Source organism: Rossellomorea sp. RS05 (assembly GCF_039822645.1).
Classification (GTDB): domain Bacteria; phylum Bacillota; class Bacilli; order Bacillales; family Bacillaceae_B; genus Rossellomorea; species Rossellomorea marisflavi_B.
In genome coordinates this window covers 1-57,671 of the sequence record NZ_JBDKWY010000008.1, presented here as the reverse complement: position 1 = coordinate 57,671, position 57,671 = coordinate 1, and the positions used below count along the sequence as shown (strand labels likewise).

The window sequence follows — 57,671 nt, the reverse complement described above, 5'->3', positions numbered from 1 at the left end:
AAGCTTTATGGACGATCCGTTCGATCTCTGACTTTTCATAGACCAGGGTATCGACGGCCACTTCATCTTCTGCTCCCTGCCTTCCGGATGGCTGCCCGAAGTACAGTCCTCCCGTCAGTTCCCGAACGATGATCATATCGACATCTTCAACGATTTCCTTTTTCAGGGGGGAAGCTGAGATCAAGCTGTCAAATGCCTTTACCGGCCGAAGGTTCGCAAACAGTTCGAATTCCTTCCGGATCCCAAGAAGACCTTTTTCCGGCCTCTGTTCTTTAGGAAGGTTCTCCCACTGCGGTCCTCCGACGGCACCAAGAAGGATGGCATCACTCTTCTTGCAAAGCTCGATCGTTTCTGCCGGGAGCGGACTTCCGAATTGATCGACAGCCGCTCCACCGATGTATCCTTTTTCCACTTCAAACTCATGGTTGAACCAATCACCCACGGCCTTCAGAACCTTCAGGGCCCCATCCATCACTTCCGGCCCGATTCCATCTCCAGGTAATACAGCAATTTTCTTTTTCATGAGAATGTCCCTCCCTGAAGGGGCGTCGCCACCCCTGTTATGTTGTTACGAACTTACTTCCACCGCTTCTTTTACGTCAGATGATGCTTTCCTCTGGGCCAGTCGGTTCACGGCATTGAGGTAGGCACGGGCCGAAGCCTCGAGTACATCCTGTGCCGTTCCCCTTCCGCTTGTCTTTGCACCTTCATATTCCAGATGGACATAGACTTCGGCGAGTGCATCCCGGCCACCGCCGACGGAGTTGATCCGGTAGTCAAGCAGCTTCGATGTCCCCGGAAGGATGCGTTCGATTGTATTATAGATGGCTTCCACGCTGCCAGAACCGGTCGATGCAAGCTGGGTGACGCTTCCGTCTTCAAGCTTCAGCTCGATCGTTGCAGTAGGGATATTGTCCATCCCATACTGCACCTGCATCCTTTCAAGACTGAACCCGACTCCTTCTACCATTTCTGTTTGTTTATTCGTCAGGATGCTGAACAGATCATCATCCACGATTTCTTTTTTCTTATCTGCAAGCTCTTTGAACGCGTGAAATGCTTCGTTCAACTTTTCATCCGTCAGCTCGAATCCGAGCTCCGATGCCTTATTCTTGAAGGCATGACGTCCGGAGTGCTTTCCGAGGACGAGGCGGGTCGAGCTGTTCCCGATCAATTCCGGTGTGATGATTTCATAGGTGGTCTTTTCTTTCAGCATGCCGTCCTGATGGATCCCGGACTCATGGGCGAAGGCATTATCCCCGACGACCGCTTTATTTGCCGGTACCCTCATTCCAGTAAGCTTGCTGACAAGGGCACTCGTCTTCTTGATTTCATCAAGCTTCAGGCGCGTCCCTGCACTGTAGAAATCTTCACGGATCCGAAGGGCGACGGCGATTTCTTCAAGGGCTGCATTTCCTGCCCGCTCTCCGATTCCGTTGATCGTCCCTTCGATCTGATCGGCTCCGTTTTCGATCGCTGCCAGGGAGTTGGCCGTCGCCATCCCCAAGTCGTTATGGCAATGGGCGGAGAGCTTGATCCCGTCGATATTCGGAACATTCTCCCTGACATATTTGAAGATTTCTCCGTACTTCTGAGGCGTGATATAGCCGACCGTATCGGGAAGGTTGATGACGGATGCTCCTGCATCGATGACTTCCTTCATGATCCTGACAAGGAAATCAAGATCGGTACGGCAAGCATCCTCTGCCGACCACTGGACGACCGGGAAGAACTGTTTCGCATATTTCACGGCCTGTACCGCTGTTTCAACCACTTGGTCCGGCGACATCTTGAGCTTATGGGTCATGTGGATCGGCGATGTGGCTAGGAATACATGGAGTCTCGGCTCCGCCGTATTCTTCAGTGCCCCCCATACAGCATCGATGTCCCGCTGCTGGGCTCTGGCAAGACCGGTCACCGAGCTGTTCTTGATCGTTTCGCCGATCCGTTTCACTGCGTCGAAGTCACCCTTGGAGGCAGCCGGGAAGCCGGCCTCTATGACGTCGACTCCCAAGCGCTCCAGCTGCTTTGCCACCTCGATCTTTTCAAGCGTATTGAGGTTCACACCCGCCGATTGTTCACCGTCGCGTAGCGTTGTATCGAAAATATCAATGGTTCGCACTGGAGACCACTTCCTTCTCTTTTTTGGAGGATTTCTGCTGTACGAATGGCATCATGGCCCTCAATTCCTTGCCGACCACTTCGATCGGATGCTCGCTTTCACGCTTGTTGATGGCGTTGAACTCTGGGCGGTTTGCCTGGTTTTCAAGGATCCAGCCCTTTGCAAATTTACCTGTCTGGATGTCGGTGAGTACATCCTTCATCCGCGCCTTCGTTTCCTCATTCACGACACGCGGGCCGGAAACGAAATCACCCCACTGGGCAGTATCGGAGATGGAGAAGCGCATTCCTTCGAGACCTTTCTCATACATAAGATCGACGATCAGCTTCAGCTCATGGAGACACTCAAAGTAGGCAACTTCTTTTTGATAGCCTGCTTCCACCAATGTCTCAAACCCTGCTTTCACAAGGGATGTCAGCCCCCCGCACAGAACAGCCTGTTCACCGAATAGATCGGTTTCCGTTTCTTCCTGGAAGGATGTCTCGAGGATTCCTGCACGTCCTGCTCCCACTCCTTTTGCGTACGCAAGGGCTACGCCTCGAGCATTCCCCGTCACATCCTGATACACGCCGAACAGTGCCGGTACACCTGCGCCTTCTTCAAATGTGCGTCGCACAAGATGCCCTGGACCTTTAGGGGCTACTAGGAATACATCCACATCTTCCGGAGGAACGACTTGAGAGAAATGGATGTTGAATCCGTGAGCGAAAGCGAGGGCTTTGCCCGCTGAAAGGGCCGGTTTGATTTCGGCTTCATACACCTTCGGCTGATACTCATCCGGGAGAAGGACCATGATGACGTCCGCTTGTTCGCTCGCTTCTCGTACGGAGTATACGTCGAATCCATCTGCTACCGCTTGATCCCATGACTTGCCTTTACGAAGACCGACTACGACATCAAATCCGCTTTCCTTCAGGTTTAGTGCGTGTGCATGACCTTGAGATCCATATCCGACCACTGCCACTTTCTTGCCTTTCAAAACCTCTTCGTTTACGTCACCGTTATAATATACTTTTACCATTTCTCTCATCCTCTCGATTTTTAATAGGTTAGTTGACGATTGTATACTGCTTCATATCTGTGACGCTTTTGCTGTTGCCTCGTGCAAAAGCGGTGATTCCAGTCCTTGCAATCTCTTTGATTCCGTATGGTCTCAGGAGGTCGATGATGGCTTCGATCTTCGACGTTTCCCCCGTTACCTGGACCGTCACGCTGTCCCTTGCGACGTCGATGATGGCGGCGCGGAATGGTTCGACAATTCCGTTAATTTCAGATCGTGTTTGACCTGTGCTGAGCACCTTGATGAGAGCAAGTTCCCTCGCCACCACTCCCTGATCGGTAATGTCCGATACCTTCAGGACATCAATCTGCTTGTGAAGCTGTTTCAGGAGCTGCTCGATCTTGCGGTCATCTTCCACGTTCACGACGAAGGTCATCCTGGAGACTCCTTCCACCTCTGTATAGCCGACAGAGATGCTCTCGATATTGAACTGCCTTTTAGTGAACAGCCCGGTAACCCGGTTCAATACCCCGCTCCGATTATGAACGATGGCCGTTACGATCCTCTTCATGGTTTCACTCCTATCATTTCGTGTAATCCCTTGCCGGGAGCAACCATCGGATAGACATTTTCCTTCGGGTTGACCCAACAGTCGATGAGGGCCGGCTCATCACTCGTCAACGCCTCCCTGAGGACTGATTCAACCTCTTCCTGGGTCTTCACCTGATACCCTTTGATGCCGTAGGATTCAGCCAACTTCACAAAATCAGGCTGCAGGGAGAAGACCGATTGGGAATACCGTTCTTCGTAGAATGTTTCCTGCCACTGTCTCACCATTCCTAGGGTTCCGTTATTCAGGATGACCACCTTCACGGGGAGATCGAGCTCTTTTAATAGAACCAGTTCCTGCAGGGTCATCTGGAAGCCTCCATCCCCTACGAACGCCACGACTTTCCTCTCCCTGTCTGCAAGCTGCGCCCCGATTGCCGCCGGGAATCCGAATCCCATCGTGCCGAGTCCGCCAGATGTGACCCAGTTATTCGGGTTTTTGAACGAGTAATATTGTGCCGCCCACATCTGGTGCTGGCCGACATCGGTGGTGACAACGGCTTCACCATTGGTCAATTCATATACCTGTTCGATGAGCCTCTGAGGAGAGATGATTCCCTCTGCCCGGTTGTACCAGAACGGATATTCCTGTTTATTGGCCTTCAATCGGCTATGCCACTCCTCGAAGTAACATTTGCTCTCATCATGCTCGAGGATCTTGACCAAAGCGTGCTTCGCATCAGAGACGATCGGGATATGCGTCTCGACATTCTTGCCGATTTCCGCCGGATCCACGTCGATATGGACTACTTTCGCATTCGGGGCGAAGGTGGCCAGATTCCCTGTCAGCCTGTCATCAAATCGGGCACCGATGTTGATGAGGAGATCGCATTCATGAAGGGCCATATTGCTTGTATAGCACCCGTGCATCCCCGCCATTCCAAGGAACAAAGCATGATCGGCGGGAAATCCGCCAAGACCCAGCAGCGTATGGACCACAGGAAGATCATAATGTTCAGCGAATTCCTTCAGCTCCTCGGAGGCCTTTGCGTGAAGGATGCCTGCACCCGCCAGGATCACAGGTCTTTGTGAGTGCTTCACAGCTTCAATCAATTTTTTGATTTGCAAAGGGTTCGGGTGAAGATTCGGCTGATAGCCCGGAAGATCCATCTCCTGCTCCTCAGCCGGACTGGCGATTTGAACGGTAAGGTCCTTCGGAATGTCCACCAGGACCGGACCAGGTCTGCCTGTGGAAGCAATGTGGAATGCTTCTTTGACTATACGGGGAAGATCAGCAAGGTCCCTCACCTGGTAATTGTGTTTGGTGATTGGCATGGTGATCCCGACCACATCCGCTTCCTGGAAGGCATCCGTTCCGATGACGTTGGAAGCGACCTGCCCGGTGAAGATCACCAGTGGCAAGGAATCCATCATGGCGTCGGCGATTCCCGTCACAAGGTTCGTCGCCCCGGGTCCCGAGGTTGCAATGACGACACCAGGTCTTCCAGATACCCTGGCATACCCTTCAGCCGCATGGATGGCGCCTTGCTCATGGCGGGCCAGCACGTGCTTGATGGGGGCTTTGTAAAGAGCATCGTATATCGGCAGGACCGCTCCTCCCGGGTACCCGAACAGAATCTCAACTTTTTCCTCCTTTAACGCCTTCATGAGCATATCAGCACCGTTGATGTTTTCTGCCAGTGACTGTGAAGCCAGATCCGCCTCTACTTTGGCTCTCATTGCCTATCTCCTCCCTTTCATTTCATGATTTTTATGAATCTATCACACAAAAAAACCTTTTCACCCACTACGACAGAGTTTATCTTTCGCAGGGGCGAAAAGGTTTGCTTCCTTTCCACGGTACCACCCTAGTTCAGAGACGACGTTCATCTCCCTCAGCAGGCTGAAGAATTTCAGCCTTCGTTTTTGTAACGAGTAGAGTCTACTCGATCGTTCCTAATCACTGTTCAGAACGATACTCAGAGGGGATGTCGGTATTGGTTGTATTACTGGTTCGCAGCACCACCAGCTCTCTGTGAATACAAAACCCAATCCTTTTGCCTCTTCACCGATTTTTCTTTATTCTGTTTTCAGTATTCCACCTGTGCTTGCCGATGTGACAAGCTTTGCATATCGAGCGAGATATCCTTTTCGTATTTTAGGAGCGGGCTGGACCCACTCTTGCTGTCTGAAGGTGAGCTCTTCCTCTGAAACCATGAGGGAGATGGTACGGTTGGTGAGATCGATGAAGATCGGATCTCCGTTCTCCACGACCCCGATCGGGCCGCCTTCCGCAGCCTCAGGTGATACGTGACCGATGGAGATGCCACGGGATGCACCGGAGAAACGTCCGTCCGTGAGGAGGGCCACTTTCTTCTCAAGCCCCCGCCCGGCGATCGCCGCTGTCGGGGCGAGCATTTCCGGCATCCCTGGACCGCCTTTCGGTCCTTCGTAGCGGATGACCACTACATGACCTTCCTTCACTTCACCACTTTCGATCCCGGCAAGGGCCTCATCCTGCGATTCATAGACGATGGCCTCGCCCATGAATGTCTTGATGGAAGGATCGACTGCCCCTACCTTGATGACACCACCATTCGGAGCGATATTTCCGAAGAGGACAGACAACCCTCCTACAGGACTGTAGGCGTTATCTTTTCTCCTGATGACTTCATCATTCACGATTTCAGCATCTTTCACATTTTCATAGAGTGACTTTCCTGTAACGGTGATCCGGTCGCTGTGGACCGCACCCATCTCACACAGCTCCTTGATGATGGCACTCACTCCGCCGGCATTGTGGACGTCCTGCATGGAATAATCGGACGCTGGGCTGATCTTCGACAGGTATGGCACCCTTTCCGCTACGGTATTGATGCGGTTGATGTCGTAATCGATTTCCGCCTCATTGGCGATGGCAAGGGTATGGAGGACCGTGTTGGTCGAACCTCCCATGGCCATATCGAGGGCAAAGGCATCGTCGATGGTGTCTTTCGTGATGATATCCCTCGGTTTGATGTCCTTCTTCACCATTTCCACAAGGTGCTTGGCAGCGTCCTTGATGAGCTGGTGGCGCTCTTCCGATGTTGCCACGATCGTCCCGTTACCAGGAGGGGCCATCCCGAGCATCTCCATGAGGGAGTTCATGGAATTGGCGGTGAACATCCCTGAACAGGATCCGCATGTAGGACACGCATTTTGCTCGATGTCCAGAAGCTGTTCGGCTGTCATCCTGCCCGATTGATGGGCACCCACCCCTTCGAAAACAGATACAAGGGAAAGGGGTTTTCCTTCGCTTGATACACCTGCCTCCATCGGTCCTCCCGATACGAAGACGGAAGGAACGTTGGTGCGAACGGATGCCATCAACATGCCTGGCGTGATCTTGTCACAGTTCGGAATGTAAAACACTCCGTCGAACCAGTGGGCGTTGATGACCGTTTCGGCTGAATCGGCGATGAGCTCCCGGCTCGGAAGGGAATAACGCATCCCGATGTGTCCCATTGCGATCCCGTCATCCACGCCGATCGTATTGAATTCGAACGGGATGCCTCCTGCTTCCCGGATCGCTTCTTTCACCACGGCTGCGAAGTGATTGAGATGCATATGTCCCGGTATGATATCGATATAGGAGTTGCATACCCCGATGAAGGGCTTCTCCATGTCTTCCAATTTGACTCCCGTCGCATAAAGCAGGCTGCGATGGGGAGCGCGGTCGATTCCTTTTTTGATCATGTCACTACGCACATCAGCACCTCCAACTTACCCGACTTGAGCATTTTGTTTGTAAACTTTTCTTCCATCCTGCGTGACAGTGTCCCTGAACTGTTGCAATAATTTATTTGTACATTCACCCGGTTTACCGTCTCCGATCACACGTCCATCGACTTTGACGACAGCGATGACTTCTGCTGCAGTACCCGTGAGGAAGACTTCATCCGCCGTATATACATCGTGGCGTGTAAAGACTTCTTCTTTCATTTCATAACCGGATTTCTGGGCGATTTCGATGATGGCGTTTCGTGTGATGCCTTCCAGCGCCCCTACATAACCTGGTGGAGTGAGGATTTTTCCTTTCTTCACGATGAAGATGTTATCGGCGGATCCTTCCGCTACATACCCTTGATCGTTCAGCATCAGCGCTTCACTCACACCGGCAAGGTTCGCTTCGATCTTTACGAGGATATTGTTCAGATAGTTCAACGACTTGACCTTCGGCGATAAAACATCCGCACGGTTCCGTCTGCTTGCCACGGTGACGATCTCGATCCCCGTGTCATACAATGCTTTCGGGAATAGGGCGAGCTGTTCTGCGATGACGATGATCTGTGGATGGCTGCAAGTGAAGGGATCCAATCCGAGATTCCCTACTCCGCGGGAGATGACAACCCTGATATAGGCATTTTCAAGTTTATTCATTTTCAATGTTTCAATGATGATATTGCTCATCTCTTCTTTTGAGACTTCGATGTTCAGCATGATGGATTTGGCTGAATCGTAAAGGCGATCAACATGTTCTTCGAGACGGAAGACATTGCCGTCGTACATTCGAATGCCTTCGAACACTCCATCTCCATAAAGAAAACCATGGTCATAAACAGATACTTTTGCATCTTCCTTTTTTACGTACTGACCGTCTAAGTAAATCCACTGCTCGCTCATGTTCATCATTCCTTTCACGATTAAATTTATTTGATTATTCGGAATATTAATTTTCTAACACATCTATTTACGTCCAGGCCCCTTTTAAAAATGGGTGCGAAGACCGCCACTGACCTTTTCTGATGCGATTAAAAATTTTATTGAGGACAATGTTACTCCCGTTTTAAGGGAAGGTCAACACTATTTCGGTAAATTATTAGACAATTTAGATTTGTCAGATTATATGGTAACGCTTTCATCTTTGTCCTTATCATGTTTATAGAACCTAAAAAAAAATAATTTTTTGTTCTTGAAAAATCCTTGATAGTTTTTTCCCGAAGATGTTGAGTTTACAGGGCTCATGACACCCTTAGACACCATTCATCACACCCCTCTCCCTCTCTCCATTCTCAACAATCTCCCACAAATGAGAATCGATCCACTTTAATACTCTAATAGAAGAAACGCTACTCTTTTTACTTTCCGGATGAAACCGAATGGGAACACTCCCATTTGTGACATGTTGCACAAGAACAACCCATTTATTTATGATTAACGAAATAAATGGAGAATCGACTCCCCCTCAGTCAGTTTAAAATCTCTATAAAATAAAAAGCCGGCTCCTGTTTGGAACCGGCTTTCCTTTTATAACCATGTATACATATATGCGTGATCTTCGACATCTTTTGCCTTCTTCACGATCTTCAGGGGCCTGAACGTATCGATCATGACGGCGAGTTCCAATGTTTCTTTTTTCCCGATGCTCGCTTCTGTCGTTCCAGGATGCGGCCCATGGGGAATCCCGCTTGGATGGAGGGTGATCGATCCTCTCTTGATGCCCTTGCGGCTCATGAAATTCCCCTCTACATAGTAAAGGAGCTCGTCGCTGTTGACGTTACTATGGTTGTAAGGGGCCGGTATGGCCTCTGGGTGATAATCATAAAGCCTCGGGACGAATGAGCAGACGACGAAATTATGCCCTTCGAAGGTCTGATGCACAGGCGGTGGCTGATGGACTCTGCCAGTAATCGGCTCAAAGTCTTCAATGTTGAACTTCCACGGATAGAGATAGCCGTCCCATCCCACGACATCAAGCGGATGGTGGTCCAGAACATGGACATGGATCGATCCGCGGGACTTTGTCAGGACGCGATATTCACCTTTTTCATCCCGGGATTCCAGCACTTCCGGTCCCGAAAGATCACGCTCACAGAATGGACTGTGCTCGAGGAGCTGGCCATATTCATTCCGATACCTGCGTGGAGTCGTGATCTGACTGAACGACTCGACTACTAGGATCTTCGTCTCTTCCTCGGGTATGATTCGGTGGATGGTGCCGATCGGTATGATGATGTAATCGCCTTTCCCGTAAGAAAGGGTGCCGAACATCGTCTCTACTTTCCCTGCTCCAAAATGGATGAACAGCATCTCATCTCCATCACCGTTACGGTAAAAATCACTCATCGCATCCGTCACAGATGCAGTACCGATAAGGAGGTCACTATTCCCAAGAAGGTATTCTCTGGCGTTCAGGGCGTCCCCCTTCTTCTCGATGGAATCCGTGAAAAAGTGGCGGTGGTGAAGGGCCCCCCCCTCTTCAAACTCAGGCAGGTAGCTACCCTCGTAGGATGCTTCCGAAACCGCAGTCGGGAGATGGTGATGATAAAGGATTGATTGGGTCCCGGAGAACCCCTTCGTCCCCATCACCTGCTCCCGGTAGAGACTTCCGTCATCTTTTTTGAACATCGTATGACGCTTGTGGGGGATCGTCCCCATCCGGCGATAAAACATGATCCCTTTCCTCCCTTGCACTGATTGTATTCTTCAAGATTCCGAGACCTGTGATCCCAAGTTCGACAACATCACCGGGTACAAGCCAGGGGTGGACTTCCTCACCAAGCTCGAGCAGACAGCCTGTGCCGACGGTCCCCGACCCGATCACTTCCCCAGGGATGAGCATGACATTTTCAGATGCCCTAGCAATCATGGCGGGGAACGTGTAATGGATCTCTTTGTAATTCCCCTTTGATAAAAGGACTCCGTTCACTGTTGCGGTCATCTCCAAGTCGAGACGGTCCGCTTCCCGGTATGATTCCAATTCGTTCCTCGTCACAAGGTACGGACCAAATGTGGTGGCAAAGTCTTTCCCTTTCGCCGGCCCGAGACCCACCTTCATCTCTTCACGCTGAAGGTCCCTTGCACTCCAATCGTTCATGATCATATAGCCGTAGATATAGTCTTCTGCCTGTTCAACCGGAATGTCTTTACCTCTGCGACCGATAACGCAGGCAATTTCAAGTTCGTAATCCAAGCATGCGCTCCCTTTCGGAACCGTGATGGGCGCATCCGGTCCTGAGACACTCATATGATTGGTGAAGTAGAAGACCGGCATCTCATACCATTCCGGTACGACCGCAAGGCCCCTTCTCTGCCGGGCATTCCTTACATGATCCTCAAACGCATAAAAATCACGAATGCTCACTGGATCAGGCAGGGGAGCCACGAGGGATAGCTCCGAGAGAGCATATTCCCCTGTAAGGGCGGAGAGCTCGCGCATGAGCGCTATGCCTTCATCACCCAATTCGATCAGCCGCCTCATCTCCTTCGGTAAACGGCCGCCGCTCGCCTGATGGAGATCAATCACCCTGTCTCCATTTACGAGTCCTGCCCTTATCTCATCCCCCACTAGAAAACTCACTAACTTCATTTCCCTCTCACCTCTTCCGGATCAATTCGAATGTATCGGCGAGGGGCTTCGTGTAGGTTTGGCCGGCCATCCTCCCAACAGGCTCAAGCATGGATGAGTCGATTCTTCCTGCATCATACAGCTCATCATCCAGTCGCACGCACTGCACTTTTCCTATCACGAGGCTTCCTGCGCCTGGGTGGTCCCCGAAATGCAGGACGTCCTGCAGGCTGCATTCCAACTGGACCCGGCTTTCCGAAACAGCAGGGGGAGCCACGGTAACCGATGGCTTCTTCCCAAGTCCGGCTGCCTCGAACTCATCTACTTCAGGTGCATATTCCTTCGCACAGTCGTTCATTTGTTCTACAAACGTTTCACTGACGATATTGATCACAAATTCCTTCGTCGCTTCGATATTCAACATCGTATCCTTCTTCCCGCCATCGGTGCCTCTTCGCATCGGTGAAAAACAGACCAGCATGGGATCGGCGCTGATTGCCGTGAAAAAGCTGAACGGAGCGAGGTTTGCATGTCCCGCCTCATCCACGGTGGAAACAAATGCAATCGGTCTCGGAAGGATGGACCCGATGACCAGTTTATATGCTTCCTGCCATGGGAGCTGATCAGGCTTGATATCCACTTATATTCCTCCCCAGCACATATTCAAGGGCTTTGACGAAAGCACGATTATCCTGTTCGGTTCCGATTGTCACGCGAATGGTCTCGGGATAGCCAAGAAGAACCCCGGACCTGACCAGGAACCCCTTCTTCGCCAATTCACCGGCAATGAGATTCCCATCCTTCCCCGTATCCACCATGATAAAATTCGCCTGGGAAGGGAAGTACGCGAGCCCAAGTCTGTGAAATTCTCCCTCAAGATAGGAACGGCCCGCTTCATTCAACGAAGCACACTTCCCGATGAACGCTTGATCGTGGATAGCCTTGACGGCTGCTCCTTGGGCCAGTGCATTCACATTGAAGACATCCTTCACTTTTAGGAGCTGTCCGGCTACCTCCTCATTCATGACTCCGAAGCCGACCCTGAGTCCCGCCAGACCATAAATCTTTGAAAAAGTCCTCAGGATCACCAGATTTTCGAAGCGTTTCAAAAGCGGGAGCGTGTCGAGGTGATTTCTGTCTGACACGTATTCCACGTACGCTTCGTCCAATACCATAAGGATGTGTGAGGGAACGGCTGAAATGAAGGACAGCAGTTCTTCAGTCCCGACGATGGTTCCTGTGGGATTATTCGGATTGCAGATGAAGATCAGTTTGGTTCGATCAGTGATGGCATTCTTCATCCCGGCCAGGTCATGGACTCCGTTCACCAGGGGCACCCTTACCGAATTTCCGCCTTCGAGGAAGACATTTGTATGATAGCGGGGGAAGGTGACATCGGCCATGATGGCTTCGTCTCCTTCACTGATATAGGCCCTGGAGAGAAGCCGGATCACTTCATCCGACCCATTTCCGAATACAAGCTCTCCTTGGCGCACCCCAAGGAATTCAGACACCTCTTTACGAAGTTCAGTGGCCGCACCGTCCGGGTAAAGGAAGAGCTCCCCATTCCCTTCCTTCAACCAGCTGACGACCTTCGGGGAGCAGCCGTGGATATTTTCATTTTCCGATAGCTTGCAAATGGACCCGAGACCATGCTCCCTTTGTAATTCGACAGTCGATTTCCCAAGAACATACGGATCGATTTTTGTAAGGACTTCCCTCGTCTTGAACTTCATCACCATCAGCCTGCCCCCTCTTTTTAATAGGGCTGACCCCGAGTTTCAGAACGTGATCCCGACCGATTCCTGCACGGATGCAGGAGATGTCCGGATCCCATCGAAAAGCTCTTGGGCCAGCCCGTTTTCTGTTTGTTGATCCCCTATTATTCTCGATCCCTTTTTATTCCCTCTTTGATCATCTATCTCTTTTTTTGCTTGTTTTCTCTATATCTCTATATCTCTTTATCTGATTTTCTCGAATTGAAGGTCAAGCTCATTATTTAGAGATTTCCGCGTCGCTCCTGCTCTCTTTCGATTGATTCAAACAACGCTTTGAAGTTTCCTTCACCGAATCCCCTTGCCCCTTTGCGCTGGATGACCTCAATGAAAAGAGTCGGACGATCCACGATCGGCTTCGTAAAGATCTGGAGAAGATACCCTTCATCATCTCGATCCACTAGGATGTTTAACTCCTTGATTTGAGAAATTTCTTCATCGATTTCTCCCACACGCTCAGACAGCATATCGTAATAGGAATCCGGTGTGCTCAGGAATTCCACACCGTTCTCCTTCAGAATCCCGACGGTCTTCACGATATCCTCTGTCAGAACGGCGATATGCTGTACCCCTGGACCGCCGTAGTACTCCAGGTACTCCTGGATCTGGGATTTGCGCTTTCCTTCAGCCGGCTCGTTGATCGGGAACTTGATCCTGCCGCCATTGTGCATCACTTTGGACATAAGGGCAGAGTATTCTGTCGTGATATCCTCATCGGAGAAATGGCGCATTTCCTTGAAGCCCATCACCTTCTCGTAGTACTCCACCCATTCTTCCATGCGTTCGACATTTCCCACAACGTGGTCGACGGCGATGATCGCCGCATCACGCTCTGTTCTGGAAGAGTTCGCTTTTTCATACCCCGGCATGAAGATCCCGTTGTAATCCTTCCGTTCAATCAAGGTATGGATCGTTTCTCCGTATGTACCGATCACCGCTTTTTTCAGCTTCCCATCTGCATCTTCCAGTGTTTCCGGCGGCATGATTTCAATGGCACCACGCTCCACCGCACCTTTGAAAGCCTTTTCAACATCATCCACCATAAGGGCGATATCCTTGATTCCATCCCCATGCTTCCTGACGAATTCCGCTACACGACTGCCTTCGTGAAGGCTCCCCGTCACAACAAGTCTTACTTTATTCTGCTGAAGGACATAAGAGACGGTATCGCGGTTACCTGTTTCAAGTCCGGAATATGCGACTGTTTTGAATCCAAACGCTGTACAAAAGAAATGGGCCGCCTGCTTGGCATTCCCTGTGAAATATTCAAGATAATCGACATCCCTTACCGGGAAGATTTCTTCGGTCTTCATTGGCTTCTTATCCATCTTTTCCATAACGATCCCTCCGATTTTGTATTTTTCTGATTATTATCGTATGCTCTTTTTCTTTTCTTCTCAAGAGTGGCATGTGAAGCATGAACGCTTTTCTGTAGTGAAGCAACTGATTTATTGAACTGCCTTTTTCCTTCTCCTCTGCAGGTGCACGGCATGCCCCGTGAGTTCCTCGACGGCTTCCATCAGGGCTTCATTGCTGCTCGGATGCGGATAGAGAGGGAAGGTGAAATCCTCTGCCCTTGCTGCCATTTCAAGTCCCAGCACACCCGTGGAGATCAGTTCGACAGCCCCCGATCCGATCATATGGATACCAAGGATCAGAGAAGTCCCTTTCTCCGATACGATTTTGATCATTCCGTCCGTCTCTTCTTTCAATCCTGCAAATCCATTGGCTCTGAAAGGATACTCACTGCAGACTACTTCGTATCCACGGTCCTCCGCTTCTTCTTCACTCCAGCCCGCACAGGCGACGGGCGGATGCATTTGGACAATGGCAGGAAGCCACTCCAGGTCAACTTCCCCCTTATCCCCAGCAATCGCTCCCGCTGCCACCTTGCCCTCCTTGATTGCTTTTATGGCAAGCCCTGGTCCGGGGGTCACATCTCCTATAGCCCACACGCCGGGAATCGACGTGCGCCCCTCCCCATCGACCTTGATTTTGCCCCCCTCACACTCAAGCGGCAGCCGGTCCAGTCCTGCACGGGAGAGATCTGCCTCTGACTTCCCGCACAGGACTAAATGGGTTCCATTTACCTGCCTCGTCCCGGCAGAACTTTCATAATCCACTTCCACTCCTCCATCGTCCGAAACGCTCATAATCGTCACTTCGGTAACGACAGAAACCTTCTGTTTTTTCAGAAGCCTTTTCATCTCGCGCTCAATGGACTGATCAAAGGGCAGTCTCCCCTCCATCAAGAGGGTGACTGTGCTTCCAAGGGCCGCGTATGCAGCAGCTATTTCAATGGCCACATAGTCATGACCGGATACAATCAATCCCTCCGGTATCTCGGTCATGGTCAGTGCCTTACGCTCTGTCAGGACAAATGGGGATTCCATACTGATACCCGGCGGATACACCATCTTTCCACCAATCGCGACAATGGCCTGCTTGAATTCAAAAAGGGAGAACTGATGACCGCTTTCGATCCCGATCCGGTTCTCTGATAGAAACGAAGCGGTCCCATTGATCACCTCGACTCCTCTTGAACGAAGCAACCCTTCCACCCCTGCCCGCAGGCCCTTGATCTTTTCTTCTCTGAACGACTTCAGCTTGGCAAGATCGATGGACGCTTCCCCCATCACCATGCCCATTTTCTGAAGATGCCCCTGCTTTCGGAACTCACTTGCAAAATGGGTCAGGATCTTCGATGGGATGCAGCCTTCATTCAGGCAGGCTCCACCGATCTCCCCCTGCTCGATCAAGGTGACCTGCTTCCCCAATTGGGCGGCACGAAGCGCGGCGTGATAGCCTCCAGGACCTCCACCGATGACCATCAGATCACGTTTTTCAACCATTTCGCCAACTACCATCTATATCATCTCCATCAGCAGGATCCCCGGTTTTTCAATGAAATCCCGCAGTCGATTGGTGAACCTTACGGCTGTCCCTCCATCTGCCACTCGGTGATCGAAAGACATGGATGCATTCATCATGGACCGGATCACAATTTCATCCGACTCATTGACCATGGGCCGCTTTTTCGTTTTATGGAAGGATATGAGGGCCACTTCCGGTTCATTGATGATCGGCGTTGCACCGATCGAACCTCCGAGGGGACCGACATTGCTCACTGTGAATGTCCCCCCTGATGCCTCCTTGACGGTAAGCGTTTGATTCAGCGCTTTGTTTGTCAGTGCCTTGAGTTCTTTCTGAATGTCCTTCAGCGTCTTCTCTTCCACATGACGGATCACCGGTACGATCAACCCTTCCTCCGTATCGACCGCTACTCCTATATGATGGGCATGCTGAAGGTGGACGCACTCCTGTTCTTCATCAAGCCGTCCGTTAAAAATCGGGAATTCTTTCAGACAAATAGACAGCGCTTTGATGAAGAATGCACCCATTGAAACGTCTGGCACATCCCTTTTCCACGCGAGGAGTTCCGTGACATCAATCTCTTCAAAGTGGGTACAGTGAGGAATGGTCCTGACTGACCGGACCATCTTGGAAGCAATCTGCTTTCGCCTTCCCCTGAATGGAATGCTGTCTGCCTCAGTCCGCACAGGCGTTTCCTGAGGGGGTGGTTCCACTTGAAGGTGAGAGTGGATATCCTCATCCATGATCCTTCCCGCCGGACCGGATCCCCGCACCTTTTCAAGGGGGATTCCTGCTTCCCTCGCCAGCTTTCTCGTGAAGGGGGATGCCATGATCCTGGTCTTTTGTGCCGTGGCCAAGGATGCCCGTTTGGGCGCTGTCGACGCCTTGCCGGAGCCCATGATCAAAACCGTCTCACCGACGCGGATCGTATCCCCTTCCTTTACATTGAACCCTTTGATGATTCCATTGGCCGGTGCCGGGATTTCCGCTGTCATCTTGTCTGTCTGAACTTCCACCAGCGGTTGATCCGCACGCACCTGTTCACCGACCCCCACCAAGAAGGCGTTGATTGTCGCCTCGGTCATACCTTCTCCTATATCATGCAGCTTGACCTCCATTGGCTCCCTCCTTTCAAAATGCCGCTGCTCTCTCAATTGCTTCGAGGACGCGGCCCGTATCCGGCAGATAATAGTCTTCATATCCAAAATAGGGGACAGGCGTATCGAATCCAGTCACCCTCTCCACAGGAGCTTTCTGAAAGAGGAAAGAAAAGTCGTTGATGATGGCAAGGACATCGTTGCCTACACCCCCTGTGGCGTGAGCTTCATGGACGATGACGGTCCTCCCTGTCCTCTGGACAGATTCGGTGATAAGATCCTTGTCCAAGGGAGACAGCGTCCTCATATCGAGTACCTCGCATGAAATCCCCTTTTCCCCTGCCTTCTTCGCTGCCTCTTCTGCCACCTTCACCATTGCTCCCCATGCAATGACCGTGACATCGTCCCCTTCAAGGACGGTCCTTCCTTTACCGATTTCAACCGTATACTTCCCCTCGGGTACTTCCTCACGTGTCGACCGATAGCACTGCATGGGCTCAAGGAATAAGACCGGATCCGGGTCTTCAATGGCCGCAATCAACAACCCCTTTGCCTCCCGGGGAGTTGAAGGACACACGACCTTGATGCCCGGCATATGGGTGAACAGCGTCTCCGTACTATCGGAATGGATCTCAGGTGCCCGGACACCTGCTCCGTACGGGGCCCGTATGACCATGGGGCATGTATAATGCCCGAGCGTTCTTGAGCGCAGCCGGCTTGCGTGTGTCATGATCTGCTCATAAGCGGGATAAATGAATCCGAGGAACTGGACCTCTGCTACAGGGCGGAATCCATTTACCGCCATTCCAATCGCAGCACCGATGAATCCGGCCTCACTCAGGGGTGTGTCGAGCACCCGATCTTCACCGAACTCTGCCTGGAGGCCATCCGTTGCACGGAAGACCCCGCCGTTCGTCCCGATATCCTCCCCAAGGAGCAGGGTATCACTCCGTTCGTTCAACATGACTCGAAGGCCGTCCGTGATCGCCTGTACCATCGTCATCGTTTTGGTTGTTGTCATGATACTCATCTTGATCCCCCCTTCAGATGTGAAAGCAATCTTTCTTTCTGCTGAAGGACGGGCCAAGTCGGTGTTTCGAATACATGATCAAAGATCAAGGACGGGTCCGGCTCAGGATACTGTTCCAGATCCGCAACAGCCGCATCGACCTCCTTGGCATACTCCAGCTTTACGGAATCCAGCCACTCCTCATCGCACCAGCCTTTTTTCTCCATATAGCGCTGTAGCCTGTCTATCGGATCTTCCCTTCTTTTCACATCGCTCTCTCCCTGATCCCTGTATTTCGAGGGATCATCTGCTGTCGTATGAGCACCGTACCTCCACGTCACAGCTTCAATAAGCGTTGGTCCTTCCCCTCTCCTCGCCCGCTCCAATGCATTCTTTGTTTCAAAATAAACAGCGAACACATCATTCCCGTCGATCCTGACACTCGGGATGTCATATGCAAGGGCCTTTTGAGCAATCGTCTTCGTCTTCATCTGCTTGTGGATCGGTACCGAAATGGCATAGCGGTTGTTCTGGTTGAAGAAGACCACGGGAGCCCCCCATACGCTCGCTAGGTTAAGACCTTCATGGAAATCTCCTTCGGATGTCGCTCCATCACCGAAATACGCGATGGCGGCATTCTCCGTCCCTTTCCTCTTTTCGGCATATGCCGCCCCCACCGCATGAGGAAGCTGTGTCGCAATCGGGATGCCAGGAGTAAAGATATTCTTTCCGTCAGGAGGGACACAGCCTTCATTCCGCCCCTTCCAAAACAGAAGGATCTGAAGCAGCGGATGCCCAAAGGTCATGGTCGCCCCATGATCCCGGTACGTCGGAAAAAGCCAGTCCTTTTCATGCAGGGCCATGGCGCTCCCCACCTGGGAAGCCTCTTGGCCCTCAAAAGGGGCATAGGTGCCAATACGCCCCTGCCGTTGAAGACTCACTGCCTTGCGGTCGAACGTCCGGATACGGATAAGGTGGCGCAGGAACGTCCTCGCCAACCCTTCGGACACCTCTTTCTCACTGTCGGGGCTCAACTCCCCATGGGGATTCAGCACTTGAACGATCGGAAACTGTTCGATCATTCCCTCACCTCTCTCATGGGGATGCGTCCCCATTGTTTTATTTTGGGTGTTTTGATGATTGCAAGAATGTCAGGTTGATAGGTTTTCTTTTTACTATTGGTTTTTGCTTAGGGCGGCGAGCCGCCTACGCTTTTCTTTCTGTCTAGCTACGGCGGCTTGACCCTCGAGGTCATAAGTCATGACCGCCAAAAGGGCCAAGACCATGCCCTTCTGACGATCCCACCTTATGCTTGTCGGGTCAGAACGAGCCGCCTACGCTTTTCTTTCTGTCTAGCTCCAGCGGCTTGGGGCTCGAGGTCATAAGTCATAATCGTCAAAAGGGCCAAGACCATGCCCTTCCGCCGATTCTGCCTTATGCTTGTCGCCCCAGGGCGAGCCGCCTACGCTTTTCTTACTTCCTTACACTCCATTTTGGGCGTTTGGTGTGGGTGAAGAAGCTGTTTCGTTTGGTTCTGGTTTGGATACGGTTTTCGCAGAAGCGGTCTGCTGCCTGGACGGTGGTGATGTGTTCGTTTTCTGATTGGGTGTAGATATTGAGGAGGCTGTTATAGATGGCTCCCGTTTTCTGGAGGACGCGTTCTTTGTTAGGTTCATAGAGTTCATCTGCTACCTGGATCAGCCCCCCTGCGTTGACGATGTAGTCAGGTGCGTACAGAATTCCTTTCTGGTGAAGGGACATCCCGTGTCTGTGATCAAGGAGCTGATTATTGGCAGAACCGGCTACGGCTTTCACCTTTAACCGTCCGATGGTCTCGTCGTTCAGGATCCCGCCTATGGCACAAGGGATGAACACATCGGCATCCGCTGAGTAGATTTCGTCTCCGCTGACGACCTTCACTGCCGTTCCGAGGGCTTTTGCTTTCAACTGCAGTTTTTCCACAGAGTGATGACTGATATCGGTCACAATCAGATTGGCTCCTTCTTCAAGGAGACGTTCCGCGACCTTGAATCCGACTTTCCCCAGCCCCTGGACCGCATAGCGCTTCCCGTGAAGATCCCTTGATCCCCAGATGGTTTCGTTGGTGGCTTCAAGTCCATAGATGACGCCCATGGCTGTCGGAATCGAAGAGTCGCCGCTTCCACCATATACTTCGTCGACCCCTACGATGCAGTTGGTTTCCTTCAAGGCGTGGACAAAATCATCCGGTGACGTGCCCATATCCGTGCCTGTGTAGAATCTGCCCTGAAGGGATTCGACGAATTGCCCGAATGCCCTGAATAGCTCCGGATGTTTATCTTTGGTCGGATCACCGATGATAACCGCTTTTCCCCCACCAAAATCCACGTCTGCTGCCGCGCATTTATATGTCATCCCCCTCGACAATCTGAGTACGTCGTTCAATGCCGCGTCCACTGAGGCATACGGCATCATCCTGCACCCGCCGAGAGCAGGTCCGAGAGTGGTATTATGTATGGCGATAATTGCTTTCAAACCGGTCTCTTCATCGTTGCAGAACAGGACCTGTTCATGATTCTTGATCTGATCGAACATGTCCATCCCCCTGACCTCCGTCTCTTTTGTAAACGTTTTCATTTTATCAGATAGGCTTGCCATACGAGTTCCCCCTTATCGTCTTCAATCTGTCCCGATACGTTCAGCGATTGTTTGTTTCGGAAGGACAACCTGCCTCACTTCTCCTTCTCCTACAATGGAGTCCGTTTCCTCCCGGCGGATCATGATTTTAGTCCAGATACCTTTTGCGTTCATTCGGGTCACGGTGGCCTTAATGCTCAAACGGGTTCCCGTCCGCGCTGGTGCACGGTGCACTACTTTTACTTCGGCCCCCATCCCTTCTTCCTTTTCTTCCAGGAAAGGAAGGATGATTTGACGGGATGCCCATTCCATGTGATAGACCATTTGGACGGTGGAATAGACCGGGTGAACCACTTCCCCTTCAAAGCTTGCGTGCATGTCGGGTGTGACATCGATGATGATTTCAAGCGTGTGCCCAACGGTCAATCCGGACTTCATCGCTTTCCTCCTTTAAACGATTGCATTATGGATATTAGTATAACGTTAATTCAACGATATAATAACATTTTGTTTTATAAATAGTCAATAAATTGTTAAAATTAAAAATTCTTTTGGTTCGTTGTGGAACAGGCAAAGCATTTGGATATTTTAATAGTGGTGGGATGAATGTATTCTCTTTTTATCTACTGTTCTTAAAGGGAATAAGATTGACCTTGGACAGGTATTCTTTATGTGACTAAATTGAACAGGAGACCGTTCCTTTCCACTTCAGGTGCCTGCTTTCCTGCGGGGAGCATGTCGAGCCTCCTCGTGCCTGCGGGGTCTCGATCATGCTCCTTTTCCGCTGGAGTCAGGCTCCTTCCGCTTCAATCCACTCTGGGATTCTAATGAGTAGGAATTGCTTTTTTGATGGAGCATATTTTATTGGATATTCAGCCTTAGGTAACATCTGCGTGTTTGAAAAACTCATGGAATACTAATACTGCAATCAACCAATTTAAAGAACCCCATCAGGTATATTTCTCTATCCACTTCCTGCTGATTCTTCTTTAAACATAAAAAAACAAGAATGTGGGCTTGGCCATCATTCTTGTTTTTTACTGCTAGTATTCTATTTGTTGATCAGTATTTATAGGATTGTCCGCCGTCGATCGGGATGACGGCTCCGTTGATGAAGTCTGCTTGGGAGGATAGCAGGAAGGCTACGAGGTATCCGACTTCTTCGGGTTTTCCGAAGCGTTTCATTGGGTTGACGCTGACGAATTCCTTGCCTGCCGCTTCCCAGTCATCGCCTCCGATTTGGCGGAGGGAGCCTTCGACCATCGGTGTCATGATGGCACCTGGTGCGATGGCTTTGATGCTGATTCCGTACTGACCATATTCCACACCGGAATTGCGGGTCATTCCGACTACGCCGTGTTTGCTTGCCGCATAGCCGGATTGGTTGCCGACACCGCGGATTCCTCCGACAGATGCCGTATTGACGATGGAACCGTAGCCCTGCTCCCTCATGACTTTCAGTACATATTTCATGCCGTAAAAGACACCGTTCAAGTTGATGTTCACTACACGTTCAAATTCATCCGTACCGTATTCCTCTGTAAGATCCTGCTTCCCTTCGATTCCTGCGTTGTTGAAGAATCCGTCGATTTGACCGAAGTGTTCCACCGTTTCATCGACGTATTTCTTCACGGCGCTTTCGTCGGAGCAATCCGCTTCGATCAATAATACGTCCGCTTCACTGTAAGAAGAAAGAATGGATTGCTTTACTTTTTCCAAACCACCTTGGTTCAGGTCTACGAGTGATAGTTTTGCCCCTTCTGATGCAATTTGCATGGCCGCAGCATGTCCAAGTCCGGATGCAGCCCCAGTGATCAAGATTACTTTGCCTTCAAAACGTTTCATTTTGAAATCTCTCCTATTCTTGATGGTTTACCAGAACCGGGCAGGGATGAATTTCCTGTCCTTACTAGTAGATTACGCCTATTCCATTTGAAGGGCAAACAACTCGACTCGCACCAAAAAGCCGGCCTGTATAGGCCGGCTTTCGTTACGAGAGAAGGGCCCGGTCACTGGCAAGCTTGCTGCCGCGGATCCTTTGGAACTCGTGAAGGAGTCCTTCAACGGTCAAGCCCTTCTTCTCTTGTTCATTCACTTCAAGGATGATCTGTCCTTTATCCATCATGATCAGTCTGTTCCCTAAATCGATGGCCTGCTGCATATTATGGGTGACCATAAGGGTGGTCAGGGCGTATTGATCCACAATTTGCCGGGTCAGCTTCGTGATCAGATCAGCACGTGCCGGATCCAGGGCTGCCGTGTGCTCATCGAGGAGTAGGATCGACGGCTCCGTGAAGGTGGCCATGAGCAACGATAGCGCCTGACGCTCCCCCCCTGATAGCAACCCGACTTTAGCATTGAGCCGATTTTCTAGTCCTAGATGAAGACTCTCGAGTACTTCCTTGAAGTAGGCCTTCCTCTTCTTCGTGACTCCGAGCCTGAAGCCTCTTGTGCGATTCCGCGAGTATGCCATGGCAAGATTCTCTTCGATGGTCATCGAGGGGGCTGTGCCTGCCATCGGATCCTGGAAGACTCGTCCGATGAGCTTCGATCTCCGGTACTCCGACACTTTCGATACATCTTGATCCTGGATGTGGACGGTTCCAACATCCGGTATCATGACCCCAGAGACGATATTCATGAGCGTTGACTTTCCGGCCCCGTTGCTCCCGATCACCGTGACGAAATCGCCCGGTTCCAGGGAAAGCTGGATGTCATCAAGGGCGATTTTTTCATCCGGTGTTCCTTCGTTGAAGACCTTGTGGATCCTATTTAATCGTAACACTGCTGCCACCCTCTCCTTCCGAGACCGGAACGGCCTTCATCCTCTCGGCCATGCGCTTAGCCTTGCGTTTCCTGTCCTTATATCTCTCCATGACTTTCGGCATGACGAGTGCGAGGATGACGATCGTCGCTGTAATCAGCTTCATGTCCCCCGTTTCAAGGAAGTCTACGCGAAGGGCCATGGAGACAACCAGACGGTAGATGATGGCCCCGCCGATGACGGCAAGTGTCGTCCTTGCAATGGATTTGGTACCGAAAAGGGCTTCCCCGATGATGACGGATGCAAGACCGATGATGATCATCCCGATCCCCATCCCGACATCTGCGAAGCGGCTGTACTGGGCAATCAGTGCCCCGGACAGGGCCACAAGCGCATTGGAAATCCCGAGGCCAAGGATGATCATGAGGTTCGTATTGGCAGAGAAGCTCCGGATCATCCGCTGATTATCGCCGGTCGCCCTGAGGGCAAGACCGACTTCTGTCTTGAGGAACGCATCCGTCAAAAACTTGATCATCAGCGTCACGACCGTCATGAACAGGAGGACCGCCCACGTATCAGGGAGTGGCTCTCCCAATCCGACAGCATTCCAGATACCATTCAGTGCCCTGTCGATTCCAAGGGATCCAACCAGACCTGTGATCCCCGTAAAAGCCGTATCTTCATTCAATAGGGACACATTAGACGTGCCCATGATCCTCAGATTGATAGAGTAAAGAGCAATCATCATGAGGATTCCGGATAGGAGTGCATTGATTTTTCCGAATGTATGGAGAAGCCCTGTTATACATCCTGCGACGAAGCCGATCACCATGGCAGTGACCGTTGCAGCGACGGGATTCACTCCGCCCACGATCATCGTCGCTGCAACGGCTGCCCCCGTCACGAAGCTCCCGTCCACTGTCAGATCAGGGAAATCCAATATTCTGAAGGACAGGTAGACTCCGAGGGCCATGATGGCGTAAATGATCCCGGATTCAAAGGAGGCAAATATGGCCGTTGGCATCTTGAATCATCCTTTCTATCACTCTTCGTAGAATTCTCCGAGTTCACTCCAGGCATCCTTTACTTCGACACCCTGCTCTTCGGCTGCTTTCTTGTTGATCATAAGCTTGAAATCTTTCGGATACTCGACGCTGATCTCAGACGGTTTCTTCTCGCCCTTCAGGATCTTAACGGCCATGAGGCCCGTTTCATATCCAAGATCTTCATAGCTAAATCCGCTGGCGGCTACCGCACCTTTTTTCATGGAATCAAGTTCCCCGACGAAGAGCGGAATATCTTTATCATTGGCGACACCGATGACGGCATCAAGTGCTGAGACCACCGTATTGTCCGTCGGGACGTAGATGGCATCCACACGGCCTACAAGCGATTCAGTCGCCTGCTTCACTTCCGCTGAAGTGGATACAGACGCTTCCACGACCTTCGCTCCCTTTTCCTCAGCAAGCTTCTTCACTTCCTTGGCCTGCACGACGGAGTTCTGTTCACCAGAGTTGTAGATCACCCCGATTTTCTTCGCTTTCAGTTCATCTGTGATAAAAAAGATCGTCTTGGAGGTCGCTTCGGGATGGTTGTCCGATGTACCCGTGATATTCTCCCCCGGCTCCTCGAATGATTTCACCAGCTCAGCACCGACGGGATCCGTCACCGATGTAAACACAATGGGGATCTTCTTGGTCGCATTCAGAGCATGTTGCGCGCTCGGTGTTGAATTGGCGAAAATAAGGTCCACCCCGTCCCCGACGAGGTTTTTGGCGATGGTCTGGGAATTATTCGGATCACCCTGGGCATTCTGAACATCGTATTTCACGTTGTCACCCTCTTTGAATCCGTTCTCTTCCAGTGCTTTCTTAAACCCTTTGTAAGCTGCATCAAGTGACGGATGCTCGACGATCTGACTGACCCCGATTACATATTCCTTCTTTCCATCGCCATCGCTACCGCTTTTTTCTGATGAACCGCAACCCGATAAAATCATCATCCCGAGGAGCATGGACGATGCACCCAATAACCAACCTTTCTTTTTCACAGAAATCCCCCTTTGATCACAAGTTATATGATTAATAGTCTATAAGACTACCGAATCCTTTCTGTGATAAAAATGATACGCACCGTTAATACAACGTTATAGTATCACTGACGTCTCGAAATAGTCAATAATATTCGGAAAATTTAAAAATTACTCTCAGTATAGTTGTTTTGGCTCAGGATTTCCAGAAGATTTTAGCGGTTTAAACGAAAAAAGCAACGGGCGTCTTCCTCACCCACTGCTTTTCTAACTCTTATTCTACCTTCATAGTGCCTGAAAGAGCCCTCAGGACCGTTGAGGCGTCGTTCATCATCCCGTCCACCACTTCTTTGACGGTCGGTATATCCCCGATCAGACCGGCCACCTGTCCACCATTGATGAAACCCTCGTCGAGTTTTCCTTCGAGGGCGCCCTTGCGATGGTTGTCCTCAGAGGTCAGTTCCGAGTACTGTTCCAGAGTCATCCCCTGCTTTTCCAGATCCAATACTCTTTCAGCGTAGGGCGCCCTTAGAACGCGCCGTACCCTTCCCACGCTCCGCCCCACAATAAGCGTCCCGTGATCATTCGCGGCAAGAAGGGTTTCTTTATACCGCTCATGAAAGGGTGCTTCTTTGGTCGCGATGAACCGGGTTCCCATCTGGACGCCGCTTGCGCCCAGGGCGAGCATGGCTACAAGCCCGCGGCCGTCCGCAATTCCCCCGGCTGCCACGACGGGAATAGCCACTTCATCCACAAGCTGCGGGATGAGGGCCAGGGTCGTGGTCTCGAGATGGGAGTTGATGCCCGCCGCTTCATACCCTTCAGCCACAAGGACGTCTGCCCCTGCATCCGCCGCTTTTCTTGCTTGCTTACGGGAGGCCACCACGCATACCACTTTGATCCCGTGCTCGTGAAGGACAGGAATGAGCGGTGCCGGATTTCCTGCTGATAAGGAAACCACGGGTACCTCTTCCGTGATGGCGATCCCGATCATGCCTTTCAGGTCAGGCGTCATCGTAATCGGGATATTCAGGGTGAATGGCCGGTTCGTGAGCACCTTCAGATCCCGGACGATCTCCCCCACTTCCTTCACATCCATGGTCCCTGTCCCGATCGTCCCCAGGGCACCCGCTTCCGACACGGCCGCAGCCAGGCGGGCATTGCTGATGTTCCCCATGCCTCCCTGGATGATGGGGTGCTGGATCCCGAGGCATTCTGTGAGTCTATTCATAGCGATTCCTCCTCCACTCTATTCATGATTAAAAAAAGAGGTTTACAAAACCCCTTCCAGCATTTATGCTATTCATAGCTACTTTGCGTAACAAGGTAGCTGAACTTTTATCTCAGTATCTTGTTTTACAATATACCCAAAGGAGAATCGTCATGTCGATCCGAAGCCAACTGCTAAAAGGGATTCTTGATGGATGCATCCTGGCCGTCATTGAAAAGGAGCCCGTTTATGGCTATGAATTGTCCAGGAAACTTCAGGCATCCGGTCTGCAGGATGTAAGTGAAGGAACGATCTATCCCGTCCTTCTCCGCCTGCAGAAGAATAAATGGATCACAGGCGAAATGCGGCCGTCCGAGTCGGGTCCTAACCGGAAATATTATTCACTGACTGAGGACGGAAAAGCCGCGCTAGTAGAGATCACCCAAGAGTGGGAGCATCTATCCGTCCCGGTCAACCAACTATTGAAAAGGGGGTAACACCATTGATCGCAGCAAAAGAACTGATCGAATTAAATAACCAAAAGAGAGAAAAACTGACCGAAGAGAACGAAAAATATTATTCCGATATCTTATTGTACCTCCGACTCCAGCTCACCCTGTCTGATCAGCAAACTGAAGAGATCCTCATGGAGATCCTCGAACATCTCCTCGAAGGACAGGACGAAGGAAAGACAGCTACGATGATCTTCGGAGCTGATCCAAAAGCGTATGCAGACGAGCTTGTCGAACAGCTTCCTCCCGAGAGCAAACGGAGCGTAGCCGGGTTCATTTCCCTGATGGCCTTGAACCTGTTCGGTATTTTCCTGGCCATCCGCGGAGCAGGCCTACTGATCGCCTCTTTCTTCAAAGAAGTGGAAAATGATGTATTCATCGGCTCGGCAGCCATTATGGCGGTGATCTTACTCCTCACCATATTGACAGAGATCAAGATGTTCTTTTCCATCATCAAGCGTTCACTATTTCAAGAAAAAGATTCAGCCGGCAAGATGGCGCTAATCGGCGGATTGGGCGGTGGAGCCATCAGTTTACCATTCTTCCTTGCCTTGTTTTTCCTCCCAGACCTTGGCCCTTCTTTTTCTTTCAGCTGGTGGTCTTCCCTTATCGCGGGATTGGTCATGGTCGGCCTATATAAGTTGATTTCCAGAAACAGATTCTAATCCATCAGGAGCGGATGGTTCATCACGTCATAGGATGTATCTTTATTGGTGAGCTCGTTCCCATCTTCGAATACACTCTCGAAGAAGCGGGAGGCGGGCTCAGCAAGCTCCTTATAATACTCTCCGAATAGCGTAGCGGCATGACCTCCGAGCCATTTATCCGGTAGCAGCTCATCAGGAAGTCCCGGATCCACGAATAAGAACTTCCGGTATTCATGGACAAGCTTTGCCCGCCCTACGAAACACTCCGCATCACTCATTTGGCCCTTGGCAATCTTGCTTTTATCCATCATATACATGCGGCTGTACTCCGCGATGAAGCCCTCATATTTGGCATTGATTTCTTCCAGATCCCAGTTCTTTTCTACGAGCCTTCTGCTTTCACTCGGCCCTTTATGGTCTGCAATGAAGAAGTCGACATACTCTTCGATCTCGTATTTCCGGATCAGTTGCCGGACCTGCTTCTCCAGGTCATTGGGGGAAATCCACGTACTGGCGGACATCGTGCCGAATCCGCTCCAAACCAGTTCTTTCCTGAGTTCATCCCGAATACTCCGGATTTCTTCCGGAATGGAGTACATGAAGATCCTCCACTTCCCGTCCCACTCCTCAGGCTTGAGCTTGAAGATCCTGTTCGCAGCTTCTTCCATCCGGTCGACACCGCGCTCGGTCAATGTGTAATAACTTTTATTCCCTTGTTTCTCTGCCTGGACCCAGCCCTGCTTGTTCATTCGCGAAATGGCCGCCCTCACTGCCTGGTCATTGTGGCCGAACTCATTCAGAAGCCGGATCAGGCTCCCGATCCAGATTTTATTCCCGTAATGGCTGATATAATCCCCGTACAAGGTGAAGATCATTGATCTTGTATTCATGCAAGCCTCTCCTTTTACGCCCGATCTATGATGTACCGTTATCGCGTGACGTGTTCTTAACGTATAACTATTATAATATCATAATTGTCTGAAATAAGAAGCGTTTACATCACCTGTTTCAACAAGGTCCATTAAGGGAAGGGGTAAGAAAAATAGCAGAAAGGACTGTTGTATGGATACTCTCTTATTCTCTGCCTTTACCATCGCCTATATCGTCCTCTTCGTCATGTCAATCCGGATTCTCAGGAAACGGCACGCTCTCAGTATCGCGTTCCTCCTTCCCGTCATCGCTGGACTCATTTACGATAACGGCATCATCGCCTCGGGAAAATACATAGGGGAAGGATGGCTCCTGAAAGAGCTGAGCCTTGTGAGGTATTACATGCATTCCTTCTTCACACCGCTCCTGGTCCTGTTTGCCTGGAAGTCCCTTGAGCAGGGAGGAATCCGGCCAGCGCGGACGACGGCATTCCGCTCTTGTGCCTTCCTCCTGACCATCGGCCTGATCACTGTGGAACTCCTTACAGAGGTCGTCGGCCTGAAAGTGACAGCGGAATGGTCGTACTGCGTGCTGTCGTACGGAAATGCCGATCCCTCTTCCGGCCCGCCTATCATGGTCCTCATCGTGGCCATCGTCCTTCTTGCGGCATCGATTGCCATCTGGAAGGTGCAGGGATGGATCTGGTTCTTCTTCGGTTCCCTGATCATGACGATCGGCAGTGCTGTCAGCATTCCTGTGGACAGCGGTGCCGTGACCAACCTGTTCGAACTTGCCTTGCTGGCCTCCCTTGTCGGTACGGCTGCCTATCAAGCCTCCTATACAAAACAACACATCGAACCCGCGGCATGATGGTCGCGGGTTTACCTGTGCCTTTATCCGTTCAGCCTTTCCACCACGGTCGCGATTCCCTGCCCGACCCCTATGCACATGGTGGCAAGGCCATATTGGACATCCCGTCTCTTCATCTCATGCAGGAGTGTCGTCAGGATTCTCGCGCCGCTCGCCCCGAGGGGATGTCCGTATGCAATCGCACCTCCATTGACATTCACGATCGCCTCGTCGAGTCCAAGCTCCCTGATACAGGCGAGGGACTGGGCGGCAAATGCTTCATTCAACTCCACCAGTCCGACTTGCTCCATGGTGAGATTGGCCCTAGACAATGCCTTTTTGGTGGCATGGATGGGTCCTATGCCCATGACGGACGGTTCGACGCCGGCGACAGCAGACGTCACATACCGGGCGAGAGGCGTCAATCCCAGCTCCTCCGCTTTGCCCCTGCTCATCAGGAGCAGGGCAGCAGCCCCATCGTTCACCCCTGAAGCATTGCCTGCCGTGACGGTCCCGCCCTTGAACAGCGGCTTTAATCCTGCAAGCTTTGCGAGATCGGTTTCCGGTCTCGGATGCTCATCTTGGGTAACGCGCATGGTCTCGTTCCGTTTGTGGAACACATCGATCGGCACCATCTCATCCGCCAAGCGTCCGTGTAGCTGCGCTTCTCTGGCCTTGATCTGGCTTACCAGGGCAAAACGATCCTGTTCTTCACGGGAGATATTGAATTTCTTCGCCACGTTCTCGGCTGTTTCCGGCATGGAATCGGTTCCGTACATTTCCTCCATCTTCGGGTTCACAAACCGCCACCCGATGGTCGTGTCAAACATCTCCATGTTCCCTCGGGGAAATTCGCTTTCCGGCTTTTTCATGACCAGGGGGGCACGGGTCATGCTCTCCGTTCCTCCCGCGATGAAGATCTCTCCCTCACCTGCCAGGATGGCACGGGCCGCATAATTCACCGCATCGAGTCCGGACCCGCACAGGCGATTGATCGTGGTCCCCCCCACTTCAACGGGGAGCCCTGCCAACAGGGCCGACATCCTGGCTACATTCCGGTTGTCCTCTCCGGCTCCGTTTGCATTTCCAAATACCACTTCTTCAATGGATTCAGAGCGGACATCGGGATTTCGCGCAATCAGGGCCTTGATGACAGCTGCCCCGAGATCATCAGGTCTTACGCCTTTAAGGCTTCCTTTGTATCTCCCGATCGGTGTTCTGACGGCATCGACGATCACAACTTCCCTCATGTCGACTTCTCCTTTTCTTTCTCCACAGAGTACTCATACACGCCCCTTCCCGTCTTACGCCCCAGTCTTCCCGCCTTCACATACTGCTCCAACAGGGGGGCCGGACGGTATTTATCTCCGAGTTTTTCATGGAGGTACTTCAAGTTATTGAGGCGCGTGTCCAATCCGACCAGATCTCCGAGCTCAAACGGTCCCATGGGATAGTTCAACCCAAGTTTGATGGCTTTATCAATGTCTTCCGGTGTCCCAAGCCCCTCTTGGAGCATGAAGAATGCTTCATTCCCCACGAGAGCCGAGATCCTGCTTGTAACAAATCCGGGGAATTCATTGATGATGACCGTCTCTTTCCCCATGGAGCTTGCAACTTCGCGGACGGCCTCCACCGTTTCTTCATCCGTCTCCAAGCCCTTGATGATTTCGATCAGGGGCATTTTATGTACGGGATTAAAGAAGTGCATGGCGATGACCTTTTGGGGCCTTTTCGTGTATGAACCGATTTCCGTCGGACTCATCGTGGACGTGTTGGTGGCAAAATAACATGATTCAGGAGCATGGGCGTCAAGCACCTGGAATACGGAGCGCTTCAGCTCCCGGTCTTCGGGTACAGCCTCGATGACAAAATCAGCATCCGATACGGCAATCGACAGATTGGTAGAATAATGAAGGTTCCCTCTTGCTTCTTCGTATTGATCCGCCGTAAGCTTTTGGCGCTCTATCCCTTTTTGCAGGTATCCTGCAATCTCCCTTTCTGCATGGAGCAGCTGTTCTTCCTTAATATCCACAAGGGTGGTCCGATATCCACCTACTGCACTTACGTAGGCAATCCCTCTACCCATGACCCCTGAACCGACTACAACGAGATTCCGCATGATACCCTCTCCTCTCTTGAAATAAGGGGTTGACCTCCGGAAAGGACAACCCCTGTCTGTTTCATTACACACCGAATGGATTCAGTGGACGATTGCCGAAATAGGAAATGATGCTCTTCGTCTCGGTATACAGGTCCAGCGTCTCGACGCAAAGCTCCCGACCGAACCCGGATTGCTTGTATCCGCCGAACGGGGTGCCCGGAAACGCCGAGAATGGGCAGTTCACCATGACGATTCCGGCCTGGATCGCTTTGGCCACCCGTGTTGCACGACCATGATTCTCCGTCCAGATCGCAGATCCAAGACCATATTCGCTGTCATTAGCCATGCGGATCGCTTCTTTCTCATCCTTGAACGTCATCACAACCACGACTGGTCCGAAGATTTCTTCTTTTACGGCTTTCATGTCATGGCTGACATTGGTGATGATCGTCGGCTCATACCAGCTTCCCTTTTCAAAGCCGTCCACCTTTGCTTGTTTTCCTCCGGTCAGGATCGTTGCCCCATCTTCTTTCGCCGATGTCACATACTCATGGATCGTATCCACCTGCTTCTGGTCGATGACGGCCCCGATATGTGTTCCTTTGTCGTGAGGATCACCGAGGGTGAGCTTTTTCGTCTTCTCGACGAATTTCTCCATGAACGCTTCATAGATATCTTCATGTACATACAGTCTGGACCGGGCTTCACAGGATTGACCGGTATTATAGAAGATTCCGAAGAGAGACCCGTCGACCGCTGCATCCAGGTTGGCGTCCGGGAAGACGATATTCGGGGATTTCCCGCCGAGCTCCAGGGTGACGCGCTTCAATGTCTGTGACGCCCTTTCCATGATGTTCTTCCCTACAGGCGTCGAGCCTGTGAACGCAACTTTATCCACGTTCTTGTGCTCCACCAAATAATTCCCCACCGTTGAACCGGAGCCTGGAATGATGTTGATGACTCCTTCCGGTACGCCGGCTTCAATACAGATCTCACCCAGGACGATGGCGGTAAGAGGGGTCAGGGTCGCAGGCTTCACGATCACGGAGCATCCGGCGGCAAGGGCGGGTGCAATCTTCCATGCGGCCATCATCAATGGATAATTCCACGGAATGATCTGCGCGCAGACTCCGACCGGCTCCTTCTCTGCTACATTGGTGAATTGACCCGGGACCGGATTCACCGTGCCCCTGTGACCGACGATGGCGCCTGCATAGAACTCAAAGTCCTCGATCGCCTGCATGACCTGACCCTGTGCAGCCGACAGGGCCTTTCCGCTGTCCATGATTTCAAGCGCCACCAGCTCATTGAATCTTGACCGCATGATCCCTGCGATTTTATTAAGAGTACGTGAACGTTTATTGACAGGAGCCTTTTTCCATTTGCCGAAATCAAAGGCATTGCGGGCAGCCTGTACGGCTTTCTCTGCATCCTCGATGCCTGCAAGCGACACCGTGGCAAGTAGCTCCCCTGTAGCCGGATTATAGGTGGTGAAGGTTTCGCCGGATTCACTTTCCGTCCGTTGGCCCCCGATGATCAAGGAATAATGCTCCCTCTTCATTTCCAACACGTCAAACGTTTTCTCTTTCACTGTCGACATCTCTTCATCTCCTTTTGGATTATCGTCCTTGGAACACAGGTTTCTTCTTTGCCATAAATGCTTCGACACCTTCACGGTGATCCGCGGTCATGCCGGCCATCCGCTGGGCGTAGGCTTCTTTTTCCAAATACTCGTCAAATGTCCGCTTCGGTGCATCCTTCAATAACCGCTTCATTGAACCGATCGCCTTTGTCGGAAGGGAGGCGATCCGTCCTACGAATCTCGCAGTCTCCTCTTCCCATAATTCAGGCGGGATCACTTTGGTGGCAAGTCCGAGGTCTTCTGCCTCCCGAGGACTGACCTTTTCACCAAGTACAGCCAGTTCCATCGCCTTTGCATAGCCTATCAGATTGCTTAAGTAATAGAGATTGCCGGAATCCGGCACGAGCCCGACATGGATAAATGATTGGATGAAGCTTGCTTTCTCGGAGACCAGGCGGAAGTCGCAGGCGAGGGCGAGGCTGAAGCCGGCACCGGCGGCGACCCCGTTGACGGCGGCAATGATCGGCTTCGGACATTCCTCCATCGCTTTCACCATCGGGCCATATTGGTGACGGAGCACGTCACCGTGATCCATGCTCTCATCCACCTCACTGAGATCCTGACCGGAACAAAAAGCCCTGCCTTCCCCGGTGATGACGATTACCCTCACCCCATCATCCCGTTCTGCCGCCTTGATCGCCTTTTGGATCTCCCGGTTAAGCTGAAGAATGAAGGCATTGAGGCGGTCCGGCCGATTCAGGATGATCCAGGCTGCTGAGTCCTTCACTTCATAACGGATGGTTTCAAACATGGCTTACCTCCCCTTGAATTCGGCTGTCCGCTTCTCCACAAACGCCTTCATGCCTTCTTTTTGATCTTCAGAGGCAAACAACAGATAAAAGTTCTTCCGTTCTTGCTTCATCCCTTCCGACACCGTGGCATCCACCGCCGTGTGCACCGATTCCTTTATCAGACGCAGCGAAAGCGGAGGCTTGTCGGCCAGCTTTCGGGCAAATCGCTTCGTTTCTTCTATTAATAAAGACTGCGGGATCGTCCGGTTGACGATGCCCCACTGCAAGGCCTCTTCGGCTGAGAACGTATCGCCTGACAGCAGCCATTCCATTGCCCTGGTCTTCCCGAGTAGCTTCGTGAGCCGCTGGGTTCCCCCGGCACCTGGCATGACGCCGAGATTCACCTCGGGGAACCCGAAGCGGGCATCCTCGGCCGCAAACAACAGATCACAGCTGAGGGCAAGCTCAAATCCTCCGCCGAGGGCAAATCCATGCACAGCTCCGATAATGGGCTTTTTGATGAGGGTCATCCGGTCCCATGGTGCGAAGGGATCCATAAGCTCAAAATCTACGGGACCGGCATCTGCCATTTCCTTGATATCGGCCCCCGCGGCGAAAGCGCGGCCCTTCCCCATCAGGAGGATGACCTTCACGCTTCCGTCACGATCGAGCCGCTCGAACGCCCCGACCACTTCAGAGACCATCTGGCGATTCAAGGCGTTCAGCACATCGGGACGATTCAACTCAACGATCCCGATTGCATCCTCCACCCTCACCGTGATGAATTCATCACTCTGCCCCATCGGTCTCTTCCCCGATCATAAGGGTGACCAGGTCGCCTGCAAATCCCATGAGATCCTTACCCGATGCCTTTCCATCAGGCGATTTCATACCGGCTTTCATCGATTCATGGCTATCGTAGTACATCTCGCACATCAGATAATAGTCGCCCTCTCCACCCATGGGAGATCCCGTGATCTTCGTTACCACCATCTTCTTCAGACCAGGGATCTTTGCTGTGATCGGTCCGTGGGTATTAAAATAGTGCTCATCAAACGCTTCCTTATCCTCCGGGTGTTTATATAGTGCAATCAACTTGACCATATCCATCTCTCCTTTTCTTTTTTACATGGTTGTGGAAATCGGCTTCATCGCTTCAAATGGGTTCCGGCACTCCTTGCAGTACAGGATGCTCCTGCACGCTGTCGGTCCGAATAGATTTTCCATTGACGTGTAATGAGAATCACAATATGGACAATGGATCTCCCACTCTTCAAGACTCGTAAACTTCTCGGGAGGCGGGGCGATGCCGAATTCCTTCAGCTTCTCCCTTCCATTTGGCGTCAGCCGGTCCGAGGTCCAAGGCGGTGTATAGACGAAGCGCACTTCCACTTCTTCTATCCCCGGTTGCGCCATGCACGCCTTTTTGACATTTCCTTTGATGATATCCAGAGCCGGACATCCGGCAAAGGTGGGTAAGAGCTTGATGGTGCATCGCCCTCCCTTCATCTCGATTGAATGGACCATTCCGAGATCGACAATGGAGATGGAGTCGATTTCCGGGTCCTTGACCGTTTCAAGTATCTTCATGACCGTCTGTTCCATGCCTTCCCTCCTTCACCAGGTGGCGGATGCCTCCAGTCTGTACACTTCACTGAGCGTATGAAGGGCATCAGTCAGATCACTGGTATGTTCACCTTTACGCCCATCTCCCCTTAAGCTCCGGATGACCGGTGGATGCTGGACTCCCGTAAAATCGAATGGCTTCTTCAGTGCTTCGGTCCATCGGGATGCGAGAATAGCTTCCTCTTCAATAAGTCCGTATCTGGCCATGCTCTCCCCATCCGGTCCGAGGGCCAGGACCCCCAGAAAGTCGTCGCATACCCGCGAGACGGCGTCTTCCATCCGTTGTTTCGCCTCCCCCCCTGCATTCATAAGCTGTGTGAACCACGTCTGCCAGTGAAGAAGGTGATAGTACAGCTCCGTATTGATCTTGACGGCAGCCTCCGCAAGCGGGCCATAACTTGACTGCTTGAGGGAATCGATGCGAACCTTCTTCGCCACCGTGTAGAAATAATGTCTCACGACAGCAAATGCCCAATCGTAGCGGGGCTCGATCAGGTAATCACCCGGCCCATTCACTTCCTCAAGGATGATGGCATTCCTTCGCTCTTCCGGAGGACGCCCATGGGCAAGCTCGTCTTCGGTTCCTTCACCGAGGCTTGCCAACAGCTCGTAGATCATGGAAGCATGCCCCATCGTATCCTGATTGATCGAGGAGAAAGCCACATCCTCCTCAATGTGCGGAGCCAACCCCAGCCATTCGGACCCTCTGTAGGCAAGGATGAAATCATCATCTGCCAGCTGGTAGAGGAGAGAGGAGAGCGCCTGCTTATATCCTTCATCCGGGATCGTGTTCAACTCGTACTGATTCATTTCTTCTTCACCAACTCTCCCCAGGACATGATTTCTTTTTCATCGAGCATCTCCTGCTCGTATTGGCGCCACTTTTTCTTCAGGTAACCGTAGCCTTTCGCATTGCGGTAATCCTTATTATCGAGCCGCTGCAGCGTTCCCCTTTCATCGGGGGTCATCATGCGCACATCGGAGCGTTTGACCACCCAGATATCTGCGACCGGTTCGCGCCTCATGAAATTCTCTTGTGCCATGATCATGGCAAGCTCGTGGTTCGGAGCGAGAAGGCTGAATTGATGCTGCATGACCCCTCCATCCGCACGCTTGCTGAAGACTTCGAATTCCTGATAAAACTGCTTATCCCCTGACATCTTCTCACTCCCTTCAGCTCAGTGCTTCCCGGACCCAGGCATTGTTTTCATAGGATAACTCCCTGAGGCGCAGGCGCTCCCTTGACTTTGGACCGTTGTTTTTGATGATCTGTTTGAACTCCTGCCAGTCAGGCTGCCTGTATGTCCATTCCCCCGTCGCTTCATCGAACGCCATCGACGGGTCCGGTAACGTAAGACCGAGCGACAGGATCCTCGGGACATATTTAGTGAAGAAATCCTGCCTGAGCTGTTCATTTGTCTTCGTCCTGATCTTGTACTTAATCGTGATGTCCTGCTTGGACGACCCCGTCGTCTTGACATCACCGGGACCGAAGAACATGAGCAGTGAATCCCACCAGCGGTCGACGGCATCCTGTACCATCGCACGCTGATTCGGTGTACCCTCTGCAAGGGCCATGATAATGGCCTCGCCGTGCTGCGCATGGAAAACTTCCTCTGCACAAATCCGCTTGAGCGCCCTTGCGTACGGCCCATAGGAGGCATTCAACATATTGGTCTGGGTAATGATTGCGGCCCCGTCCACCAGCCATCCGATCAGCCCAGCATCCCCCCATGTCGGTGCTTCCATGTGAAAGACATTATGGAATTTCAGGTCGCCGGAGAAGAGATCGCGCATGATCCCCTCCCTTGTTTTCCCGTACGGTTTCATCAAATCCTCGGCTACTCGCAGAAGGAGCTGGCCGTGTCCCATCTCATCCTGTACCTTCGCCATGATGCCCAGCTTCCTGCGCAGGGTAGGTGCTTTCGGGACCCATTCCTTTTCCGGCAGGGCCCCCATGATTTCACTGATCCCGTGCATGGAAATCAGCTTGATCAGTGCGTTCCGATAGTCATCAGGCATCCAATCATCCGCTTCGATCTTCCTGTCTGCCTCGATCTTTTCCAAAAATCCTGTCATGAGTTCCTCGTCTGTCCTTTCCTGACTGATCATGTTTTCCGCCTCCTTCTGGCAGCAACCGCTGCTCCTTTAGTGACTTATCAACCCTTCATTCCTCAAATCGACTACCCTGACGGCTTTCCCTTCCGATCGCGGAATTTCGTTCTTGCCTACAAGCGTGACGTCCATGGAGACGTAGCAACGATCCTTCATCATCTCCTTCACCTTTGAAGCAAGCAGGATTGTCTTCTCATGTGACAAGTCATGTGAAATCTCTTCAGAAAATGAATCGCTGATTTCGATCCTAAGCTCTACCGCATCCAAGGCTCCTTCCTTTCGCACATACACCTGATAATGAGGGGAAAGGTCCTCGACCTGCAGAAGGTAGTGCTCAATTTCCGAAGGGAACACATTGACGCCGCGGATGATCATCATGTCATCCACCCTTCCCTTCACTCTTGACATCCTCGTCGTCGTGCGGCCGCATCGGCACTGTTCCTTCGTAATGGAGGCAATGTCACCGGTCCGGTACCGGATGATCGGGGATGCTTCCTTCGTCAAACTCGTGAACACGAGCTCACCGAATTCCCCTTCAGCAAGCGGCTCGAGTGTCACGGGATCAATGACCTCCACTAGGAAATGATCGTCTGCGATATGAAGACCATCCTGCGCTTCATGGCATTCCATGGCGACACCCGGTCCGACGACCTCGCTCAGTCCGTAGATATCGCACGCTTTGATCCCGAGCTTCTTCTCAAGCGTCATCCGCATCGTCTCTGACCATGGCTCAGCCCCGAATATCCCATACTCCAAGGAAAGTCCTGCTGGATCCTTCCCTTGAGACTCCATTGTTTCGGCAATGGTCAGGATATAGGAAGGCGTCCCGCAGATGATGGATGGATGGAAATCCTCCAGAAGGGTGATTTGTCTTACTGCGTTGCCACCGGAAACAGGGACCGTCGTCATCCCCAAACGTTCACTTCCATAATGAAGTCCAAGTCCTCCCGTGAACAAACCGTACCCGTAGGCATTGTGAAGGATACTTCCGGGTTTCCCGCCGCCTGCCGCGATGGCCCTTGCGACGATGTCACTCCACATCTCAAGGTCCCGCTTGGTATACCCTACAACCGTGGGTTTCCCGCTCGTTCCAGACGAAGCATGGATCCTGACCATGCTCTCCTTCGGTACGGCAAACATACCGAAAGGGTACTGAGAGCGGAGGTCGGCTTTATTTGTAAGCGGTAACATTTTGATGTCTGACAAAGAATGCAGATCGGCAGGATGGACCTGATGCTCATCAAACTTCTTCCGGTAAAGGGGTACATGTTCATAGACCGCGGCAAGCGTTTGTTTCAGCCTGTTCCACTGCAGGGTTTCCATTGTTTCACGGTCCACCGTTTCCACTTCATGCAGGATCACCCGCACCGCCACCTTCCCACTATTTTTTTATATAACGTTAAAATACCGATTCATCAAAATTATGTTATATGTAACTATTCAAAACATACCGCCTTCCCCCTCCCATGTCAATATATTTTCTGAAAATTAAATCTTATAGAAAAAAAAAAACCTGACTCCATGAAGGAATCAGGTGAGAAGGGCTTATTCCGTATAGGCGGGATCCATCGATGCTTCTTTTTGCTCATTTTCAATTTCATGGTCCCGTTTGATCCTGCCACTACCTACTGATAATGCGACGAATACGCCGACACTGATGAAGATCAGACCTGTCAGGAAAACGGTCGTGAACGCATCCGACCATGCCATTTCAACAGCTGAAATAACAGCTTTCCCGATTTCTTGAGGCAGTTGAAGAACATCAGGGGTCACAAGGACTCCGAACAAGCTGTCTGTCTTATCACTCAGTGCCTTGAGGACTTGTGCAACTGCCGGATTTGATTCGCTAGCTGCAACATCCTTCATATTTCCTTGAAGAGATTGATTCATTACCGCGTTCAATACGGTGATACCGATCGTTCCTCCGATCGAACGGAAGAAAGTCGAAGCCGATGTGACAGCCCCCAAACGGGACTTTGGAAATTCATTCTGGATGGCAATCATCAAGGTCGGCATCACAAGTCCCATCCCGAAGCCCATCACCACCATATAGAGATAAGCGGTGAATTCCTTGGATTCGGGTCCCATCGTGCTCATGAGCAGGAAGCCTAGAACCGTGATGAGCATCCCGGTCGTCAGGACTGTACGGAACTTCAGCTTCAACAGTAGCCTACCCCCGATGATGCTTGCGACGATCAAGGCGATCATCATCGGCGTCATGGTTGATCCCGCCTGGGTAGGTGTCACACCCAAGATCCCCTGCATGAACATCGGGACAAACATGATGGCTCCGAACATGCCTAGTCCGAGAAGGAACCCAAGGGCGTTCGTTGTGGCAAAGACGCGATTCTTGAATAAACTCAGATCCAAAATCGGCTCCTTCGCCTTCTTCTCGACTAAGCCGAATACGACTAAGAAAAGAAGGGCTCCACCGAATAGGAGGATGCTCGTTCCGGACGTCCAGGCGAATTTGTCACCGCCGAAGTTCAGGACAAGCAGTAGCATCACGAGTCCCGGCACCAATGTGATGATACCAAGATAGTCAATGCTGACTTTCTCTATTTTACGACCAAGGTTTTCATTCTTCAGCCCGATATAAAGAAGGATGGCCGAAAGGAACCCAAACGGTACATTGATCAGGAAGATCCAGTGCCAGCTGATGCTGTCAACGATAACACCACCAATGAAGGGGCCGATCACAGAGCTGAGGCCGAATAACGCACCGAATACTCCCTGCCACTTCGCGCGCTGTTCAGCGGAGAAAATATCTCCGATGATCGTCTGGGATAGTGGCATGATCATGCCTCCCCCGATTCCCTGAAGGCCGCGATAAAATACAAGCTGTTCCATAGTACTAGCTGTAGCACACAAGCCTGATCCTATAATAAAGATAATGACACCAATTAAATATAGCAGCCTTCTTCCATATAAATCCGACAGCTTCCCGACAATGGGTGTGACGACCGTGGATGTGATCAAGTAGGCGGTCGTGACCCAGGCAAAGATGGAAAATCCATTCAGTTCCGCAATGATGGTCGGCATCGCCGTTCCCACAACGGTCTGCTCAAGGGCACTGAAGAACATCCCGATGATCAGACCGGTCAAGACCAGGCGCCTATTGATTCCTGTTTGTTGTTCTGACACGTTCATTCTCTCCTTTTGTATGTTCTATAATGGCAGCGAGCTTTTCATATGTCATCACCAGCTGCTCGATATCCGCTTCTTCCAAATAGGATAAGTACCTGGTAAAAATCTCTTTCCGAATAACCTTCGCTTTCTCAAAGATTGCCCTTCCTTCCTTCGTACTATCCAACTTGACGATCCTGCGATCATCCTCATCCCTCTCCCTCCGTACCAGGCCCCCCTTGATCAGCCGATCGACCATCACCGTGATCGCACTCGGTTTCACCTCAAGCTTATCGGCCAACCCGGTCGGTTTCGCACCACCTTCTTGGCAGAGGAGATACAAGATGTAGAATTGCGGTCCCGTAAGATGAAGTTCTTTGAATGACTGTGCCATATCCTGCTGTATTTGCCTGTTGGTTATATAAAATGCTTTAAAAAGCCTTTCAATATAGCCAGGCGGGACATCATTCTGTTTCATGGCCTGCCCCCTTTCTTACACACTATAATATTTAACCTGTTTAAATATTAATGTCGTGATCAATAAATGTCAATACAGATCCTAAAGGAAATATAGTCTGAAAAAACCCACTATATAAACTTTTATAAGTAAATGCTTACATCGCTTTTCTCCGTTTACTTCACTCCTCAGGCTCTTTATAATCGGGATGGAACCTTTTTAGGAAAGGAGCTTGCTCCACCATATGAAATTATTTAAAACCTATCTTATTATCGGCATAGGCGCCTTCCTCATGGCCCTGAATATACATTTTTTCCTGACGCCAAATAACCTTGCCCTTGGAGGCACGAGCGGAGCGGCGATCGTACTAGCGGAAATCATCAACCTCCCTGTGGGAGTCTTGATGCTCGCCTTGGATGCCTCTCTCTTCCTCCTCGGCCTGATTTTGATTGGTCCTGCATTCGGGATCAGATCCGTGATCGCCACCCTAATCCTTAATGGGTTTGTCTGGGGAATGGAATCATTCTTCCCTGTCTACCAGCCGATCAGTCCCGATGTCCTTGTACAGGTTGTGATCGGAACCTTGCTCGGTGCCGTGGGCGTCGCCATGATCTTCTATCAGGAAGCATCTGCCGGAGGAACAGGGGTATTGGCCCAGGTACTTCACAGGTACATCAATGTTGAACTCGGCACCGCCGTCCTTTTGTCCGATGTACTCATCGTCCTTGCCTCCGCTTTCTTGTTCGGACTGCAGACCGGGTTGTACGCATTCTTCGGATTGATCCTGAAAGGACTGCTGGTCGATAAAAGCATCCAGTTCTTCAATGAGCGGAAAGAAGTGGTCATCATCAGCGAAAAGAGTGAAGACATCCGTGGGTTCATCATTCACGAACTCCATAAAGGGGCCACTGTCCATTCTGCCAGAGGCGGTTTTTCGGAAGATGATAAGGAAGTCATCACCACCATCCTGGAGCGCAAGGACTTTTCCAAACTCAAGACCTACATCCAGGCAACCGATAAAGAAGCATTCATCACCGTCCATTCCATGCATGAAATTTGGGGACGGAATTTCCGATCCTTTGCATGATGCGTTTAAAAAGGCTGACCCACACTGGTTTACAGTGGTGGATCAGCCTTTTTTGTATGGAGAATTAATCTTGGAAGAGTGATGAATGTGACAGGGATCGTTCCTTTACGCTGCAGGCGCTTGCTTTCCTGCGGGGAGGGTGTCGAGCCTCCTCGTGCCTGCGGGGTCTCGCCACTCCTCCTTTTCCGCTGGAGTCAAGCGCCTTCCGCTTCAATCCACTCTGTGATTTTTCACTTGTCTCTAAAGATGGTTCGCTCATGGCACCTCTTCGGAATTATCCCATAACTATTCATAGTAATGTTTCGCAAAAGATTACTTCATAAAAAGAAAGATTTCCGAAACCACTTCATCTATCAAGCTATCCCCTTCAAATAACAGGGTAGCGACGAATTGGCACAATCATTCCTATCTCGGCAGTTCACACCCTCTTCACCGCATAGTACAGTGCAGCGGAGGGTGGCCGACTCCTACGGGTATAGCGCGCAGAGTGAGACCCCGCAAGAATGAGGAGTCTCATCGCAAGCCCCGCGGAAAGCGGCCATCCGAAGCGGAACGGAACGAACCATTTCCACTGCTATCCCCCTCCAAATAAGAGAATGGGAACCAAAATTCCACGATCATCATCCTTGAGATAAGGCAGAGCATACCTCTTTCCCGCTCCACTTTTCACCGCATAGTGCAGTGCAGCGGAGGATGGCCGACTCCTGCGGAAAAGGCGGGCGGATGAGACCCCGCAGGCACGAGGAGGCTCATCGCTCGACCCGCGGAAAGCGGCCATCCGCAGCGGAACGGAACGAACCACTACAACCCTTTTCCAACTATCTAGTAAACCGGATTAGTTTAAACTAAACTTATTTTCAATTATTTCCACAAACCTATTTTTCCAAATATATTTTGTGTTACACTTAACTAAACGGGCCGCCACAACATTGACGGAATACGTCTCACTAACCAAATGGGGTGCAAAATTGAAGCAAATCGAAGTACAAGAGGTCTCGGACCTCCGCAGCCTTACCAAAGGGCACGTCGCATACTTCTTCACCGATCAAGAACAATACGTTTCCAACGTTGTGGACTATGTAATCGCCGGACTTCGTCAAAACGAATGCACCATCATCGTCGAAAGCGACCGGATGGCTCCTATGATCGTTCTTAAATTAGCTCAAAAACTAACAGCACCTGAACTCGACCAGGTCAGGTTTCTCAATAATTACGAATTCTACTATGCACACGGAGACTTTCGGATCAACTCCATCCCGGATCTTCTTCCCACCCTGTTCAAGGGCGAATTCGACCCCGAAATGTGCTATAGAACCTGGGCACATATCGAATGGAGGGACGAAAGCGAAGTGAGCAAGCTCCTCCACTCAGAAGAACAGGCGGATGTCATCGTCACAGAAGAGAATCTCCTTTCTGTGTGCGCCTATGATTCCAGACGCGTCAGTAGGGATTTTAGGGACCGCCTCCTTGCCAGCCATAGTATCCATCTTCATGATAAGGCCTGATGTATACACATCAGACAAAAATATGCCCCTACGGGATGACCGTCGGGGCATTTTCTGTTCATTCACTCTTTGTCTTTTGTGACTAATTTCAAAGGAACGGGAATCATTTTGTCAACCTTTTTCCCATTCAACACATCGGCTCCTGCCTGCACGGCGAGCTTGCCGATCTCTTCCGGCTGTTGAGCGACGGTAGCTGACAGGTTCCCTTCTTCAATGCTCTTCAGGGCATCTTCATTTCCGTCGAATCCAACGACGAGTACATCCCGTCCTGAGCTCTGGATCGCCTGTTGGGCACCGAGGGCCATTTCATCATTATGGGCGAAGACCGCCTTGATATCCGGATTACCCTGTAGGATGTTTTCCATCGTATTGAGTCCTTGGGTCCGGTCGAAGTTGGCCGTTTGCTTCGCGGTTACGTCAAGCTTGTCGTCAGCGAGGTTATGGAAGCCTGCTCCCCGTTCACGGGTAGCGGATGCTCCAGGTACCCCTTCGAGTTCGGCCACTTTTGTCCCTTCACCCAATTCTTTGATTAGATAGTCGGCGGCCATTTCCCCGCCCTTTTCATTATCAGAGCTGACGAGGGTCGCCACGTCGCCTTTATCTGCTGAACGGTCAAGGGTGACGACTGGAATTCCGATGCTGTTGGCAGACTGTACGGCTGTAGAGATGGCCGATGAATCTGTCGGGTTAATGAGAAGAAGATCGACGCCTTGTTGGATCAAATCTTCCACGTCATTGATCTGCTTCGCCGCATCATTCTGGGCATCGACGACGATGACTTTCATGCCCTGCGCCTTTGCTTCTTTCTGCACCCCTTCTTTAATGGAGACGAAGAACGGGTTATTCAGGGTCGAGACGGAGAGACCGATCTTCAGATCTTTCGGATCCTTCTTCCCGCTGGGCTTCGCCCATTCAGGGGGCTGAAGGGAGCAAGCTGCCAAGAATACGAGGGAGATACTCATCATAAGTACAATCAGTTTTTTCATGTGGAACCTCCTATGCTGCTTTCTTTCGATCGATTAATACGGCGATGATGATGACAATCCCCTTCACGACCATCTGGAAGAAGGACGATACGCCGAGTAAGTTTAATCCGTTGTTCAGCGTCCCGATGATCAGGGCACCTATCAGTGTTCCGACAATCAAGCCGCGTCCACCTGAAAGGGATGTTCCACCAAGTACGACGGCCGCAATGGCGTCGAGCTCATAAGATGTACCTGCCGTCGGCTGGGCGGAGTTCAATCGTGACGTGAGGATGGCGCCTGCCAGTGCGGCAAGCAAGCCTGCGAGTGAATAGATCATGATTTTCATTCTTGATACTTTGATACCTGAAATGAGCGCTGCTTTTTCATTGCCTCCGATGGCATATGTTTTACGTCCGAACGGCGTTTTATGAAGGATCACCCAGAGGATGGCGAAAGCCAGCAACATGGTGATGGCCGGTACCGGGATCCCAAGGAAATAGCCTCTTCCGAATAGTTGGAAGGCATAGTTATCTCCAAGGCCCGTGATCGGATTCCCGTCGGTGCACACCAGGGTCAATCCGCGGAACATGGTCATCGTTGCCAGGGTGGCTATGAACGGTGCCATTTTCCCTTTGGTGATGAGGAGACCGTTGACTGCTCCCATGATGGCCCCAAGGATACATCCGATGAGGACGGCCAGGATCGGATCGAGACCAGACACCATCATCCCTGCCATCAAGGCGCTTGAGAGTGCGAGTATGGACCCGACGGAGAGGTCGATTCCTCCCGTCAGAATGACGAAGGTCATGCCATATGCGATCAAGGCGTTGATGGCTACTTGACGTAAAAGATTCAATAAGTTCAATGGTTCGAGGAAACTGGGATTGATGATGGAAACGGTCACGATCAGGACGAGCAGTCCCAAGAATGGTCCGAGTTTCTGCATGAAACTTCCTACGTGATTGGTTCGATTGAATGCGTTATTCATTGATCTGACCTCCTGTTGCCAGCGTCATAATTTTTTCCTGCGTTGCTTCTTTGCCTGGTAATTCACCCGAAACCTTGCCCTCATGGATAACGATCACCCGGTCACTCATTCCCAGTACTTCGGGAAGTTCGGATGAGACCATGATGATGGCGACTCCGCGGTCCGTCAGTTCATTCATCAGCTGGTAGATTTCCCGCTTCGCTCCCACATCGACTCCCCGTGTCGGTTCGTCGAGGATGAGGACTTTCGGACCGATCCCGATCCACTTGGCAATGACGACCTTCTGCTGATTTCCACCGGAGAGATTCTTCGCGGAGGTCATGGCCGATTCTGTTTTGATTGTCAGGCGCTTGATTAGGAGTTCGACAAATTCTTCCTCCTGCTTGTCCTTGATCAAACCGTTCTTGGTAAAACTGAAGAGACTCGGGAGGACGATGTTGTCTTTGATGGAGAAATCGAGGATGAGCCCTTCTTCTTTCCGATCCTCCGTGATGAAACCAAGTCCGAGTTCCACCGCTTGATTCGGGTTTTTGACGGTAACGTTCTTACCGGCCACCAGGATGTCCCCTTCATATCTGCCATCAAGACCGAATATGGTGCGCATGATCTCAGTGCGACCTGCTCCCATCAGTCCCGATACCCCGACGATTTCCCCCTCTCTTACTTGGAAACTCACATTTTCGAACACACCTTTTCGCGTCAGCCCTTTGACTTCAAGGATGATTTCCCCGGGGTTGCTGGTTCTCTCTGGGAAGCGATCGGTCAATTCCCTCCCGACCATCTTCCTCACCACGTCGTTGAAGTTCGTTTCAGGAATCGGTGTCGTGTCTACCGTCCGTCCATCACGCATGACGGTGATGGTGTCGCAGATGGTGAAGATTTCTTCCATCCGATGAGAAATATAAACAATGGAGACGCCCGACTTTTTCAAGGAGCGGATCACATCAAATAGCTTCTCGATTTCCCTGTCGGTTAGGGCTGCAGTCGGCTCATCCATGATGATCACTTTCGCATCGGTCATCAGGGCCTTGGCAATCTCAATCATCTGCTGCTCCCCGACCGAGCACTTCCCTGCTTCCTTATGAAGCGGGATGGAGATGGCCAGGCGGTCGAACTGCCTTTTGGCAACCGCTTTCATTTTATTGGTCTGAATGAGCCCGAATGACGTGATCGGCTCTTTGTTGATGAAGAGGTTTTCCAGCACCGTCATCTCAGGCCAGATGTTCAACTCCTGGTGGATGAAGGCTATGCCGAACTCTTCTGCCTGTTTTGGATTATCAAAGGTCTTTTCCACCCCGTCGATGGTGATGGTACCCTGATCTTTCTTATGAAGGCCCGTCAAAATGTTCATGAGGGTGGACTTCCCTGCTCCATTCTCCCCCATCAATGCGTGGACTTCTCCTCCACGGATATGAACGTCCACTCCTTCCAGGACCTTATTTTGACCGAAGGCTTTATGAATATGATCCATGCGGATTTCCATGAGATTCCCTCCTTTTAGAACGTTACGCCGGCATGCAGGATGCAGTTGGCATACGGGGTGATTTCACCTGTGCGTATGACGGCCCTTGCCGATTGGAGCTGATGCTTCAGCTCTTCGTGAGACATGTATTCAATCTGTTCAAAGCGCTGTTGAAGCTTCTGATGAACACGAGGATTCTGTTCTAGTTCGCTGGCAGCTGTCAGTCGCTCCACCACCATCTCGTCCATGAGAATATCCACCACATCAAGGAATGATGGAACCCCTCCTTTTAATGCCAGGTCAATCTTCTTCACATGAGGGGGAATGGGGAGCCCTGCATCAGCGATGACGATTGTATCGGTATGCCCCAGGTCGGCCAGTACTTTTGCGATTTCACTATTGAGTATTCCGTTTCGCTTCATTCCGCGAGCCCCCTCTCGACTTCTTCACGAGTGGGCATTCCGCCTTGGGCACCGAAGCCTGTAACGGAAATGGATGCAGCCCGATTGGCAAAACGAAGGCTCTCCTCAAGGGGTTTCCCTTCGGCCACTGCCACCCCAAGGGCTGCATTGAATGTATCTCCTGCCCCTGTTGTATCCACCGCCTCCACCTTGAAGGAGGAAACGAGTTTCTCTTCTGCACCGTCATAATAGCGTACACCGGCAGAGCCTTCTGTGATGAAGAGCTTGTTCGGATATTTCCTCAGCACGGCCGATAATGGGACTCCAGGGAATAAAAGTCCCGCTTCATGCTCGTTCGGTGTCAGATAGGCGGCCTGTTCTATCACTGTATCGGGGATCTCCCTTGCCGGCGCCGGATTCAGCAACAGTGGCACTCCGATCTCCTTGCACAGTCTGGCTGTCTCGATCACGGTTTCTTCAGGAACTTCCTGCTGGATCATGACCAAATCGCACTCTTTTAAAAGGGAAAGAGCTTTTTCTACATATGATGGGGTTACATGATCGTTGGCTCCTTTGACGACGATGATGCTGTTATCTCCTTCTGCCAATACGATGTGAGCCGTTCCGCTACTTGCATCTGTAACCGGTTCCACATAGTCAGTGATGACTCCGTTTGCTTTCAGGTTTGCAACGATCTCCTCACCATACGCGTCATCTCCGACCCTGCCGATCATATGAACGTCGGCCCCGAGTCTCGCAGCTGCTACTGCCTGGTTCGCGCCTTTTCCTCCGGGTACGGTACTGAATGCTTCTCCGAGGATGGTTTCCCCTGCTCCCGGACGTCTGTCGGCCGTTACGACCAGATCCATGGAGGAACTGCCGATCACGGCGATTTTTGGTGGTTTCATCATGATCATCCCTTTCTAGTTGTGTCTCTTTCTATGAGTTCCACCGGCATCTGGATGGTGGATTGAGTGACGGTTTCTTTCCGAATCATGGTGATGAGAAGCCTTGCCGCTTCTCGTCCCATTTCATAGGCAGGCTGCCGGATCGTCGTGAGCGTAGGATAGGACAGCCGGCTTTGGGGGATATCATCATACCCGATGATCTGTACCTCTTCGGGGATGCGTTTCCCCCTTTTTAATGCTTCATGGATGGCGGCGATCCCCACGATATCATTGCTTGCAATCACTCCGTCGGTATCCGGGAACTGTTCAAACAGGTCCTTTGCCCATCCCAGTGCTTCTTCAAAGGAATAAGAGGTGGTGGAGAGAACCGAGAAGTCGACCTCTGCCTGGCTCAGCTCTTCGATGGCGCCCTGGAACCGGTCACGCGCCGGTTTGATATGGGCCGGACCTTTCAGGATGGTAATCTTGCGTGAACCTTTTTCTATCAGGGTCCTTGCCGCAAGCCTACCTCCTTCCCGCCCATCTGCATAGACGGCCGGGTGGTTGTCTGTGGTGCGATCCAAGAGGACCAGCGGTGCTTTCACTTCATCGTATATATGGTAATCGACGTGGTTGGTCGCCGATATGATTCCGACTACATTGTTCTGGATGAACGTTTGGATGTAATCCATTTCTTTTTGCACATGCTCATCACTGTTTCCCAACAGGAGCCTGAATCCGGATTCACTCAGTTCATCCTCTACTCCCCGGGCCAGCTGTGGGAAGAACGGATTGGTAATATCGGGAAGAAGCAGACCGATCAGTCTTGACTCCCGTTTATATAAAGAGCGGGCGACTTCATTCGGACTGTAGTTCAACTCTTCGATGGCCTTCATCACTTTTCTTCGTGTATCGGCGCCGACATATCCATTATCATTGAGCACCCGGGAAACCGTGGCAACGGAAACCCCCGCTTTTTTTGCTACATCTCTGATTGTGACCATGTGCTTTCACTTCTTTCGTGTAACCGGTTACATATAAAGTATCATAGACGCTTCAAGAAAAGCAATAGAATAAATTCCCTAATTTATTTTCCAGATAAAAAAAACGCGAGCATAATGCCCGCGTCCCTCCTCGTTCATATTAAAACAGTTTCGTTGTCCATGATTCACAGTTCCACACTTCGGTGGCCACATCCTGATAGAAATCAGGTTCATGACTGATAATAAGGACGCTTCCTTTGTATTCCTTCAATGCGCGCTTCAGCTCTTCCTTCGCTTCCACATCCAAGTGGTTTGTCGGTTCATCGAACACAAGAACATTGGATTCGTTGTTCATGAGTTTGCACAGACGCACCTTTGCTTTTTCCCCACCGCTCAGTACTTCCACCTTGCTCTCGATATGCTTCGTCGTAAGTCCGCATTTGGCAAGGGCTGCACGCACCTCCGCCTGATTGAGGGAAGGAAATTCATTCCACACTTCTTCAATGCAGGTATTGCGGTTTTCGGTTTTGATCTCCTGCTCGAAGTATCCGATATGAAGATATTCACCAAGTTCTACGCTTCCTGAGATTGGCTTGATCTCCCCCAGGATGCTTCTGAGGAGGGTCGTTTTTCCGATTCCGTTGGCTCCTGAGAGAGCGATCTTCTGACCCCGTTCCATTTTTAGATTAAGAGGTCTTGATAGTGGCTCATCATACCCGATGACAAGATCCTTCGTTTCAAAGATGACGCGTCCGGCCGTCCTCGCAAGCTTGAAGTTGAATTCAGGCTTCGGCTTTTCGGATGCAAGCTCGATGACCTCCATCTTATCGAGCTTCTTCTGACGGGACATGGCCATATTCCGGGTCGAAACCCTCGCCTTATTACGGGCCACGAAGTCTTTCAGATTCGAGATCTCCTGTTGCTGTTTCTTATAGGCAGACTCTAGCTGCTGACGCTTCATTTCGTGGACTTTCTTGAACTCATGATAGTCCCCCGCGTAGCGGTTCAGCTCCTGATTTTCCATATGGTAGATCAGGTTGATGACGCTGTTGAGGAACGGGATATCATGGGAGATAAGGATGAAGGCATTCTCATACTCTTGAAGATATCGCTTCAGCCACTCGATGTGCTGCTCATCCAGATAGTTTGTCGGCTCATCCAGAAGGAGGATATCGGGCTTTTCAAGAAGGAGTTTGGCCAGAAGGACCTTCGTACGCTGTCCGCCGCTCAGGTCATGGACATCTTTATCCAAGCCGATATCATCAAGCCCCAATCCGCGCCCGATTTCTTCCACCTTGGCATCGATGACGTAAAAATCATTGTTGGTCAGCGCTTCTTGCAGGGTGCCTGTCTCTTCAAGGAGGTCCTCCAACTCTTCAGGGGATGCCTCCCCCATCTTGCCAAAAAGCTCATTCATCTCGGTTTCCATATCGAAGAGATATTGGAAGGCCGTCTTTAGGACATCGCGGATCGTCATCCCCTGCTTCAATTGGGCATGCTGATCCAAGTACCCGATCCGGATCCGTTTCGCCCATTCCACCTTGCCTTCGTCTGGTTCAAGCTTGCCTGTGATGATATTCATGAATGTCGATTTACCTTCACCGTTTGCCCCGATCAGGCCGATGTGTTCCCCTTTCAACAGACGGAAGGACACATCATTGAAGATCGCACGATCACCGAAGCCGTGGGTCAGGTTTTTGACTGTTAATAGACTCATATCGATTTAACACCTTTTTCTATAAATTCTCAGTTCACTCCCTCTATTATAAAGGGGATGACTTGTAAAAAATAGTGGGAATTACGGGTTGCGTATAGCTCCGTTCACATCATAGTCTGCAGGGTCCAAATCGGTCTCTTCCCCCAGTGCCAGCTTCGCGAGCTGAGATCCTAGGTACGGGCCAGCCGTCAGACCCGATGCCCCGAGGCCGTTGGCAAAGAGGACCCCATCAACGCTTGGCATGTATCCGAATACCGGCAAAAAACCCGGGGTGAATGGGCGATAGCCGACCCGGGTTTCTACCACTTCACTTTCCTGAAGACCCGGTGCGATGGCTATGGCTTTTGAAAGGATTTCAAGCATTCCTCCCGCCGTGACCCCTCCGTTGACGGCATCATTTTCGTGGGTGGCCCCTGCGACGATCCTTCCTTCCGGGAAAGCAAGCAGGTATTGATCATTGGGTGGCATGACGACAGGCCACTCATCGGTATCGGCATCCGTTTCATTTAGATGGATGATTTGGGCCTTCTGTGATGTGACATCAACGTCGATTCCGAGTGGAGCAAACAATTCCTTCGCCCACACGCCGGCCGTGACAATGACACGATCGGCTTCGACCCTTTCGTTATCGAGCATGATCCCCGTTCCCTCTTTCAGGAGCCGGGCATTCCCTTGCCTGAGGATCGCACCGCGTTTCTCCGCAGCTGCCAAGAGTGCTTTGCAGATAGCACGTCCGTCCACCCGGGCCGCCCCTGATACATTGACGGCCCTGTATTCATCGGAGAGAAACGGGAAAAGGGCCCGGGTTTCTTCTGACGACAATTTCGTCAGCTCCCCAATTTCCGGAGCATCCTCCCGCCTTTTTAAGGCCCTCTCCATCATTCCATCCAGTTTCTTCTCATCCGTATGGAGGCTGAGAGCACCTACCCTTTCATACCCCGTGTCATGCTCGCCATCCTCCTCAAGCATCTCGATTAGTTCGGGATAGTAGGCCGCTCCTCCTTTAGCAAGCTTGTACCATATTTTGTTACGGCGCTGGGAGAGCCACGGACAGACGATACCGGCTGCAGCCGCGGTCGCCTGCCCCGTATCGCCCCTGTCCACGACCAGGACATCCGCCCCTTTCCTCACAAGGTGATAAGCAGTCGAGGCTCCGAGGATCCCGGCACCGATGACGATCGTCGATTTCATGTATAAACACACTTTCCATTCGTTTTTCTCTTATCTTACTTGAGATTGGCTTTGAACTCAATCTGTGCACATCACGGCAAATTCCAGAAAGACATTGACAATGTACGTCAATCCATGATAAAAATTGTATAACCTAAATAACGAAAAGCTTTGAAGGAACCAAGTAGCGAACCCTTCCCTGTTAAAGAGAGCCGATGGTTGGTGCAAATCGGTACACATGCGGTAAGTGAATTTCGATTCCAGAGCTTCTTTTGACGAGATCAAAAGACGGTGTATGCCGTTATTTCCGAAGAGTGATGGGCTTGTCCCATAACTAGGGTGGTACCGCGATATCCAATCGTCCCTACAATTATGTAGGGGCGATTTTTTTATTGTCTTCGGCGACAACCATAAACAGAAAGGAGATCAACCCATGAGTCAACGTGAACAATGGTCATCCAAACTTGGCTTCATCCTTGCTGCTGCAGGATCGGCCATCGGTTTGGGAGCAATTTGGAAATTCCCGTATATTGCAGGGCAGAACGGAGGCGGCGCATTCTTCCTGATCTTCATCCTTTTCACTTTATTCCTTGGGCTCCCCCTGTTGCTGGCGGAATTCTCCATCGGAAGGACCGCCCAAAGCAATGCAATCGATTCGTATAAAAAGATCGCCCCGGGAACCCAGTGGCACTGGATCGGAGTCCTCGGGATGGTCGCATCCTTCATCTTGCTATCCTTCTACAGTGTCGTTGGCGGATGGATCGTCATCTATCTGTTCAAGGCCATCACCGGACAACTGAACGGATTGACCTCGGATCAGTACGGTGAGGTATTCGGATCCACCATTGCTGATCCGTGGGTGAGTGTCATCGTACAGCTCATCTTCATCCTGATGACCATCGTCGTCGTAGCCAAAGGCGTTCAGCAGGGAATCGAGCGTGCCAGCAAGATCATGATGCCTGCACTGTTCGTCCTTTTCATTGTGCTGGTCCTTCGTGCTGTGACCCTTGACGGAGCAGGAGAAGGCGTCCGATTCCTTCTGCAGCCGGATTTCTCCAAAGTCACACCGCGTACAATCCTGGAAGCCATGGGACAATCATTCTTCACCCTGAGCGTCGGGGTATCGGTCATGCTGACGTATAGCTCCTATCTTCCGAAAAACCAGAGCCTGCCGCGTTCGGCTGTGTCCATCGTCATCATGAATATCTTCATCGTGCTCCTGGCTGGCCTTGCCATCTTCCCGGCGGTCTTCGCATTCGGACTCGAGCCTAATGCAGGACCTGTTCTCCTGTTCAACGTGCTGCCGACAATCTTCAACCAGCTGCCATTCGGAATGCTTTTCTTCATCGCGTTCCTGATCCTCTTCCTGTTCGCTGCCTTGACTTCAGCATTCTCCATGCTTGAAATCATCGTATCGGTCATCGCGAAGAATGATCCGGCAAAGAGGACAAAGTGGGCATGGATCGTCGGGATTGCCATCTTCATTTTCGGGATCCCATCCGCCCTCTCTTATGGGGTACTCAGCGACATTACTCTATTTGATAAGATCATCTTTGATCTTGCCGATTTCGCCGTAAGCAATGTATTATTGCCGCTCGGGTGCCTGCTAATATCCATCTTTGTCCCTCTGAAGATGAAGAAGACGGCTCTCTATGAAGAGCTGAAAAGCGGAAGCAGCATGAAGAAAGGCATATTCGAAGTTTGGTTCTTCCTGATCCGCTTCGTTGCACCACTTTTCATCATTGTGGTCATGCTCAATATGCTCGGCTTTTATTAATAGAAGAAAAAAATCGTACAGCGAGTGCCCTGTACGATTTTTTCTATTATGTTTGCGATTTGGTATAAGGAACGATCACTCCGCAGGCCAAGCGTTTCCCCGCATCACCTGAAGGCTGTGACCGGAAATCATCTGGACTCTGGTGGATAATCACGCCCTTTCCCACCACATCCTTCACACTAAATTTATTGGTAAAGAAGGACATACGGGCATATCCCCCATTTGAAAACAGGACAGGAAAATCTCCTGCGTGATTGCCATGAGGCTGACCTCCTGGATTCCAATGACCTCCCGCAGATGTAAAAGGGTCAGACGGGTCTCCAATTTCGCATACCCCCTTCTCATGAAGATGGAAACCATGGGGACCGATTGGTTTCTCCCCATTCTTCCCTTCTTTATAAGGTGGAAGCCCCCCCACCTCTACCATTACTTCCACTCCTCCCTTCACTTCGTGAAAAAAGACGTTCCCTTCGAGATCCGGTGCAAGCGGACCTCCCTTGATTACTGCGTACGCAATGTTCCCCGTATCCCTTCCATTCATCTTTTTCCCCCTCCTTCTCATCTTCATCAATCTATGCCTTCCAGTCCTTTTGCATGACCAACAATCGTTTAAACGTAGATTCCTTGAGGCGCAAGGAAGGAACCGCCTTGATCAAACGTTTGTTTAAAAACGACCTTTCCCCATTGAATTACAAGTAGGTAAATTCCACCTATTACCATATACCCTGTACAATTGTCCAAAAAAATGGTATATTTTCAGAAACTTCAGACTAATAGACATCACGAGAATAATATTTTGGAGGGATGACCATGGCAACCGAAATGAAGCTGATTCCGTATTTCATGAACGAAATGATTGGAGATGTAAATGAGGTTCCGAAAGGCATTGAAATGATTCAGTCCCCCATACTATGGAAAGAAGGATGCAAAGGAAAGGGCACGACCATCGCCGTACTCGATACAGGCTGTGACATCCATCATCCTGACCTTGCCGGACGGGTAAAGAGCGTCAAGAACTTTACCGATGACGATGCAGGGGCAGAAGATAATGTGACGGACTACAGTGGACATGGCACCCATGTCTCCGGAACCATCGCCGCCAATGAGGATGGAGATGGAGTGATCGGAGTCGCCCCGCTTGCAGACCTCATGATCATCAAAGTACTCGCCGGAAGTTCCGGGAGAGGACAATACGATTGGATTGTGAAGGGAATCGAGTACGCAACGGAGCAGGGAGTCGATATCATCTCCATGTCCCTTGGCGGCCCGACTGATTATAAACCGCTTCATGACGCAATCAAAAAAGCTGTGGCAGCTGGTATCCTGGTGGTTTCTGCAGCCGGGAATGAAGGCGACGGGAACAGCGATACAGATGAATTTTCCTACCCGGCAAGCTATAAGGAAGTCATCGCCGTGGGAGCAATCGATCTCCAAAGAAAATCATCCTACTTCACCAATTCCAATAATGAAATCGACCTTGTAGCCCCTGGAGAGCAGATCCTCTCGACGATCCCCGGGGATAAATATGCCAAGCTCAGCGGGACGTCCATGTCGGCTCCCCATGTAGCAGGTGCGCTGGCCTTGATCAAAGAGTTTGAGGAAGCAGCATTCAAACGGGAACTGAGCGAACCGGAAATCTATGCACAGCTCGTGAAACGGACCATCCCTCTCGGATACCCGAAATCCCTCGAAGGAAACGGATTGCTCTATCTCACAGCTCCGGATCTACTAAGGGAACATCTCCGGTCCCAGCCTCTTGCCCATATAGGATAAAAAAGAAACGGCCGGGGAGTCTCCCGGCCGTTTTCATTATGTAGGGATGACCCAGTCTGCACGTTTCATCGGCCGAACCGTATCGAGGTAATACTCTTCTGCCTTCCAATACCGATTCCTGAACTTTTCAAGCTTCAGCTGCGTCTCCTCCGATTCACGGAGCAACCGTCGCTCTCTCGGACAATCAAGGAATAGAATCCCATCAAAGGCTTCCCTCCATTCTTCCCGCTGAAGAAATACCCCCTCTACAATGATGAGCCCCTTATCCGGAAGCCGCACCTGCCTTTCCGTCACGGTATCCAGCTCTCCATCGTAAAAAGGTAACCTCACATCAACGCAACCCTCTTTCAGTTTCATAAAGAACTCTTCCCTCAACCGTTTCCGGTCCCACTGCAGACTATAATATTCAAACCACTCCTCATGACCGGTGTCATACCGTGCTTTCCGCTCGACAATGTGGTCATCGATATGAAAGATCTGATGAGTGACCCCCTTACCCTTCAGCCATTCCTCTATCTCTGACACTATGGTCGACTTACCCGACCGGCTCAACCCGTCTATCCCGAGGACGAAACGTGCTTCTGTATTTGCCCCGTCCAATATCTCTTCTAGCACACGTTGAGGGGAATTCAAGAGCCAGCGGGTCGCTTCCTGAAGGTCTTCAGCCACGTAGTCCACGGTGCCTTCAAGGTTCATTCTGTTTTTCTGCCATTCACTCTCACCTGCTCCCGTCCTGACAAGCACCGTCGTACACCCTGCCTTTTTGCCGGCGAGCATATCCTTCCACCTGTCTCCGATCACGGCACATTTGGTGAGATCAAGCCCCCGATCCGCCGCCGCTTCCTTCAGCATGCCGATCTCTGGCTTCCGACATCCGCAGCGCTCCCTTTCTTCATGGGGACAGATGTACACACCATCAAACCCGAACATTTTCAACTCCTGTTCGAATTCTTCTTTCAGCTCGTGCCTTGCAGCGATCCCCGGCTGATTGGTGAAGGATAGGATGGGGATCCCTGTTTCTTTTATCCTCTTTAAGGCGGTCACACTACAGGGAAACATCTCAAACTCTCCCGGGTATTCAATTTCACTGCTGCCGCCCAGCGTGCCGTCACGATCTATGAATAGAGCTTGCCACATGTCGAACCCTCCCTCAATATGGAAATATCATTCATTGTACCATATAGGGGGGAAGGCTGACTTTTTATTCAATAAAAAAAGGAAGGCTGTGGCCTCCCTTCCCTTACATCATTCTGCTGTCGACCTGTTCACATACTTGATCGGCCGTCAGACCGTCCGCTTCAATGACAGATCCTTTGAATGTTGTATTTTGCATTCCCATTACGTTTGTATCCAAGCCTGTCGTGACACAGCAATCACAGCCGTTCACATCTTGTTCGTTCTTGAGTTCAACGACGTCATACCCTTTTTCACGCAATGCTTGCACTACATTTGAAAGGGATTGTTCAACACCTACACGTTTTGTCATGGCTTAACACCTCCTGTTTCTTATCTTTAGGATTTTCAACCTGGGTGAAAGATATTCATGGAGGTGCCAGTTCTTCTATATTTGTCTTTGTTGGTGTAACTGTGGAATGTGCGTTCCTTTCCACTTCTAGAGATTTGATTTCTGTGGGGAAATAATATCATCATGGTTATGATGATACTTGAAGATAATATCGTCCTAAGTGAAGGGTGAGATGGAAAGCTAGTCCGTTCCTTTGCGCTGCAGGGATTTGCTTTCCGCGGGGAGCATGTCGAGCCTCCTCGTGCCTGCGGGGTCTCGATCATCCCCCTTTTCCGCAGGAGCTATTCCTGTGGGGAAAGTATGGACCTATTGCACAAAAAAAGATCCTCCTTTATGATGCAGGTGCGAAGCCACACACAAAAAGGAGGATCTTTAACATGCAT

At 51.1% G+C, this 57,671-nt stretch carries 55 protein-coding genes and 1 other annotated feature (1 of these 56 running past the window's edge); of the genes, 7 read left to right on the top strand and 48 right to left on the bottom strand.

Translation table 11 applies throughout. The features are described from left to right. The 23 genes from leuB to ABJ225_RS17780 form a co-directional block, all read right to left on the bottom strand. Positions 1–523, bottom strand: partial view of a 3-isopropylmalate dehydrogenase gene (leuB, locus tag ABJ225_RS17890; protein WP_048005705.1) — the beginning only. It extends 590 nt beyond the left edge of the window; 523 of the gene's 1,113 nt are visible here — the first part of the coding sequence; the start codon lies at positions 521–523; the stop codon falls past the left edge of the window. Positions 524–568: 45 nt separating this feature from the next. Continuing rightward, positions 569–2,122, bottom strand: a complete 1,554-nt coding sequence (locus tag ABJ225_RS17885) for a 2-isopropylmalate synthase (RefSeq protein WP_218245078.1) — start codon at positions 2,120–2,122, stop codon at positions 569–571. Continuing rightward, positions 2,109–3,143, bottom strand: a complete 1,035-nt coding sequence (gene ilvC / locus ABJ225_RS17880; RefSeq protein ID WP_218245077.1) for a ketol-acid reductoisomerase — start codon at positions 3,141–3,143, stop codon at positions 2,109–2,111. The genes ABJ225_RS17885 and ilvC overlap by 14 nt, the downstream gene beginning before the upstream one ends. Before the next feature lie 28 nt (positions 3,144–3,171). Beyond that, on the bottom strand, positions 3,172–3,693 hold the full coding sequence (ilvN, locus tag ABJ225_RS17875) for an acetolactate synthase small subunit (RefSeq protein ID WP_048005708.1): 522 nt from the start codon (positions 3,691–3,693) through the stop codon (positions 3,172–3,174). After that, the gene (ilvB, locus tag ABJ225_RS17870) at positions 3,690–5,411 is read right to left on the bottom strand and encodes an acetolactate synthase large subunit (protein ID WP_347321253.1); all 1,722 of its coding nucleotides are present in this window, start codon (positions 5,409–5,411) and stop codon (positions 3,690–3,692) included. Before ilvB ends, ilvN begins: the two co-directional genes overlap by 4 nt. A 339-nt stretch (positions 5,412–5,750) precedes the next feature. Continuing rightward, positions 5,751–7,418 carry a dihydroxy-acid dehydratase gene (ilvD, locus tag ABJ225_RS17865; RefSeq protein WP_056532783.1) on the bottom strand — a complete coding sequence of 556 codons (1,668 nt, stop codon included), beginning with the start codon at positions 7,416–7,418 and terminating at the stop codon, positions 5,751–5,753. Positions 7,419–7,433: 15 nt separating this feature from the next. Beyond that, entirely contained in the window at positions 7,434–8,333 is a 900-nt protein-coding gene (gene ilvE, locus ABJ225_RS17860) for a branched-chain-amino-acid transaminase (RefSeq protein WP_053428812.1), read from the bottom strand. A 624-nt stretch (positions 8,334–8,957) separates the two neighbouring features. After that, entirely contained in the window at positions 8,958–10,103 is a 1,146-nt protein-coding gene (locus ABJ225_RS17855; RefSeq protein WP_347321252.1) for a homogentisate 1,2-dioxygenase, read from the bottom strand. Next, positions 10,042–11,019: a fumarylacetoacetate hydrolase family protein gene (locus ABJ225_RS17850; RefSeq protein WP_347321251.1), complete on the bottom strand. Its 978-nt coding sequence runs from the start codon at positions 11,017–11,019 to the stop codon at positions 10,042–10,044. The genes ABJ225_RS17855 and ABJ225_RS17850 overlap by 62 nt, the downstream gene beginning before the upstream one ends. Before the next feature lie 7 nt (positions 11,020–11,026). Then, positions 11,027–11,638: a flavin reductase family protein gene (locus tag ABJ225_RS17845; protein WP_347321250.1), complete on the bottom strand. Its 612-nt coding sequence runs from the start codon at positions 11,636–11,638 to the stop codon at positions 11,027–11,029. Next, positions 11,622–12,740, bottom strand: a complete 1,119-nt coding sequence (hisC, locus tag ABJ225_RS17840) for a histidinol-phosphate transaminase (protein ID WP_347321249.1) — start codon at positions 12,738–12,740, stop codon at positions 11,622–11,624. The genes ABJ225_RS17845 and hisC overlap by 17 nt, the downstream gene beginning before the upstream one ends. 257 nt (positions 12,741–12,997) lie before the next feature. Continuing rightward, the gene (gene hppD / locus ABJ225_RS17835; RefSeq protein WP_481900638.1) at positions 12,998–14,101 is read right to left on the bottom strand and encodes a 4-hydroxyphenylpyruvate dioxygenase; all 1,104 of its coding nucleotides are present in this window, start codon (positions 14,099–14,101) and stop codon (positions 12,998–13,000) included. 120 nt (positions 14,102–14,221) lie between these two features. Beyond that, positions 14,222–15,640, bottom strand: coding sequence for a dihydrolipoyl dehydrogenase family protein (locus ABJ225_RS17830; protein ID WP_347321247.1), 1,419 nt, complete (start codon positions 15,638–15,640; stop codon positions 14,222–14,224). Then, positions 15,641–16,765, bottom strand: a complete 1,125-nt coding sequence (locus ABJ225_RS17825) for a dihydrolipoamide acetyltransferase family protein (RefSeq protein ID WP_148985976.1) — start codon at positions 16,763–16,765, stop codon at positions 15,641–15,643. Positions 16,766–16,778: 13 nt separating this feature from the next. Continuing rightward, on the bottom strand, positions 16,779–17,774 hold the full coding sequence (locus ABJ225_RS17820) for an alpha-ketoacid dehydrogenase subunit beta (protein WP_148985975.1): 996 nt from the start codon (positions 17,772–17,774) through the stop codon (positions 16,779–16,781). Further along, complete coding sequence (gene pdhA, locus ABJ225_RS17815) at positions 17,771–18,835, bottom strand: pyruvate dehydrogenase (acetyl-transferring) E1 component subunit alpha (RefSeq protein WP_148985974.1); 1,065 nt, start codon at positions 18,833–18,835, stop codon at positions 17,771–17,773. Before pdhA ends, ABJ225_RS17820 begins: the two co-directional genes overlap by 4 nt. Before the next feature lie 391 nt (positions 18,836–19,226). Next, positions 19,227–20,333 carry a Glu/Leu/Phe/Val dehydrogenase dimerization domain-containing protein gene (locus ABJ225_RS17810; protein ID WP_290032731.1) on the bottom strand — a complete coding sequence of 369 codons (1,107 nt, stop codon included), beginning with the start codon at positions 20,331–20,333 and terminating at the stop codon, positions 19,227–19,229. A gap of 78 nt (positions 20,334–20,411) precedes the next feature. Then, the gene (locus ABJ225_RS17805) at positions 20,412–20,807 is read right to left on the bottom strand and encodes a thioesterase family protein (protein WP_056532755.1); all 396 of its coding nucleotides are present in this window, start codon (positions 20,805–20,807) and stop codon (positions 20,412–20,414) included. A gap of 624 nt (positions 20,808–21,431) precedes the next feature. Then, positions 21,432–22,214 (bottom strand): SDR family oxidoreductase, encoded by a 783-nt coding sequence (locus ABJ225_RS17800; protein ID WP_079514695.1) that lies wholly within the window; start codon positions 22,212–22,214, stop codon positions 21,432–21,434. A gap of 145 nt (positions 22,215–22,359) precedes the next feature. Continuing rightward, entirely contained in the window at positions 22,360–23,154 is a 795-nt protein-coding gene (locus ABJ225_RS17795; RefSeq protein ID WP_048005724.1) for an ABC transporter ATP-binding protein, read from the bottom strand. Then, positions 23,138–24,157, bottom strand: coding sequence for an ABC transporter permease (locus ABJ225_RS17790; protein WP_347321246.1), 1,020 nt, complete (start codon positions 24,155–24,157; stop codon positions 23,138–23,140). The genes ABJ225_RS17795 and ABJ225_RS17790 overlap by 17 nt, the downstream gene beginning before the upstream one ends. An 18-nt stretch (positions 24,158–24,175) precedes the next feature. Further along, entirely contained in the window at positions 24,176–25,147 is a 972-nt protein-coding gene (locus tag ABJ225_RS17785; RefSeq protein ID WP_238284371.1) for an ABC transporter substrate-binding protein, read from the bottom strand. A 289-nt stretch (positions 25,148–25,436) separates the two neighbouring features. Then, a complete protein-coding gene (locus ABJ225_RS17780; RefSeq protein ID WP_347321245.1) occupies positions 25,437–26,393 on the bottom strand; it encodes an NAD(P)H-dependent flavin oxidoreductase in 957 nt (318 codons plus the stop codon). Between the two features lie 152 nt (positions 26,394–26,545). Here ABJ225_RS17780 and ABJ225_RS17775 point away from each other — a divergent pair, with 152 nt between their 5' ends. Further along, positions 26,546–26,869: a PadR family transcriptional regulator gene (locus tag ABJ225_RS17775; RefSeq protein WP_056532739.1), complete on the top strand. Its 324-nt coding sequence runs from the start codon at positions 26,546–26,548 to the stop codon at positions 26,867–26,869. A 5-nt stretch (positions 26,870–26,874) separates the two neighbouring features. Then, positions 26,875–27,549, top strand: a complete 675-nt coding sequence (locus tag ABJ225_RS17770; protein ID WP_347321244.1) for a DUF1129 family protein — start codon at positions 26,875–26,877, stop codon at positions 27,547–27,549. On the opposite strand, the gene paaX is transcribed toward ABJ225_RS17770, so the two are convergent. Beyond that, on the bottom strand, positions 27,546–28,421 hold the full coding sequence (gene paaX / locus ABJ225_RS17765; protein WP_056532732.1) for a phenylacetic acid degradation operon negative regulatory protein PaaX: 876 nt from the start codon (positions 28,419–28,421) through the stop codon (positions 27,546–27,548). The two genes, ABJ225_RS17770 and paaX, sit on opposite strands and share 4 nt — an antisense overlap. A 172-nt stretch (positions 28,422–28,593) precedes the next feature. Between paaX and ABJ225_RS17760 the strand changes: the two genes are divergently transcribed. Next, entirely contained in the window at positions 28,594–29,271 is a 678-nt protein-coding gene (locus ABJ225_RS17760) for a hypothetical protein (protein ID WP_347321243.1), read from the top strand. 23 nt (positions 29,272–29,294) lie between these two features. Here ABJ225_RS17760 and ABJ225_RS17755 read toward each other — a convergent pair whose 3' ends face one another. The 13 genes from ABJ225_RS17755 to ABJ225_RS17695 form a co-directional block, all read right to left on the bottom strand. After that, on the bottom strand, positions 29,295–30,500 hold the full coding sequence (locus ABJ225_RS17755; RefSeq protein WP_347321242.1) for an acetyl-CoA C-acyltransferase: 1,206 nt from the start codon (positions 30,498–30,500) through the stop codon (positions 29,295–29,297). After that, the gene (locus tag ABJ225_RS17750) at positions 30,497–31,372 is read right to left on the bottom strand and encodes a 3-hydroxyacyl-CoA dehydrogenase (protein ID WP_347321303.1); all 876 of its coding nucleotides are present in this window, start codon (positions 31,370–31,372) and stop codon (positions 30,497–30,499) included. Before ABJ225_RS17750 ends, ABJ225_RS17755 begins: the two co-directional genes overlap by 4 nt. 61 nt (positions 31,373–31,433) lie before the next feature. Next, entirely contained in the window at positions 31,434–32,951 is a 1,518-nt protein-coding gene (locus tag ABJ225_RS17745) for an aldehyde dehydrogenase family protein (RefSeq protein ID WP_347321241.1), read from the bottom strand. A 19-nt stretch (positions 32,952–32,970) separates the two neighbouring features. Beyond that, positions 32,971–33,744, bottom strand: coding sequence for an enoyl-CoA hydratase-related protein (locus ABJ225_RS17740; RefSeq protein WP_347321240.1), 774 nt, complete (start codon positions 33,742–33,744; stop codon positions 32,971–32,973). A 3-nt stretch (positions 33,745–33,747) separates the two neighbouring features. After that, on the bottom strand, positions 33,748–34,527 hold the full coding sequence (locus ABJ225_RS17735; RefSeq protein ID WP_347321239.1) for an enoyl-CoA hydratase/isomerase family protein: 780 nt from the start codon (positions 34,525–34,527) through the stop codon (positions 33,748–33,750). Next, positions 34,514–34,828, bottom strand: coding sequence for an EthD family reductase (locus ABJ225_RS17730; RefSeq protein WP_347321238.1), 315 nt, complete (start codon positions 34,826–34,828; stop codon positions 34,514–34,516). The genes ABJ225_RS17735 and ABJ225_RS17730 overlap by 14 nt, the downstream gene beginning before the upstream one ends. Before the next feature lie 21 nt (positions 34,829–34,849). After that, positions 34,850–35,329: a 1,2-phenylacetyl-CoA epoxidase subunit PaaD gene (gene paaD, locus ABJ225_RS17725; protein WP_148985968.1), complete on the bottom strand. Its 480-nt coding sequence runs from the start codon at positions 35,327–35,329 to the stop codon at positions 34,850–34,852. A 12-nt stretch (positions 35,330–35,341) separates the two neighbouring features. After that, on the bottom strand, positions 35,342–36,160 hold the full coding sequence (paaC, locus tag ABJ225_RS17720) for a 1,2-phenylacetyl-CoA epoxidase subunit PaaC (protein WP_347321237.1): 819 nt from the start codon (positions 36,158–36,160) through the stop codon (positions 35,342–35,344). Beyond that, positions 36,157–36,510: a 1,2-phenylacetyl-CoA epoxidase subunit PaaB gene (gene paaB, locus ABJ225_RS17715; protein ID WP_056532702.1), complete on the bottom strand. Its 354-nt coding sequence runs from the start codon at positions 36,508–36,510 to the stop codon at positions 36,157–36,159. Before paaB ends, paaC begins: the two co-directional genes overlap by 4 nt. A 13-nt stretch (positions 36,511–36,523) precedes the next feature. Then, positions 36,524–37,462, bottom strand: coding sequence for a 1,2-phenylacetyl-CoA epoxidase subunit PaaA (paaA, locus tag ABJ225_RS17710; protein ID WP_347321236.1), 939 nt, complete (start codon positions 37,460–37,462; stop codon positions 36,524–36,526). A gap of 36 nt (positions 37,463–37,498) precedes the next feature. Further along, a complete protein-coding gene (locus tag ABJ225_RS17705; RefSeq protein WP_347321235.1) occupies positions 37,499–38,827 on the bottom strand; it encodes a phenylacetate--CoA ligase family protein in 1,329 nt (442 codons plus the stop codon). Positions 38,828–39,010: 183 nt separating this feature from the next. After that, the gene (locus ABJ225_RS17700; protein ID WP_079514673.1) at positions 39,011–40,615 is read right to left on the bottom strand and encodes an MDR family MFS transporter; all 1,605 of its coding nucleotides are present in this window, start codon (positions 40,613–40,615) and stop codon (positions 39,011–39,013) included. Beyond that, a complete protein-coding gene (locus ABJ225_RS17695; RefSeq protein ID WP_347321234.1) occupies positions 40,581–41,069 on the bottom strand; it encodes a MarR family winged helix-turn-helix transcriptional regulator in 489 nt (162 codons plus the stop codon). The genes ABJ225_RS17700 and ABJ225_RS17695 overlap by 35 nt, the downstream gene beginning before the upstream one ends. 223 nt (positions 41,070–41,292) lie before the next feature. On the opposite strand from ABJ225_RS17695, the gene ABJ225_RS17690 reads away from it, so the two are divergent. Then, positions 41,293–42,135, top strand: coding sequence for a YitT family protein (locus ABJ225_RS17690; protein ID WP_347321233.1), 843 nt, complete (start codon positions 41,293–41,295; stop codon positions 42,133–42,135). A 968-nt stretch (positions 42,136–43,103) separates the two neighbouring features. After that, entirely contained in the window at positions 43,104–43,640 is a 537-nt protein-coding gene (locus ABJ225_RS17685) for an MEDS domain-containing protein (RefSeq protein ID WP_347321232.1), read from the top strand. 62 nt (positions 43,641–43,702) lie between these two features. Here the strand turns inward: ABJ225_RS17685 and rbsB are convergent, their stop codons facing one another. The 8 genes from rbsB to ABJ225_RS17645 form a co-directional block, all read right to left on the bottom strand. Next, entirely contained in the window at positions 43,703–44,626 is a 924-nt protein-coding gene (rbsB, locus tag ABJ225_RS17680; RefSeq protein WP_056532686.1) for a ribose ABC transporter substrate-binding protein RbsB, read from the bottom strand. A 10-nt stretch (positions 44,627–44,636) separates the two neighbouring features. Next, positions 44,637–45,593: a ribose ABC transporter permease RbsC gene (gene rbsC / locus ABJ225_RS17675; protein ID WP_347321231.1), complete on the bottom strand. Its 957-nt coding sequence runs from the start codon at positions 45,591–45,593 to the stop codon at positions 44,637–44,639. Next, a complete protein-coding gene (locus ABJ225_RS17670) occupies positions 45,586–47,076 on the bottom strand; it encodes a sugar ABC transporter ATP-binding protein (RefSeq protein WP_347321230.1) in 1,491 nt (496 codons plus the stop codon). The genes rbsC and ABJ225_RS17670 overlap by 8 nt, the downstream gene beginning before the upstream one ends. 14 nt (positions 47,077–47,090) lie before the next feature. After that, positions 47,091–47,477: a D-ribose pyranase gene (gene rbsD / locus ABJ225_RS17665; protein WP_056532680.1), complete on the bottom strand. Its 387-nt coding sequence runs from the start codon at positions 47,475–47,477 to the stop codon at positions 47,091–47,093. Beyond that, positions 47,474–48,364, bottom strand: coding sequence for a ribokinase (rbsK, locus tag ABJ225_RS17660; protein WP_347321229.1), 891 nt, complete (start codon positions 48,362–48,364; stop codon positions 47,474–47,476). Before rbsK ends, rbsD begins: the two co-directional genes overlap by 4 nt. 5 nt (positions 48,365–48,369) lie before the next feature. Next, positions 48,370–49,347 carry a LacI family DNA-binding transcriptional regulator gene (locus ABJ225_RS17655; RefSeq protein WP_347321228.1) on the bottom strand — a complete coding sequence of 326 codons (978 nt, stop codon included), beginning with the start codon at positions 49,345–49,347 and terminating at the stop codon, positions 48,370–48,372. Between the two features lie 139 nt (positions 49,348–49,486). After that, on the bottom strand, positions 49,487–51,043 hold the full coding sequence (locus tag ABJ225_RS17650) for an ABC-F family ATP-binding cassette domain-containing protein (RefSeq protein WP_079514664.1): 1,557 nt from the start codon (positions 51,041–51,043) through the stop codon (positions 49,487–49,489). 81 nt (positions 51,044–51,124) lie between these two features. After that, positions 51,125–52,234: an NAD(P)/FAD-dependent oxidoreductase gene (locus ABJ225_RS17645; RefSeq protein ID WP_347321227.1), complete on the bottom strand. Its 1,110-nt coding sequence runs from the start codon at positions 52,232–52,234 to the stop codon at positions 51,125–51,127. 141 nt (positions 52,235–52,375) lie between these two features. Then, positions 52,376–52,582 (top strand) — a binding site (T-box leader). Positions 52,583–52,646: 64 nt separating this feature from the next. On the opposite strand from ABJ225_RS17645, the gene ABJ225_RS17640 reads away from it, so the two are divergent. Continuing rightward, entirely contained in the window at positions 52,647–53,990 is a 1,344-nt protein-coding gene (locus ABJ225_RS17640; protein WP_218245045.1) for a sodium-dependent transporter, read from the top strand. 46 nt (positions 53,991–54,036) lie between these two features. Here ABJ225_RS17640 and ABJ225_RS17635 read toward each other — a convergent pair whose 3' ends face one another. Beyond that, entirely contained in the window at positions 54,037–54,531 is a 495-nt protein-coding gene (locus tag ABJ225_RS17635; protein WP_347321226.1) for a superoxide dismutase family protein, read from the bottom strand. A gap of 269 nt (positions 54,532–54,800) precedes the next feature. On the opposite strand from ABJ225_RS17635, the gene ABJ225_RS17630 reads away from it, so the two are divergent. Beyond that, the gene (locus ABJ225_RS17630; protein WP_056532665.1) at positions 54,801–55,763 is read left to right on the top strand and encodes a S8 family peptidase; all 963 of its coding nucleotides are present in this window, start codon (positions 54,801–54,803) and stop codon (positions 55,761–55,763) included. Positions 55,764–55,799: 36 nt separating this feature from the next. Here ABJ225_RS17630 and ABJ225_RS17625 read toward each other — a convergent pair whose 3' ends face one another. After that, positions 55,800–56,900, bottom strand: a complete 1,101-nt coding sequence (locus ABJ225_RS17625; protein WP_347321225.1) for a kinase — start codon at positions 56,898–56,900, stop codon at positions 55,800–55,802. 103 nt (positions 56,901–57,003) lie between these two features. Then, on the bottom strand, positions 57,004–57,249 hold the full coding sequence (locus ABJ225_RS17620) for a YkuS family protein (protein ID WP_048005756.1): 246 nt from the start codon (positions 57,247–57,249) through the stop codon (positions 57,004–57,006). Positions 57,250–57,671 lie beyond the last annotated feature (422 nt).

Bases quoted from the DNA above. Each gene is read 5' to 3' on its own strand.
- ilvC (WP_218245077.1), bottom strand. From the start codon at position 3,143: ATGGTAAAAGTATATTATAACGGTGACGTAAACGAAGAGGTTTTGAAA.
- ilvN (WP_048005708.1), bottom strand. From the start codon at position 3,693: ATGAAGAGGATCGTAACGGCCATCGTTCATAATCGGAGCGGGGTATTG.
- ilvB (WP_347321253.1), bottom strand. From the start codon at position 5,411: ATGAGAGCCAAAGTAGAGGCGGATCTGGCTTCACAGTCACTGGCAGAA.
- ilvE (WP_053428812.1), bottom strand. From the start codon at position 8,333: ATGAGCGAGCAGTGGATTTACTTAGACGGTCAGTACGTAAAAAAGGAA.
- ABJ225_RS17855 (WP_347321252.1), bottom strand. From the start codon at position 10,103: ATGTTTTATCGCCGGATGGGGACGATCCCCCACAAGCGTCATACGATG.
- ABJ225_RS17850 (WP_347321251.1), bottom strand. From the start codon at position 11,019: ATGAAGTTAGTGAGTTTTCTAGTGGGGGATGAGATAAGGGCAGGACTC.
- hisC (WP_347321249.1), bottom strand. From the start codon at position 12,740: ATGGTGATGAAGTTCAAGACGAGGGAAGTCCTTACAAAAATCGATCCG.
- hppD (WP_481900638.1), bottom strand. From the start codon at position 14,101: ATGGATAAGAAGCCAATGAAGACCGAAGAAATCTTCCCGGTAAGGGAT.
- ABJ225_RS17830 (WP_347321247.1), bottom strand. From the start codon at position 15,640: ATGGTAGTTGGCGAAATGGTTGAAAAACGTGATCTGATGGTCATCGGT.
- ABJ225_RS17825 (WP_148985976.1), bottom strand. From the start codon at position 16,765: ATGGAGGTCAAGCTGCATGATATAGGAGAAGGTATGACCGAGGCGACA.
- ABJ225_RS17820 (WP_148985975.1), bottom strand. From the start codon at position 17,774: ATGAGTATCATGACAACAACCAAAACGATGACGATGGTACAGGCGATC.
- pdhA (WP_148985974.1), bottom strand. From the start codon at position 18,835: ATGATCGAACAGTTTCCGATCGTTCAAGTGCTGAATCCCCATGGGGAG.
- ABJ225_RS17810 (WP_290032731.1), bottom strand. From the start codon at position 20,333: ATGGACATGTTCGATCAGATCAAGAATCATGAACAGGTCCTGTTCTGC.
- ABJ225_RS17805 (WP_056532755.1), bottom strand. From the start codon at position 20,807: ATGAAGTCCGGATTGACCGTTGGGCACACGCTTGAAATCATCATCGAT.
- ABJ225_RS17800 (WP_079514695.1), bottom strand. From the start codon at position 22,214: ATGAAACGTTTTGAAGGCAAAGTAATCTTGATCACTGGGGCTGCATCC.
- ABJ225_RS17790 (WP_347321246.1), bottom strand. From the start codon at position 24,157: ATGCCAACGGCCATATTTGCCTCCTTTGAATCCGGGATCATTTACGCC.
- ABJ225_RS17785 (WP_238284371.1), bottom strand. From the start codon at position 25,147: ATGCTCCTCGGGATGATGATTTTATCGGGTTGCGGTTCATCAGAAAAA.
- ABJ225_RS17780 (WP_347321245.1), bottom strand. From the start codon at position 26,393: ATGAATAGACTCACAGAATGCCTCGGGATCCAGCACCCCATCATCCAG.
- ABJ225_RS17775 (WP_056532739.1), top strand. From the start codon at position 26,546: ATGTCGATCCGAAGCCAACTGCTAAAAGGGATTCTTGATGGATGCATC.
- paaX (WP_056532732.1), bottom strand. From the start codon at position 28,421: ATGAATACAAGATCAATGATCTTCACCTTGTACGGGGATTATATCAGC.
- ABJ225_RS17760 (WP_347321243.1), top strand. From the start codon at position 28,594: ATGGATACTCTCTTATTCTCTGCCTTTACCATCGCCTATATCGTCCTC.
- ABJ225_RS17755 (WP_347321242.1), bottom strand. From the start codon at position 30,500: ATGAGGGAAGTTGTGATCGTCGATGCCGTCAGAACACCGATCGGGAGA.
- ABJ225_RS17745 (WP_347321241.1), bottom strand. From the start codon at position 32,951: ATGTCGACAGTGAAAGAGAAAACGTTTGACGTGTTGGAAATGAAGAGG.
- ABJ225_RS17740 (WP_347321240.1), bottom strand. From the start codon at position 33,744: ATGTTTGAAACCATCCGTTATGAAGTGAAGGACTCAGCAGCCTGGATC.
- ABJ225_RS17735 (WP_347321239.1), bottom strand. From the start codon at position 34,527: ATGGGGCAGAGTGATGAATTCATCACGGTGAGGGTGGAGGATGCAATC.
- ABJ225_RS17730 (WP_347321238.1), bottom strand. From the start codon at position 34,828: ATGGTCAAGTTGATTGCACTATATAAACACCCGGAGGATAAGGAAGCG.
- paaD (WP_148985968.1), bottom strand. From the start codon at position 35,329: ATGGAACAGACGGTCATGAAGATACTTGAAACGGTCAAGGACCCGGAA.
- paaC (WP_347321237.1), bottom strand. From the start codon at position 36,160: ATGAATCAGTACGAGTTGAACACGATCCCGGATGAAGGATATAAGCAG.
- paaB (WP_056532702.1), bottom strand. From the start codon at position 36,510: ATGTCAGGGGATAAGCAGTTTTATCAGGAATTCGAAGTCTTCAGCAAG.
- paaA (WP_347321236.1), bottom strand. From the start codon at position 37,462: ATGATCAGTCAGGAAAGGACAGACGAGGAACTCATGACAGGATTTTTG.
- ABJ225_RS17700 (WP_079514673.1), bottom strand. From the start codon at position 40,615: ATGAACGTGTCAGAACAACAAACAGGAATCAATAGGCGCCTGGTCTTG.
- ABJ225_RS17695 (WP_347321234.1), bottom strand. From the start codon at position 41,069: ATGAAACAGAATGATGTCCCGCCTGGCTATATTGAAAGGCTTTTTAAA.
- ABJ225_RS17690 (WP_347321233.1), top strand. From the start codon at position 41,293: ATGAAATTATTTAAAACCTATCTTATTATCGGCATAGGCGCCTTCCTC.
- rbsB (WP_056532686.1), bottom strand. From the start codon at position 44,626: ATGAAAAAACTGATTGTACTTATGATGAGTATCTCCCTCGTATTCTTG.
- rbsC (WP_347321231.1), bottom strand. From the start codon at position 45,593: ATGAATAACGCATTCAATCGAACCAATCACGTAGGAAGTTTCATGCAG.
- ABJ225_RS17670 (WP_347321230.1), bottom strand. From the start codon at position 47,076: ATGGAAATCCGCATGGATCATATTCATAAAGCCTTCGGTCAAAATAAG.
- rbsD (WP_056532680.1), bottom strand. From the start codon at position 47,477: ATGAAGCGAAACGGAATACTCAATAGTGAAATCGCAAAAGTACTGGCC.
- rbsK (WP_347321229.1), bottom strand. From the start codon at position 48,364: ATGAAACCACCAAAAATCGCCGTGATCGGCAGTTCCTCCATGGATCTG.
- ABJ225_RS17655 (WP_347321228.1), bottom strand. From the start codon at position 49,347: ATGGTCACAATCAGAGATGTAGCAAAAAAAGCGGGGGTTTCCGTTGCC.
- ABJ225_RS17650 (WP_079514664.1), bottom strand. From the start codon at position 51,043: ATGAGTCTATTAACAGTCAAAAACCTGACCCACGGCTTCGGTGATCGT.
- ABJ225_RS17645 (WP_347321227.1), bottom strand. From the start codon at position 52,234: ATGAAATCGACGATCGTCATCGGTGCCGGGATCCTCGGAGCCTCGACT.
- ABJ225_RS17640 (WP_218245045.1), top strand. From the start codon at position 52,647: ATGAGTCAACGTGAACAATGGTCATCCAAACTTGGCTTCATCCTTGCT.
- ABJ225_RS17635 (WP_347321226.1), bottom strand. From the start codon at position 54,531: ATGAATGGAAGGGATACGGGGAACATTGCGTACGCAGTAATCAAGGGA.
- ABJ225_RS17630 (WP_056532665.1), top strand. From the start codon at position 54,801: ATGGCAACCGAAATGAAGCTGATTCCGTATTTCATGAACGAAATGATT.
- ABJ225_RS17625 (WP_347321225.1), bottom strand. From the start codon at position 56,900: ATGTGGCAAGCTCTATTCATAGATCGTGACGGCACGCTGGGCGGCAGC.
- ABJ225_RS17620 (WP_048005756.1), bottom strand. From the start codon at position 57,249: ATGACAAAACGTGTAGGTGTTGAACAATCCCTTTCAAATGTAGTGCAA.